Here is a 56,261-nt window from a genome sequence, read left to right as displayed (position 1 = left end):
ATAACGCTCTATCTCGGCGGAGGAAAGCGGTGGTGTTTGTTCGCTCATGATCGGACTTTCGCAGGGCCTGGCGCCGAGGGCGTCCCGTCGGCGACGGGCACGCCCCTATGCGAGGAGTTTAGGACTTGCGCCTGTCGAGGGAAACCCCCGGCCACTGCCTATGACAGAAATTTCAATCCGCCTATTCCGGCAACGATCAAGCCGATGCAGACGAGGCGCGTCACCGTTGCAGGTTCGCCGAAAATGTACATGCCGAGCAGCGCGGTGCCCACCGTGCCGATGCCGGTCCACACCGCATAAGCGCTGCCGACGGGCAGCTCGCGCAGCGCGAGCCCCAGCAGAACGACGCTGACGACCATGCTGACGGCCGTCAGAACGCTGGGCACGAGTTTGGAGAAGCCTTCGGTATATTTGAGCCCGATGGCCCAGCCGATTTCGAAGAGTCCAGCGGCAATAAGAGTGATCCAGGCCATGCGACCTTCCTTCTTGTAAACGGGCTGTCCCGGATTGTCTGAAAACGCCGCGTCTGAAGGAAGCGGGTAGAGGTCGTCCTCGTGACCACTATGTAGGAAAAGCCGGGTCGATTGGCAAGAAACGCTGCTTTGAGTAATTTTGGTGTTTAAGTTCAAGGGAACAGCAGGTTCCTGCCGCCGCTTCAACACATTGGTAACCAAGTTTCTTCATCCTTGCCGGATAAATGTCCGCCGCGGCCCGCCTCTGGCTTGCCACGATCGGAAAGGGTGTATCGCGTGCAAGAGTGCAATCATGAGTAAGACGACGCTGACAGTCGATCGGAAGGCCAGGAAGCCCCGCCCGGCTCGCAATGGGTTCCCCGTTCGGGCAGCGGCCGCCGCCGGTTCCATTGCCGCGGCATGGGGATTTTTCATGGTTGCCGGCATGCCGGCCCTGGTGGAGCCAATGGCGGCGAAGGCTGCACATTCGCAGGCGAGGGGCGTCGCGCCGCTGGAATTGGCGGCCTTGCCCCGGTCAGCCGCTTTTTTCGCGCAAAGGCAGCTTCCTTCCGTCGAACATCGCGCCTGGCAGCCGAGCGCCCTGCCACAGAATGCCCTCATCACTGCCTCGGGAGAGGTGATAACGATCAAGACGGCAAAGCCTCCGCGCCAGCCGCTGGTCGCAGACCGCTTCGCAGCGCGGGCCTCCGGCGTCCAGACGGCACGCACGGAGCCCAATGCAGCAATCGTGGCGACGATCCTCGATGCTTCGGTCGAGCAAGGCACGGAGCTTGCATTTGCCTCGACGGGTTTCGAAGGCAGCACGGCGGATTATCCCTCGGTCGCAGCCACGACATTGAGTCCTGCGGCGCTGGCGCAATCGCAACCGTCCCAGCCGACCCGGCAGGTGGAACTCGGGGATGGACCCTTCGCGCTGGTATTGTCCGAGCCTGACGCCGATATGGGGGCAGTACCCTTGCCCGTCACGCGGCCGCGGCGCGCTACGGGTGCCCCGGCGACCGCACTGGCCTATGCCGCGCCGGACTCCGGCATTACCGACGTCACGCCACGATATCGCGAACCGGAGGCGCCGGCGACGGCGAGCGGGCGCACGGCGGTCTACAGCATCGAGGACAAGACGGTATTCATGCCCAATGGCGAACGCCTGGAAGCGCATTCCGGTCTGGGTCCGATGCTCGACAATCCGCGCTACGTCCATAAGAAGATGCGTGGCGCGACGCCGCCGCACACCTACAATCTGACCATGCGCGAGGCCCTGTTCCACGGTGTCGAGGCCATCCGCCTCAATCCGGTGGATCCGCGAAAGATCTTCGGCCGCGATGGTTTGCTGGCCCATACCTACATGCTTGGACCGCGCGGCGATTCCAATGGATGCCTTGTTTTCAAGAACTACAAGCGTTTCCTTGCCGCGTTCAAGCGAGGCGAAGTGCGCCAGCTCGTCGTCGTGGCGCGCCTCCCGGGCGGGACATCGTCCCGCATCGCTTCGCGCTAGCAGAACAGGCCATGCGCCCCTGAGCGCACGGAAAAAGCAATACTTGCTTAATGCGGTTGTTCAACGAACTTGCGCAGGCGCTCCAGTGCATCATCCCACTGCCGCGATACGCGTGCGAGATAGGTTTGTGCGTCTTCAAGCCGCTCGGGGCGGAACGTATAATGGCTCTCCCGTCCCTTTTTCTGGTGAATGACGAGGCCGGCCCCCTCGAGCACTTTAAGATGCTTCGAGACAGCTTGCCGTGTAAGCGCGATATTGGCGCAGAGGGCGGTAATCGATAGCGAGCCGCCATCGCTGAGGCGGGCGATCAGGTCAAGGCGTGTTGGATCGCCAAGTGCGGCAAACAGGGTGGAAGGGCCGGTCGCCCCATCAACGGTCGACATAGGCCTTGATGTTTTTCATCTGCTCTTCCCAACCACCCTCGTTCGACCGCATCGCCTCATCCCGGCGCTTTTCCGGAACGCCATCGAAGCCTGACTCCACGACCGTCAGCAAGGTTCCCGACTGATGGGGCTTCAGCGTGAATTCGACGAGCGTCGGCTGTTCTGCGGAATAATCATGGTCCGGATCCACCGCATAGGGATGCCAGGTGAAGGCAAAGGCGTGCGGTTTTTCGACCTTCACCACATGCGCCTGCCATTTCAGGTGTTCGTAGCCCGGATAGGTGATGTGTCCAGTCGAAGTTTCCCCGGCGGCAAAAGGGGCATCCAGCTTCACGCGGAACCAGGCCCCGAAGGCCTCATGGTCCGTCAGCGCCTGCCATACCTTTTCGATTGGAGCATTCAGTTCGACTTGCTTTTCAATACGATCCGACATTGCGCAACCTCCTGGTTGCGTAATCCTAGCATGGAGGGAGAAAAGCGCAACCGTTAAGCTGCGCTTTTCTGTCGTGGTCGATCAAGGTGCCGTGACGATCATCCACGGGAAGGCATAGGCCTGCAGCATGACCAGGATGCCGACAAGGCAGGCAAGGACGATCGAGTGCTTGAAGACAAAGCGAAGGATCGTGCCCTCATGCCCGTACCAGTTCGTTGCCGTAGAGGCGACGACGATCGACTGGGCGTCGATCATCTTGCCCATGACACCACCCGAGGAATTGGCCGCGCCCATCAGGATCGGCGACAGGCCGAGCTGTTCCGAGGTGATCTTCTGCAGATTGCCGAAGAGCACGTTCGACGCCGTATCGGAACCGGTCAGCGCCACGCCCAGCCAGCCAAGCAATGTGCCGAAGAAGGGGTAGAGGACGCCGGTGGTGGCAAAGGCGAGGCCGAGAGTGGCATCGATGCCCGACAGGCGGGTAAGCGTGCCGATCGCCAGCATCGCCGATATGGTGATCAGCGAATAGGCGCAGAGCTTCAAGGTGCGGCCATAGCTTCGGATCAGCTCCAGCGGCGTGTAGCCCATGAGAAAGCCCGAGATGATCGCGGCGATCAGCATGCCGGAGCCCGTATAGGACAGCCATGTAAAGGCGAACACCGCCTTTTCCGGCGTTGGCGCCGGGGCGATGGGGGCCACTTTCATGATCTGGCCGTCAAGACCGGGAACGGGGAAGTTCCATGTCGCCCAGGGATTGACCAGGCCCTTGAACCAGTCGGTACCCCAGAGGAGAAGCACGGCGCAGACGATGATCCATGGCGTCAGCGAGGCCCAGACTTCGGCGCGGGTCGGCTGCTTCTTCGACTGTACCACGGGTGGAACCTGCGATGCGGAATCGTCGCGGACACGCAGGGCCGTGGAGGTCCAGATGACCTTCGGCTGCCAGATGCGCAGGAAACCGATGAGGCAGGCCATCGAGATCAGCGACGCTCCGATATCGACGATCCATGGATTGACGAAATTGGAGATGAGGAATTGCGGCACCGCAAAGGATACGCCGGTGACGAGGATCGCCGGCCAGACTTCCTTTGTCCCCTTGAAGCCGGCGAAGGCCCATATGACCCAGAACGGCACGATGAGCGAGAAGAATGGCAGCTGCCGGCCCACCATGGCGCCGAGAAGGAACGGGTCGATACCGGTCACGCTCGATAGTCCGGCGATCGGCGTGCCGAGTGCGCCATAGGCCACGGGCGCCGTATTGGCTATCAATGAGAGACCGGAAGCGGCAAGCGGCGAAAAGCCGAGGCCGATCAGCACGGCGGCCGTGACCGCAACGGGGGTTCCGAAGCCGGAGGCGCCCTCGAAAAAAGCGCCGAACGAAAATGCAATCAGCAATATCTGCAATCTTCGGTCGCGGGTAACGCCGCCGATCGTGTTCTGCAGCGTCTCGAACACGCCTTTCTCCACCGTCAGCCGGTAGAGGAAAATGACGTTGAGAACGATCCAGCCGATCGGAAAGAAGCCGGTGATGACACCGAGCAGCGATGCGCGCAGCGACAGGTCCGCCGGCATCGTGAAGATGAAGACTGCCACCAGGTTGGCGGCGATCAGCGCGATGATTGCGGCGATGTGAACCTTCACCTTGTTGGACGCGATCAACGCCAGCAGGATTACCACGGGAATCGCGGCCGCCAGCGTGGATAAGACAGAACTGCCAAGAGGATTGTAGACCTGATTCCACATAATGAATGCTCTCCCATCATTAAATATGCGTCAGATTGGGACAGTAGTTACTTCATGTTTCGGGGTTGCAAGTAAAACTTGCACCAAAAGACCCGCTTCGGGCGTTAATCCACTCTTATTGTCTGGTTGTGCTTGCCGAAGACTATGTTCGGGCAGCCTCGACAGCGCCGTGCGACACGGTGAAGAACTGCGCACGATCCGACAGGCTCGAGAAGAGGGCCTGATCGGTACCGGTCATGAATGCCTGGCCGCCAAGCTCGTCGATAATGTTGAATAGTGCGGCCCTGCGGCCTTCGTCGAGATGCGCGGCGATCTCGTCAAGCAGCAGGATCGGCGCCATTCCCGAAAGTTCGCCCGTCAGTCGCCCATGCGACAGCACCAGGCCGATCAACAGCGCCTTCTGCTCGCCGGTCGAACAGAGAGCGGCGGGCATGGCTTTCGGCCGGTGGCGGACGGTCAGGTCGGAGCGATGCGGGCCCGTCAGGGTGCGTCCTGCGGCGCGATCGCGGCTTCGTCCCTCATGGAGCGCCCGCCGAAACGTCTCCTCTATGTCTGTCGCGGCCTCAATGCCGACGCGCTGCTCAAGCTCCCCGTCGAGAAAACAATCGGCCTTTGGAAACGGCGTATCGTCCGGCAGCCGCTCGATCATGCCATTGATCAGGCGCATCAGCTCGGCGCGGGCGGCCGCGATGGCGATGCCGAGCTCTGCCATGGGCGTTTCGATCGCATCCAGCCATGCGTCATTGCCGCGATCTTCCGCGAGGAGGCGGTTGCGGCTGCGCATCGCCTTGTCGTAGTCGAGGACGCGCCTGCCATGCGCCGGGTCGATGGCGAGGACCATGCGGTCGAGGAAGCGCCTTCGGTCTGCCGCCGCGCCGGTGAACAGCCCGTCCATTGCCGGGACGAGCCAGAGGACGCGCGAATAGTCGAGGAGTTCATCGGCGCTCGCAACGGTAACGCCATTGACGCGAACCCGGCGTCCCGTATCACCCGCGGCGTTGCCGGCAAGGCCGGTGCCGATCTCGACGCTGCCCTGCGGATTGTCGATCGTCGCGTGAATGGCGAAACCATCGGCGGCGCCTTCGCGCGTCACATCGGTATAGGTGGCCCGCCGCAGCCCGCGGCCGGGCGAGAGAAACGAAATCGCTTCCAGAAGATTGGTCTTGCCAGCGCCGTTCTCTCCGGTGAAAACCACGTGGGAAGGCGCAAGCTTCAGCGACAATGTCTCGTAATTGCGGAAATTCGCCAGCTTGAGCCGGCTGATCGCAACGCGCGATGGGCGCTGTCCGTCCTGATCGAGAGCATCAGCCATGAAAGATCACAGGGCTGCTACACCCCTCCATTATACCGGTGACGGAACGCGCAGCCGGCCTAGACCCGCATCGGCATCAGGACATAGAGCGAATTCGCATCGCCCGTATCGCGGACCAGCGTGGGCGAACCGGCATCGGCAAGCATGAATATGGCCTCCGATCCGCTCAATTGCGCAGTAATATCCAGCAGATACTTGGCGTTGAAGCCGATTTCGATCGGATCTGCGTCATATTCGGCCGCAAGCTCGTCCGTCGCGCTGCCTGAATCGGGATTGTTGACGGTAAGGGTCAACTGGCCATCGGTGATCGAAAGCTTGACCGCCCGGCCGCGCTCGCTGGAAATCGTCGAAACGCGATCCACCGCGGCGGCGAAGCTCTGGCGGTCGATCGTCAGCTTCTTGTCATTGCCCGATGGAATAACGCGTTGATAGTCCGGGAAGGTGCCGTCGATCAGCTTCGAGGTGAGCACGACGGAGCCGATCGTGAAGCGGATCTTCGTCTCGGAGAGCTCGACGGTTATCACCAGATCCGGATCATCGACCAGTTTCTGCAATTCGGCCACGGTCTTGCGCGGAACGATGATGCCGGGCATGCCCTCGGTACCGGCAGGCGCTTCGAGCTCGGCGCGGGCGAGGCGGTGGCCGTCCGTGGCCACGGCCCGCAGCTTCAGGGCGCCTTCGCTCTCGATTGCATGAAGATAGATGCCATTGAGGTAATAGCGGGTTTCCTCGGTCGAGATCGCAAACTGCGTGCGATCGATGAGCGTCTTGAGCGCGCTCGAAGGAATGCGGAATGTGTGCGTGAAGGAACCGGCCGTCAGCTCGGGAAAATCCGATTGCGGCAGGCATTGCAGGCGGAAGCTGGACCGTCCCGACGTGACCGCCATCGAATTGCCGTCGGCATTGGTGGCAAGAAGCACCTCCGCACCGTCCGGCAGCTTGCGCACGATATCGTAAAGAAGATGCGCCGGCACCGTCGTCGCGCCCGACTGGTCGATCTGGGCAGCCGTCGCCTCCGTAACCTCGAGGTCGAGATCGGTGGCTTTCAGGGCAAGGTTCTCGCCTTCGGCCTGCAGGAGAACGTTCGACAGGATCGGTATCGTATTGCGTCGTTCGACCACGCGATGGACATGATTAAGCGACTTCAGGAGGTTGGAACGTTCAAGTGTTACACGCATGATAAAACCGGTCTCGCTGACTTCAGCCCTGTGTGCGGCTGTCTGTGGGAGGATATCCCTCTGGGTCAGCCAAATTGGCAGAAATCAATGTGAAAAAGCAAGTCTGCGGCGGACATCACATGCCAACGCCGCAGCCTTTCTGTTGATAAGTATCAAAGCCCGGCAAATGGGCCTTATTGAGCCTGATCGTTGATCAGGCGCTTCAGCAATTCGAGTTCCTGCGACAGTTTCTGGTCCTTGCCGACAATGTCCTCGATCTTGCGCACGGCATGCAGGACGGTGGTGTGATCCCGCCCGCCAAACCGGCGCCCGATTTCCGGCAGGGAACGCGGTGTCATCATCTTGGCCAGATACATGGCGATCTGGCGCGGCTTGACGATGGTGCGGGTACGCCGGTTGGACAGAAGATCCTGCTTGGAAACATTGTAGTGACGCGAAACGATCCGCTGGATTTCCTCGATGCGGATACGCTTTGCTTCGCCGCCGCGCATGAGATGGCTCAGGAGTTCGTCGACCCGATCGACCGAAAGGTTCGGTTCGAAGGTCTGGCGGAACAGGAGCTGGTTGAACGCTCCTTCCAGTTCACGTCCGCTGCCGGTGACCGAACGGGCCACATGGTCGAGAATCTCTTGAGCAATATCGAGCGTCTTGTCCTCTTCCTGAGCCGCGGCCAGGCGGCGCTTGAGGATTTCGAGGCGCATCGCATAGTCAGGCGCAGCCATTTCCAGCGCTACGCCACCCTGGAGACGCGAGCGGACGCGCGGATCGAGTGATTCCAGCTCCGATGGCGGACGATCGGCTGCAACGACGACCTGCTTGGCGCTGTCGAGGAGCGTGTTGATGAGGTGGCAGAATTCATGCTGGATGGATTTGCCCTGCAGGAACTGCATGTCGTCGATGATCAGCAGGTCGATGTCGCGGAGCTGCTCCTTGAAAGACAAGGCATTGTTGTCGCGGATCGCCGTAGCGAAACGCCACATGAAATATTCGGCCGTCAGATAGACGACGCGCGCACGTTCGGGACGCTTCAGCGCCTCGGCGGCAATGGCTTGCAGCAGGTGGGTCTTGCCCAGGCCGACCGAAGCATGGATGAAGAGCGGATTGAAGCGGACAGCGCTCGCGCCGGCATCGGCAATGGTGCGCGCTGCGGCCAGCGCCACGCGATTGGGCGTGCCATCGACGAAAGTGTCGAATGTGTAGCGCGGATCGAGCGGCGAGCCGAAAACGGCGTTCTGCGTCTTGTCGCTGAACGGAACGGCCGGCTTCTTGTCGTGCATGCCACCGACGGCGAAGACGGGCTTGTCACGGGCCGGACCGGCCTTGTCGCCGAGGGGCTCGGCACGAAGCGCGGCTTCGCTCTCGCAGGCCGGACGAAGCGAACGGCTGGCGCTGCGGAAGACGATCTCCACCTTGAGAACCTGCTCGTCCTCCTCGCGCCAGAGTGCGGCGATCATATCGGCGTAGTGATTGTTGATCCAGGAACGCAGGAAGGCGGTCGGTACGGAGAGACGGACGATGCTCTTGGACGTCTCGTCGAGTTTAAGGCGCCCGAACCAGCTCGAATATACCTCACTTCCAAGTTTCGCCTTCAGCTTCAGCTTGACGCGCTCGAAAATGATCTCGCCATCATTGGCGGCCAGTTCCATCTTTTTCCCCTCGTCCACCTGGAGCGGGGCAACGGCTGATTCCCGACCGTTCTCCACAATTCCGCTGTTCATGTCATCGCCTCATTCTGATATTTTTGTCGGGTCTAGCGCCCGTATATTTCTCGGTGCCGGCCCCACGCCGGACAAATGGATGCCAGCCCAGGCTGGCTTGCCTGCAATACTAATACGTCGTTTTCACTCTGAGGCAGATTTGGCTTGAAATGCGTTCGCCCATGTTCGTACTTGCCACCTTTGTGTCCTTCTCAAGTTTTGGCGCAACAAGACTCACGCCCGGCTCGCGCCAGCGCCGTCAGCACGCTCATTTGTGGAAACAGCCCAAATCCCTCAGGACCTGGGTACTGACAAAAACTACCCGTTACGCAAATCGTGATCCGCGTTTACAACCAGAATTTTATAAGCCTGTTAAATGGGTATATGCCCACCCCTTTGATGTCTGGACCTTACAAAAACCTATGCGGTGAGGGCAAGTGCGAGGAACCGGAATTTTGATGAATTAAAGGTTAACGGATTTGCGATTTTTTTAACCGTATCCGAGACAAGGGCGAAAAAACGTTCGGATTCAACGCCTTTTTTAGGCCACACATTTTGTTGCAGCGCGGAGTCCGGCGAGCAAAAAAAAATATTAAATATTCGCTTGACATCAACTGGTGCCGGAGAATCCGGCGGCGCGGTTTTAGGGGAGCCCCTCTCCTTCGACAAGCCATTGATTTTAAATAACAAAAGATGGTTGTCGCTTTTTGTATGAGGCGCCGTGTGACAAGCATATGTCAAGCATTTGGTAAGTTGTTGGTTTTGACCGGAAATGGCCGCCACCTGGCAAAAAAGGCACAATAAAAAAACCCGGCTAACGAGGTAGCCGGGTTTTTAGAAGGATTGGAACTGTTCTATCAGGCGGTCATGCCCTTCAGGCGGGCCGACAGACGAGATACCTTGCGGGAAGCGGTATTCTTGTGAATGACGCCCTTGGAAGCGGCCCGCATTACTTCCGGCTCGACTGCCTTGAATGCGAGAGCTGCTGCTGCCTGGTCACCGCTTGCGACCGCATCTTCGAACTTGCGAAGGAAGGTACGCACGCGCGAACGGCGGGATTTGTTGACTTCGGTGCGGGCTTCAATCTTGCGCGCCGCCTTCTTGGCCGAAGGAGTGTTGGCCATGTTGCCTCTCTTTTCTGTCAGCTAATCGACCGCGCAAAGCAGTCGTCACAAAATAATAGGGCGGCCAAGGGCCACCGAACGTTGACCGGGCTTATAGATGAGCTTTGCCGATGCGTCAACTTGGAATCGATGGCTGCTGGCGAAAATGCGCTCCCTGCTTGCCGCATCATTTGTTCTTAAAATTGGCAGTGCGCTTTTCGGCGAAGGCAGCCATGCCTTCTTTCTGGTCCTCGAGCGCGAACATGGAATGAAACACCCTCCGTTCGAACCGCAGGCCTTCCTGCAGTGTGGTCTCGTAGGCGCGATTGACGGTCTCCTTGGTCATCAGCACGGAAGGCAGGGAGAAGGAGGCGATCTTGTGCGCCGCCTTGAAGGCCTCCTCGATGAGATCGCTCGCCGGCACCACGCGCGATACCAGCCCGCTGCGTTCCGCCTCGGCTGCGTCCATCATCCGGCCGGTCAGGCACATGTCCATGGCCTTGGATTTGCCCACGAAGCGGGTGAGCCGCTGCGAGCCGCCCATGCCGGGCATGACGCCCAAGGTGATCTCGGGCTGCCCGAACTTGGCGGTATCGGCGGCGATGATGAAATCGCACATCATGGCGAGTTCGCAGCCGCCGCCGAGGGCATAGCCGGCGACCGCGGCGATGAGCGGTTTGCGCAGCCGCGTCACGCGCTCCCATTCGCTGAAATAATCGGCGAGATAGGCGTCGGCGAAGGTGAGGCCCTGCATCTCCTTTATATCCGCGCCGGCCGCGAATGCCTTTTCGGACCCGGTGATGATGACGGCGCCGATGCGCGGGTTCTTGTCGAGCGTTTCGAGAGCTTCCGCAAGTTCCGCCAGCAGCGCCGAGTTGAGCGCATTGAGGGCCTTTGGCCGATTGAGCTGGATGAAGCCCACTTTCTCGCGCGTTTCGACCAGGATATTCTCATACGCCATTTCAATCTCCTCACTGATCAATGCTGGCAGACGGGACAATAGAATGTCGACCGGCCGCTCTGGACGATGCGGGACACCGTGCCATGGCAACCGGGGCGGGGGCAAGCGGTGCCCTCGCGATCGTAGACTGAAAAGGAGTGCTGGAAATAGCCGAGCTCGCCACTGGCCTGCCGATAGTCCTTCAAGCTGGAACCGCCGGCCTTGATGGCATCCGCAATGACGGAGCGAATGGCGTCCGCCAGGCGGTCGGACATCGCGGTCGCTTCGCCGCCGCGTCCGGAAATGCTGCCCGCCGGCCGGTCAGGCAGCAGTTGGGCGCGCCACAGCGCTTCGCACACATATATATTGCCGAGGCCCGCGATCAGCTTCTGGTCGAGAAGTGCGGCCTTGAGCGGCGCCGCCTTCCGGGAAAACAGTCGCGCCAGCAAGTCCCCATCCAGGCGGTTGCCCGTCGGGTCCACGCCGAGGTCCTTCAAGAGCGGATGGCTGTTCAACATGCCGGGCTCCGAAAGCAGCATGAAGCCGAATCGCCGCGGGTCATTATAGACAATGCGCCGCCCCGTGCCGTCCTTCGTCTCGAGATGAAAGACGACATGGTCATGCGCGCTGTTCCTGGAACGGTCGTGGTGAAACTGCCCGGGCTCGGCGTTGCCCGCCGGTTCTTCGATCCTGAAGGAGCCGGACATGCCGAGGTGGCTCAGGATATCGAGCCCATTGTCGAGATGGACGATCAGGTATTTCGCCCGCCGTTCCAGCGAAGTGATCGTGCGTCCGTTCAATCGCTGGGGAAATTCGGCCGGAAAGGGAAAGCGCAGATCCGGGCGTCGTTGTTCCACATCGGCGATGATGGCGCCTTCCATGAAGGGCTGCAGACCACGCTTGACTGTTTCTACCTCGGGCAGTTCAGGCATTTGCTGTGCTGCCGCCGAGGAAGCTTCGGCCATGCGGCCCGGCAATTGCTCCAAGATGCGCGGCTATGGTCTCGCCAATATCGGCGAAGCTGCGCCTGACACCGAGGCTCGAGCGCGGCAGGCCGGGGCCGGCACAAAGCACGGGCACGCGCTCTCTTGTATGGTCGGTGCCCCTGAAAGTGGGATCGCAGCCATGGTCGGCGGTAATGACGAGAAGGTCGCCCTCGCGCAGCTTGCCCAACGCCTCGGGCAGGCGGCGGTCGAAGGCCTCCAGCGCGGCGGCATAACCTGCCACATCGCGGCGATGCCCGTAGAGCATGTCGAAATCGACAAAATTCGTGAAAACCAGGTCACCGTCGCCGGCATCGTCCATTGCGTCGAGCGTGGTATCGAACAGCGCCATGTTGCCGTTGGCTTTGCGCACTTCGCTGATGCCCTGATGCGCAAAGATATCGCCGATCTTGCCGATTGCGATCACCTTGCGACCGGAATCCTTGAGACGGTCGAGCAGCGTCGGTTCTGGCGGCAGTACCGAATAGTCGCGGCGATTGCCGGTGCGGGTGAATTCGCCCTTGCTTTCGCCGATGAAGGGGCGGGCGATGACGCGGCCGATATTGAGCGGATCGACGAGGTCGCGCACGATGCCGCAGAGCTCATATAGCCGCTCGAGCCCGAAATGCGTCTCATGGGCGGCGATCTGCAGGACACTGTCGGTGGACGTGTAGAATATCGGCTTGCCGGAGCGGATATGCTCCTCGCCGAATTCGTCGATGATTTCGGTGCCGGATGCGTGTTTTTCGCCGAGAACGCCCGGTATCGCGGCCTTCTTTGTCGCCTCGGCCACGAGTTCGGCCGGAAAGGCAGGGATCTTCTGCGGGAAATAGCCCCAATCGAAGCTGACGGGTACGCCGGCGATCTCCCAATGGCCGGATGGCGTATCCTTGCCCTTGGACACTTCTTCCGCCGCGCCCCAAAGGCCGGAGGGTTGATCGATATCCGGCGCGAGTTCTAGCCCGGTCGACAGGTTCGCGGCATGCGCAAGCCCCAGCCGGTCGAGATTGGGCAGGGACAGCGGGCCGCTGCGCAGCCCCGGCCTGTCGGCCTTGCCCGCGGCGCATGCCTCCCAAATATGGCCATAGGTGTCGGCCCCGGCATCACCGAATGCAGCGGCATCCGGCGCGCCGCCGATACCGAATGAGTCCAACACAAACAGAAAGGCGCGCGCCATGCCATGCTCCATAGTCCTTGCCCACCAGAGATAGGCGAAACCTTCCACAAAGACAAATGCGGATGAAAGAAGCCTCAAGCGCCGCAATGGATCATTAAGCATAGCGGCTCGGAAACGCCGCCGGCGACCATGAAGCGGCGGATTTACCCTTTCCTAAGGCTGTTTCTTAAACTCAACGCAAACTGGTTTCCCTAGTTTTTCAGGCAGAGCCGACCCCTCAAACGGTGAGAGTTGCCACATGAAAAATCGCGCCGCCAGAATGTTCAACGTCCTTAAAAGTTTCCGCCGGGATGAATCAGGCGCGACCGTCATCGAATATACGCTCATCGCTTCCATCATCTGCATAGGCATCATTGGCAGTGTCGGAACGCTCGGCACCACGGCAGAAGCGCTCTATACGAGCGTTGCAAACCAGGTGGCGCAGGCAACGAACTGACGATGATCGAAGCGGCCATCCTCATTGTCTTCCCCTTTGCCATGGCCTTCGCGGCCATGTCGGATCTTCTGTCCATGACGATCCAGAATCGCGTTTCGATCATCCTCATTGCCGCCTTTGCCGCGCTTGCACCCTTCACCGGCATGGGCTGGGACGTCTACGCCATGCATTTTGCTGCCGGGGCCGTCGTCCTCTGCGCCACCTTCGGTCTCTTTGCCGCGGGAATAATGGGCGGCGGCGATGCAAAGCTCATGACGGCCACCGCCATCTGGATGGGCTGGAACGTCGAACTCGCCAGCTACTTCATCAGCCTCTCGCTGATCGGCGGGCTCCTCGCCATCGCAATCCTGAAATATCGCAGCTCGACGGTTACGCTGGCCTATGCCAGCCGCATCGGATTCCTGCGCCGCCTGGGCGATGCGAAAGAGGGAGTGCCCTATGGTCTGGCGCTCGGATTGGCGGGGCTGCTGATCTTCCCGTCTTCACCCCTCGGCATATGGGTCATCGACCGGCTCGCCACTGTCTGAGGCCGCTTGAATCAGACGAGAATGGACATTAACGGGTAGATGAAGCGGGATGACCGCTCGATAATGTTCAGGAGAATTTCATGCCAGCCGAGATAACCGCGAAGAAAACGCGCACCAGCCGGCCCATCTGGTTTGTCAGGACGGGCGGCCTTGATGATGCCGGCCTCGATGCGAAGGCCATCGCCTGGGCGCGAGCCAATGGCTTCGAGGGCCAGGCCGGCAAGCTTCTGCTGCTTGCGGACGCGGCCGGCACGGTCTCGGGAGCTCTCTTCGGCATCGGCAAGGGCGAGACGCCGCTTGTGTCTGGCAAGCTCGCGACCGGGCTGCCCGAAGGGGCGTGGCACATTGCCGGCACCACCGACGATCCGGAGCTTGTCGCGCTTGGTTTTCTCCTCGGCGGCTACAAGTTCACGCGCTATTTGAAGAAGGATACAAAGACCGTCAGTCTGGCGACGCCGGAAGGGGCAGGCAAGGCCGAGGTGCGGCGCCTTGCCCGTGCCGTTGCGCTGGCCCGCGATCTCATCAACACGCCGACCAATGACATGGGGCCCGTCGCGCTTGAAAAGGAAGCCGAGGCGCTGGCTGGCCAGCACGATGCGGCGATTTCGGTCGTCAAGGGAGCCGCTCTCCTCAAGAAGAACCTGCCGATGATCCACGCCGTCGGGCGCGCCGGCGCCGAGGAGCCGCGTCTCATCGACCTCCGCTGGGGCAAGCGCGACGCGCCGAAGGTGACGCTGGTGGGGAAAGGCGTATGCTTCGATACCGGCGGCCTCGACATCAAGCCGGCCAGCAGCATGCTTCTGATGAAGAAGGACATGGGCGGCGCGGCGAATGTGCTGGCGCTGGCGGGCATCATCATGGATTCCGGGCTGCCGGTGCGGCTTCGCGTGCTGATACCGGCCGTCGAGAACGCCATCTCCGCCAACGCATTCCGGCCGGGGGACGTGCTCACCAGCCGCAAGGGGCTGACGGTGGAGATCGGCAATACGGATGCGGAAGGGCGGCTGGTGCTTGCCGATGCCCTTGCGCTGGCCGATGAGGAAGAACCGGAACTGCTCATCGACATGGCGACGCTGACCGGCGCGGCGCGCGTTGCGCTCGGCCCCGATCTGCCGCCTTTCTACACCAATGATGATGGTTTCGCCGCGGCCATGGCCGAGGCCTCGTCCGCCGTTGCCGACCCGGTCTGGCGCATGCCGCTCTGGCAGCCCTATGAAAGCAAGCTCTCCTCGCGCATCGCCGACCTGAACAATGTGACGACGGATGGCTTCGCGGGCTCGATCACGGCGGCGCTGTTCCTGCAGCGCTTCGTCAGCAAGGCCAGGGTCTGGGCGCATTTCGACATATTCGGCTGGAACCCGGTCGAGAAGGCGCATGCGCCGATCGGCGGCGAGGCACAGGCCATCCGGGCGCTCTATCACCATCTGAAACAGCGCTTCACGCAGTGATGCTTGCGCCTCGGGCAGGATGGGGTAAGATGGAACGGAACCGAAACGATCGTGGGATCGCCCTCCATCGATGATAGAATTGAAGCCCATCCAGGCGCTCACATTGTGGAAGGAGATGGCCGTATCGGAGGTTCGCGACGACGCGCATGATCTGACGCTGCGCCAGCTCGCGATACTGCTGACGATCTATCTGGAGCCTCCGCCGCACACGATACGCGGCCTTGCGGCGAAATTATCCGTTACCAAGCCGGTCATCACCCGTGCGCTCGACACAATGGGCGGCTATGGACTGGTGGACCGTCACCGGGATGACAAGGACAGGCGCAACGTCCTTGTCAGGCGCACGGTCAAGGGTGCGCTGTACGTCGAACGATTGGGCGATCTCATCATCGCTAAAGCCAGGGAATTGCCATTGTGACAGAAGAACAGGACAAGCTGGATCCGAGGTTGAACGCGTTCCGCCCCGATCTGGCCGACGCGGCGCTTCAGGGCGAGGTGAGCGCCGAGCGTTTCGTCGAAGCCACGCCGATGCGCATCGCCGATCCGGTGGTCGACGTTCGCTCGGAGCCGCGCGGCGACAGCGGAATGACGACGCAGCTGCTTCTTGGCGACGACGTGCGGGTGTTCGAAGATTACAATGGCTGGTGCTGGATCCAGAACGAGCGCGACGGCTATGTCGGCTATGTGGTCGATACCAGTCTCGACAGGCGGAAGGACGAACCGACCCATATCGTCATAGCGCCGCGAACTTTCGTCTATGCCGGGTCCGATCTGCGCTATCCCCGGTTGAGGACCCTCTCGATGGGCTCATTGCTGACGGTCGTCGGCGGCCAGGAGCGGCGCGGAACGCTCTATGCGATGCTGCCGAGCGGCGAAGCGGTGATCGCCAGGCATATCGTGCCGATCGACCAGGTAGCGCTGGACTATGTCGCAGTTGCCGAAAGCCTCATGCACACGCCCTATCTGTGGGGCGGCGCTTCCGGCTTCGGCATCGATTGCTCCGGTCTCGTCCAGTTGGCGCTGATGATGTCCGGCGTCGATGTTCTCCGCGATACGGACCAGCAGGAGCGAACGATCGGCTCGCCCTTCGAACCCAACGGGGATTACAGCAATCTCCAAAGGGGCGATCTCGTGTTCTGGAAAGGCCATGTCGGCATCATGGCCGACGACAGGATCATGATCCATGCCAGCGGCGACACGATGAGCGTCACCCGCGAACCCTTGTCCGAGGCAATCGAGCGGATTTCCTACCTCTACGGCAAGCCCACTTCCATCCGGCGGCCCTGACCGTTTGCGAGGGGAATGCCGCGCCTAATATTGCGCGGCCTTATCGACGATGTTGCGCAGTTTCTCGCCCCGCTCATAGGCTTCCATCTGGGCCACGATTTCGGGAACGAGCGCCTGCGGGCTCGAACTCGCTGCCGCATGGGGCGTGATGACGACTTGCGGATGCTTCCAGAGCGGGCTGTCCTTGGGCAGGGGCTCCTGGTTGAACACGTCGAGCGTCACCGCCGAGAGCATGCCCCTTTCGAGCGCCGCAACGATGTCCACCTCGTTCTGCAGCCCGCCGCGCCCGGCATTGATCAGCACCGGTGCACCGAGCGGTCCCTCGCTCTTCAGCTGGGCAAACATGCTCATCGACAGGATGTTGCGGGTGTCCGGCGTCAGCGGCAGCAGACAGACGATAATATCGACGTCCTTGAGGAAGTCCTTCAGCCCATCCTGGCCATAATGCGTGGTCACGCCTTCGATCGTCTGCAGGCGGCGGCTCCAGCCGCTGACGCGGAAGCCCAGCATGCGCAGTTTCTGCGCGGCATCCCGCCCGAGGACGCCGAGGCCGAGAATGCCCACTGTCACCTCATGCGCGGCGGCCTGGCGGCGGTCTTCATGCCAGATGCGCTGGCTCTGCTGCTGGCGGTAGCGCAGGCCGAGCCGATGATGATCGAGAACCTGCCAGACGACATATTCGCTCATGCGCATCGTCAGGTCGGGGGACACGATGCGGACGATCGGCACGTCCGGAATGTGCGGGTCGTGGAAGACGTGGTCCACACCGGCGCCGAGCGAGAAGATGACCTCCAGATTGGGCAGGTTCTGCAGCGATCCCGGCTTCTGCTTCCACACCAGCGCATAGCGAATGTTGGCGCGGTCGCTGTCCGGATCGACGACGAGCTGCCGGTTCGGCGCCGTCTTGCTGAATTCGGCTTGCCACACGTCCGGATCCCAACCCGTCAGGGCCAGGAGAATCTTGTCCTCGCTTGTCATTCGCTAACCGCTCCCTCTCCGGCTGTCTCTATTCTGAACGCTGCAGCCATCAGCGCCTTCGTGTACTCCGTCTTCGGACGGGCAAATATCTCCTCCGCCGTACCATATTCCACGGCCTTGCCATTGCGCATGACGAGCACGTCATTGGCAAGCGCCTTGACCACCTTCAGGTCGTGGCTGATGAAGAGATAGGCGAGGTTGTGCCTCTGCTGCAGCGAGCGCAAGAGATCGACCACTTGCGCCTGAACGCTCATGTCGAGCGCCGACGTCGGCTCGTCCAGCATGACGAAACGCGGATTGAGCACCATTGCCCGCGCGATGGCGATGCGCTGGCGCTGCCCGCCGGAGAATTCGTGCGGATAGCGGAACCGGTTCTCCGGGTCGAGGTTGACCTCCTTCAGCGCCGAGACGACGCGGGCATCGCGGTCCTGGGCGGAAAGGCGCGGTTCGTGCACCTCCAGCCCCTCGGCGATGATGTCGGCCACGGACATGCGCGGCGACAATGAGCCGAAAGGATCCTGGAATACGATCTGCAACTCGCGTCGCAGGGGTCGCATCTGCTTGAAACTGTACTGGTTGATATCGGTTTCGCCGAAGCGGATGACGCCCTCGGACGAGATCATCCGCGCCAGCGCCAGGCCAAGCGTCGTCTTGCCGGAGCCCGATTCGCCGACGACGCCAAGCGTCTGGCCGGCCCTTATCGTCACGTCGATGCCGTCGACCGCCTTGACGTGATCGACGGTGCGCCGCAGGAAACCTTCCTTGATGGGGAACCAGACCTTGACGTTTTCGCCGCGCATGACCGGCGCCGCCGAAAGATCGGCCCCCGGCGGATTGCCCCGCGGCTCGGCAGCCAGCAGATGCCTGGTATAGGCGTGCTGCGGATTGTCGAATATCTCCCGTGTCGGGCCGGTCTCGACGATCTTGCCGCCGGTCATCACGCAAACGCGGTCGGCGATCTTGCGGACGATGCCGAGATCGTGGGTGATGAACAGCATCGACATGCCCTGCGCCGATTTGAGCTCGGCGAGAAGCTCGAGTATCTGCGCCTGCACCGTCACGTCGAGCGCCGTCGTTGGCTCGTCTGCGATCAGCAGTTTCGGCCGGTTGGCGAGCGCCATTGCAATCATGACGCGTTGGCGCTGTCCGCCCGACAATTGATGCGGGTAGGCGCCAAGCCGTTTCTCGGGATCGCGGATGCCGACTTCCTGCAGCAATGTCAGCGTCCGCTCGCGCGCCGCCCTGTCGCCGAGGCCCTGATGCAGCTTCAATATCTCGCCGATCTGCTTTTCGATCGTGTGGAGCGGATTGAGCGACGTCATCGGCTCCTGGAAGATCATGGTGATGTCGTTGCCGCGCACGCGCCGCAGGTCGCGCTCGTCCTTGTCGAGCAGGTCCTCGCCATTGAAAAGGATCTGCCCGGATGGATGGGAAGCGGGCGGATAGGGCAGCAGCTTCAGGATGGACAGCGCCGAGACCGACTTGCCGGAGCCGGATTCGCCGACGAGGGCGACGGTTTCGCCTGGGAAGATGTCGAAGGAGATATGGTCGACGGCCATGCTTTGCTTTTCGCCCTGGGTGAAGGCGACGGAAAGGTCTCTTACCGAGAGAAGGGGAGCCTGCGACGCGCTCATTTGAATGCCTTTCTCGGATCGAACGCATCACGCGTCGCCTCGCCGATGAAGATCAGCAGGGACAGCATCAGCGAAATCACCACGAAGCCCGTCAGGCCGAGCCAGGGTGCCTGGAGGTTGTTCTTGCCCTGGGCCAGAAGCTCGCCGAGGGAGGCCGATCCGGGCGGAAGCCCGAAGCCGAGGAAGTCGAGCGACGTCAACGTCGTGATCGACCCGTTCATGATGAAAGGCAGGAAGGTGAGCGTCGTGACCATGGCGTTCGGCAGCAAATGGCGGAGCATGATGGTCCTGTCGCGCACGCCGAGTGCTCGCGCGGCGTTCACATATTCGAAATTGCGGGCGCGCAGAAACTCGGCGCGGACGATGCCGACGAAGCTGACCCATGAGAACAGCAGCATGATCAGCAGCAGAATCCAGAAGCCCGGCGGCAAGATGGACGACATGATCAGCAGCAGGTAGAGCGTCGGAACCGATGACCATATTTCGATCAGCCTCTGGCCGATAAGGTCGAGCCAGCCGCCGAAATATCCCTGCAGCGCCCCCGCCGCCACGCCGACCACGGCGGAAGCAGCGGTGAGGATGAGGCCGAACAACACCGTGATCCGGAAGCCGTAGAGCGCGCGCGCGAACACGTCGCGCGCCTGGTCGTCGGTGCCGAGGATGTTCATGTTGCCGAAGTTGCAATTCGCGTCGTCCACACCCTTCTCGTAGCGGGCGCAGCGCTCCTCCGGCGTATAGAGCCAGGAAGGCTTGGACGGCGCGGTATCGGGCAGTTCATTGTTGACCGTGCGATAGGAATAACGGATCGGCGGCCAGATCGCCCAGCCATTGGCGTTTATCTCGTCCTGGATCACCGGATCGCGGTAGTCGGTCACGGCGTAGAATCCGTTGAACTTCTCTTCGGGATAATCGACGAGGACGGGAAACAGCAGCTCGCCCTTGTAGGAGACGAGGATCGGCTTGTCATTGGCGATGAACTCGGCGAAGAGCGAGGCGACGAAGATGAAGAGGAATATCCACAGCGCCCACCAGCCGCGGCGGTTCGCCTTGAAATTCTCCCAGCGCCGCGCATTGAGCGGCGAAAGCCGCTGGCGTGGCGGCAAGGCGGGGGAAGCTCCGACCACATCCGTCATCAGACGTCCCTCCGCTCGAAGTCGATGCGCGGATCGATCCATGTGTAGAGCAGGTCGGAAAGCAGGCTGACGATCACCCCGACCAGGGCGAAAATGTAGACGGTCGCTATGACGACGGGATAGTCGCGATTGATGATGGATTCATAGCCGAGCAGGCCGAGACCATCGAGCGAGAATATCGCCTCGATCAGCAGCTGGCCGGTGAAGAAGATCGAGATGAAGGCGGCCGGAAAGCCGGATACGACGATCAGCATGGCATTGCGGAAGACATGGCCATAGAGGATTTTCCGCTCTGTCAGCCCCTTTGCGCGCGCCGTCGTCACATATTGCTTGCGGATTTCGTCGAGGAACGAATTCTTGGTCAACAGCGTCGTCGTGGCGAAGGCGGAGAGCAGGATTGCGGTCAGCGGCAGCACGAGGTGCCAGGCATAGTCGACGATCTTGCCGAAGAACGAGAGATCGCCGAAATTGTTGGACGTCAGGCCGCGCAGCGGGAACCAGTCGAAGAACGACCCGCCGGCAAAGAACACGATCAGCATGATGCCGAACAGGAAGCCGGGTATGGCATAGCCGACGACGATCACGGCGCTCGTCCAAATGTCGAAGGCGGAGCCGTCCTTGATCGCCTTGCGGATGCCCATCGGAATCGAGATCAGGTAGGAAAGCAGCGTCGTCCACAGCCCGAGCGAGATCGAGACCGGCAGTTTCTCCTTTATGAGGTCAACCACGCTGATGTCGCGGAAGTAGCTCTTGCCGAAATCGAAGCGGATATAGTTCCAGACAAGCAGGCCAAAGCGTTCGAGCGGCGGCTTGTCGAGGCCGAACTGTTTCTCGAGGCTGGCGATGAAGGCCGGGTCCAGTCCCTGCGCCCCGCGATATTTGGAGTTGGTGGTGGTGGTGCCAAGGTCGGGCTGGCTCTGGCCGAAATCGGCGCCGCCGCCGCCGAGGCGGTCCATGGCATTGCCGCCTTGGCCGGTCAATTGCCCGATGATCCGCTCCACCGGGCCGCCGGGCACGAATTGCACGATGACGAAACAGACGAGCAGGACGCCGAAGAGGGTGGGGACCATCAGCAGAAGGCGGCGCAGGATATAGGCCGCCATCAGCTCAGGGCTCCTCTGGAACCCGTGGGGTTAAGACTTGCCAATGGATCTTGCCTTCTCTTCATCAAACCACCACAGCGACTCCGGCAGGAAATCATAGTCAGGTTTCGGCTCCTTGAAGCCGAACATGTCCCAATAGGCAACCTGATGATTCGCCAGAAACCAATTTGGAATCCAGTCACGCCTTACACGCAAGAGTCTATCAAGTACACGCATGATGGTATTCAGCTCTTCGCGCGACCGGGCAGCCGAAACCTTGGCGATCAGTTCGTCCAGGACGGGATCGGCAACGCCGCATAGATTGTACGAGCCGGGAACGGAAGCCGCGCGCGAGCCGAACATCGTCGCAAGCGAATCGCTGCTCGGCGTCGGGCTGAATGCAAAGGCGATACCGATCATGTCGAAGTCGAAATCCTGCAGCCGCAGCTGATATTGCGCCGGGTCGATCATCCTCAGGCCGGCATTGATGCCGATGGCCTTCAGATTGTTGATGAAGGGCGAATAGACGCGCACGAAGACTTCCGCCGCGATCAGCATTTCCAGCTTGAGAGGATTGCCCCTGGCATCGGCAAGCGTGGTTCCGTCGCGCTTGAAGCCGGCCTCTGCCAGGAGCTCGGAGGCGCGGCGCAGGTTCTTGCGGTCGCGTCCGGAGCCGTCGGACGAGGGCTGCAGCACCGCCTCGCCGAAGATCTCCGTGGGCAGGCGGCTCCTGAGCGGCTCCATGATCGCCAGTTCCTGCGGCGAGGGCAGGCCCTCGGCGCGGAAGTCCGATCGCTCGAACAGCGAATGCGATTTCTCATAGCTGCCATAGAACAGGTTCTTGCGGGTCCACTCGAAATCGAAGCAGAGCGAGATCGCCTCCCGCACCCGCGGATCGCGGAAATGCTCGCGCCGCTGGTTTATCGCCCAGGCCTGCATTGTCGGGCGCTTTTCGCTCGGAAAGGTGCGTTTCACCACCTTCTTTTGCTGGATCGCCGGGAAATCATACTCCGTGGCCCAGGTTTTCGCCGTGCTTTCGGTGCGCCAATAGATGTCGCCCTTCTTGAAGGCCTCGAATTCCGGCTGCCGGTCACGGTAGAAATCGATGCGGATGCGCTCGAAATTGTTCTGGCCGCGCCGCACGGCGAGGTCCTTCGCCCAGTAGTCCTCGACGCGCTGATATTCGATGCGGTTGCCGGCGGCGACCTTGCTGACGCGGTAAGGCCCCGAGCCCAGCGGCGGCTCGAGCGTAGAAGCCTCGAAATCCCGTGTCGAATACCAGTTTTTCGACAGGACCGGCACCAGCGGTATGGCGGTGAGGGCGGTCAGGCCCGGATTGTCACCCTTGACGCTGAACCGGAAGCGGTGATCGTCCTCGGCGACGGCATTCTCGATCTGGGTCATCAGCAGAAGTATCGAGGGGTGGCCGAATTTGACGATGGTCTCGAAGCTGAACACGACATCATGCGCGGTGACGGGCGAGCCATCATGGAACCGCGCCTCCGGCCGCAGGGCAAAACTGTAGGTGCGCTTGTCCCGCGAGACGGTGACGCTTTCCGCCAGCAGCCCGTAGATGGAATCCGGTTCGTCGAGCGCCGACACCATCAGCATGTCGAAACACAGTTCCATGCGGGGCGGCGCGTCGCCCTTTGCCGAGAAGGTGTTGAGCGTATTGTAGGTCTGCGGCGACTGGTTCAGCACCCATGTCCGCGGCGAGAAGACGAACAGGCCGCCTTTCGGCGCGTCCCGGTTGACATAGTCGAACGCTTCGAACCCCTTCGGATATTTGAGCTCGCCGAAGGCGGAGAGCCCGTGAAGCGGCGTATCCGTCGCCACGTCCGCCAGCGCCAGGCGCGGCGTCGCCATGGCTGCGAGCCCGGTTCCGGCCAGTCTGAGGAGATCGCGGCGGCTGAACATCAATCCCCGCGGGTCTTCAATGCGGCTTCCTTGGCCGGGTCCACCCACCACGAGAATGGGTCGATGCCCACATAATCGGGCTGCTGTTCCGGTATGTGGAACTTGTTCCAATAGGCGATGTTGATCGTGGACGCATACCATTGCGGGACAGCGTAGTAGTTCCACAGCAGCACGCGGTCGAGCGCGCTGGTTGCGGCTTCGAGCTCCTCGCGGTCCTTGGCGAAGACGATCCGGTCGATCAGCTTGTCGACGGCCGGGTTCTTGATTCCCATATAGTTGCGGCTCCCCGGCGTGTCTGCGGCCGCGCTGCTCCAGAAATCCCGTTGTTCATTGCCGGGCGATTGGGTTTGGGCCATCACGGACATGATCACATCATAGTCAAAATCATTGACGCGGGATATGTACTGATTGCTGTCGACGACGCGAATCGTACCCTGGATGCCGATGCGTCGCAGGTTCTCGATGAAAGGCCCGAATACACGCTCGTCGCTCGGATCATTGGCGAGAAATTCGATGGTCAGCGGCTGCCCGGTCTCCTTGTAGACGAGCTTGCCGTTCTTCTGGTCGTAGCCGGCCTCCCTCAGCAGCGTGACCGCCTTGCGCAGGTTCTCCCGCGATGCCTGCGGCGTGTCGTAGACGGGCAGCTTGAATTCCTTCGTGAACAGGTCCGGCGGCACCTGGTCCTTGACCGTCTGCAGGATTTCAAGCTCCTTGCCGGCAGGAATGCCGTGCGATGCAAGGTCGATACCGGCGAAATAGCTGTCGATGCGCTTGTACTGACCAAAGAACATGTTCTTGTTCATGCTCTCGAAATCATAGGCCCATGTCAGCGCCTCGCGCACCTTCGGATCCTTGAACTTGTCCCGGCGCGTATTGAGCAGGTAGCCCTGCATGCGTCCGACCGCGCGCAGCGGAAAGGTCTTCTTGACGACGTCGCCGCGACTGACGGCTGCGAAATCATATTCCCGCATCCAGCGGCCGATACGGTTTTCCAGCCGGTAATCCTCGAAGCCACCCTTCTTGAATGCCTCCCAGCTGGCATTCGTATCGCGGAAATATTCGTAGCGGACATGGTCGAAATTGTTGCGGCCGATATTGACCGGCAGGTCCTTGCCCCAGTAGTCCTCGACGCGGCTCCAGACGATGGTCTTGCCGGGAACGATGCTTTCGATCCTGTAGGCCGATGATCCGAGCGGGATCTCCATCGTGCCCTTGCTGATGTCGCGCTTCTTGCCGGATGCGTCGGTACCTTCCCACCAATGTTTGGGCAGCACGACCATGTCGCCCATGATATTGGGCAGTTCGCGGTTGCCGCCGCTGGTGAATGTGAAGGTCACTTCGCGTTCGCCGGTCTGCTCGGCCTTGACGACGTCATGGTAATACTTGTTGTAAAGCGGGCTCTGCGCCTTCAGCACATTGAAGGTCCAGATCACGTCATCGACGGTGATCGGCTTGCCGTCGTGCCATTTTGCGGCCGGATCGAGCTGGAACTTCACCCATGAAAAGTCGTCGGGGAAGGCGATCTTCCGTGCGATCAGGCCATAGCTGGTCGAAGGCTGGTCCAGGGACTGGCTGAGCAGCGTATCGTAAAGCAGCCCACCGCCGAAATTCAACAGCCCCGCTGCCGGCGTGCCCTGCACCACATAGGGGTTGAGGCTGTCGAAACTGCCCTCGGCCGCCTGGTTCAGCGTGCCGCCCTTCGGGGCTTCAGGGTTGGCATGGTCATAATGTTTGAAGTCGGGCCCGTATTTGGGATGGTCCATGAGACTTGCCGCGTGGCGCCATTCGGGTTCGGCTGCAAGGACGGCACTGGATGTGGCGGCAACCAGCATGAGGCTGGCCAGAAGCTGGCGAATTCTCAAGTCTCATCTCCATTTTGACTGGCTTTAGTCTAAGAGAAAATGAGGCTGAGAATAGACCTTGAACGAAAAAACACGTTGAGTTGATAAAAAAAGCCGGGCATTTCGCCCGGCTTTTCCTATGGTCTGTGGCGGAAGCCTATTGTGCGGGTGCCGCCGGAGCTGCAGGCGCCGCGCCGCCCTCTGCCGGCTGTTCACCGGCGGGAGCTGCTGCACCACCTTCGGCGGGCTTGTCGCCTGCCGGGGCTGCCTCTGCGGCCGGAAGCGGCTTCGGGCTGTCGGACAGTGTGCGCAGATAGGCGATGAGGTCCGCGCGCTCATTGTCCTTCTTGTCGCCGGCAAAGCCCATGGCAGTGCCCTTGATGTAGCCCTTCGGCGAGGTAAGGAAGTGATTGAGATGGTCAAAGGTCCAGGTTTCCTGGCCGCCCTTCGAGAATTCCTTTATGGCTCCGGAATAGCTGAAGCCCTCATGCGTCGCGATCGGCCGTTCCACGATGTCCCAGAGATTCGGGCCGACCTTGTTGGCGCCGCCCTTGTCGGCGGTGTGGCATGCAGCGCAACGCTTGAATACCGCTTCGCCGCGGGCCGGATCGGCCGAGGCCAGCAGGGTGGCGATCGGCACTGCTTCCGCCGGGGCCGCTGCACCGCCGGCTGCTTCCTCGCCGCCTTCAGGCGCCTCTATGATGAATCCCGGCTTTTCGGGGGCGTGCGTATCGAAAATGAAATCCGACATAATGCCCGCTGACATGACAACGAATACGGTTGCCAGAAAGGCCATGGCATATTTGTTGAACGCGCTCGATTCCATCGTCGACCATTGCTCCTCTTGCGGAAGGCTTCAATATCTGATCAATGCAAACCGCTGCATTTATGACAGAAACCCCTCGTGATCGCGCGGAAACTAGGTCTTTTGCTTGGCGTTTGCAACACATATAAGGGCGGTTCTGCCTGAGACTTTTTGACACCGTAAGGCGACGCAGGACAATGAAAATTCTGAATCTTATCCCGGCCCGAATGGCCTCCACCCGGCTTCCGAACAAGCCTCTTGCCGATATAGAAGGCAAGCCGATGATCGTCCACGTGGCCGAGCGCGCCATGGCGACGGGCCTCGGCCGCACGGTCGTCGCGACCGACAGCGAGGACATCCGCGCCGCGGTGACCGCCCGCGGCCTCGAAGCGGTCATGACCCGCAATGATCACGAATCAGGCTCGGACCGGATCTACGAGGCGCTGTGCGCGCTCGATCCCGACAAGAGCTTCGATGCCATCATCAATGTTCAGGGCGATTTGCCGACCATCGATCCCGCAACGATAAAGCGGGCGCTGCGGCCGCTTGAGGATGGACCGGCCGATATTGCGACGCTCGGCGTCGAAATCAGCCGCGACGACGAGAAGACCAATCCGAACGTCGTCAAGATCGTCGGTTCGCCCCAATCCGAATCGAGGCTGCGCGCGCTCTATTTCACCCGGGCAACCGCGCCATGGGGCGAAGGGCCACTCTACCATCACATCGGGCTTTATGCCTATCGTCGGCAGGCGCTCGAACGCTTCGTCGGCCTTGGCCCGTCGCCTCTCGAAAAGCGCGAGCGTCTCGAGCAATTGCGCGCATTGGAGGCTGGCATGCGCATAGATGTCGAGATCGTCGATTCCGTGCCGCTCGGCGTGGATACGCCCGAGGATCTCGAACGGGCAAGACAGCTACTCCGCACATCGCAAGGCATGATATAATGACCAGGACCAACCGCATTTCGTTCCAGGGCGAGCCAGGCGCCAATTCCGACACCGCCTGCCGCAACATGTTCCCGGACATGGAGCCGCTGCCTTGCCCGAGTTTCGAGGACGCCTTCAACGCGGTTGAAAGCGGCGCGGCGGATCTCGCCATGATTCCCATCGAGAACACGATCGCCGGCCGGGTCGCCGACATCCACCATCTCCTGCCCGAATCGCGCCTGCACATCGTCGGCGAATATTTCCTGCCGATCCATTTCCAGCTGATGGTCCTGCCGGGCGTGGCGCGGGAAGAGATCGTCAGCGTCCACAGCCATATCCATGCGCTGGGCCAATGCCGCAAATATATCAGGAAGAACGGCTGGAAGCCGGTCATCGCCGGCGATACGGCCGGCGCCGCGCGGCTTGTCGCCGACGTGAAGGACCGGACGATGGCGGCGCTCGCGCCACGGCTGGCGGCCAGCCTCTATGGGCTCGATGTGCTCGAAGAGGATGTGGAGGACACGGAGAACAATGTGACCCGGTTCGTCGTTCTCAACAAGACCAAGCGCTGGGCTCCGCGCGCCTCGGACGCGCTCATGATGACGACCTTCGTCTTCCGCGTCCGCAACGTTCCGGCCGCGCTCTACAAGGCGATGGGCGGCTTCGCGACGAATATGGTCAACATGACCAAGCTGGAAAGCTACCAGATCGACGGCAAGTTCACCGCCACGCAGTTCTACGCCGATATCGAAGGCCATCCCGACGACAAGAACGTCGCGCGCGCGCTTGAGGAACTGGAGTTCTTCTCGGAGGAAGTGCGCATCCTCGGCGTCTATCCGGCCGACACGACGTTTCGCGCATCGCAGGTCGCTGCCGACTAGGCGAGGCCGCTTTCGGTCCAGTCGCGGATGAGATGCGCCGCGATTGCGCCGGTCGGCGGGGTCATCAGCCCATCGGGATGGGTGCGCTCCAGCATCTGCACGACCTCCTGCCTGTCGAACCAGCGGCCGTCTTCAAGCTCCGACTTGTCGAGGATGTAGTCGTCCGAAAGCGCCTCGGCATGGCAGCCGATCATCAGCGAATAGGGAAAGGGCCAGGGCTGGCTGGCGTGATAGACGACGCGCCCGACGGCGAGGTTCGTTTCCTCGCGGGTTTCGCGGCGCACCGCATTCTCGATCGTTTCGCCGGGCTCGATGAAACCGGCAAGGCAGGAATACATCCCGGCGCCGAAATGCGGGCCGCGCGCCAGAAGACACCGGTCCTCCCGGACGATCAGCATGATGGCAACGGGATCCGTGCGCGGAAAGAGCTGCGCGTCGCAATTGGAGCAGGTGCGGCGATAGCCGCCATCGCGTGACACGGTTTCATGGCCGCAGCGCCCGCAATAGCGATGATTCTCGTGCCAGGTCAGGAGCGAGACGCCCTGTGCCATGGCGCCGAGCTGGTCCGCCGGAATGAGCCCTTGCGTATAGGCGGAACGATAGTCGGTTGCCGCCACCGTTTGCGGCAGTTGCTCAACATCGATGCCGCTCGGCGCTGCGAGCACGGGCATGCCATCCTGCAGGCCGAGATAGATGGCCTTGGCGATGACGGGACGGAAATTCGCAGCCGCTTCGAGCGGGAAGAAGGCGCTGCCGCGATCGCTGTCGATCAGGATACGCCCGTCGCCGATGAGCAGCATGCAGGCTTTCGGATTGGCAAGGGCGATGGTTACGGCATCATCGCTCCGCTTTTCGGAATGCCGGTCGATCCTGTTTCCGGCGAAACCGACAAATTGGCTCGGCTCCGTCTCCGGTGCTGAGAAAAGACGAAAAGGCATGGGAAATCACTCCAGCAGAATTGGCCAGGATCAAAGAGCTTCGCCAATGGATTTTATGAGATCTTGTGCTTCGGCTTCGCCATAGGGCACGCGCGTTCCAAAGCCCCAGACTGGGCCGGGCCAGCCGGCATCGCCGGAATTGCGGGCGATGACGTGAACGTGCAACTGGCGAACGATATTGCCGAGTGCGCCGGTGTTCAGCTTCTCGCAATTCGTCACCCGTTTCAGGGCCTGCGCCGCCAGCCCGGCCTCGAAGGTGAGCATGGTCTGGTCCAGCGGCGTGAGATCGTGGATTTCGCTGACATCCGGCCGCTGCGGAACCAGGATGAGCCAGGGCCAGCGCCGGTCGTTCATCAGGCGCAGGTCGCAAAGGCCGAGGCGCGTGACGCGGAATGTATCGTTTGCAAGTTTGGTATCGAGCACGAAAGTCATGATGTGGGTTAGATAGCAGTTTTTTTTGCCATGTGCTTGCTTTTTGCGGGCAGATTGCCGATATGAACGCTGGGAGGTTGGTGGCGGACGAGCCACTCGCCAACCGGGTCAGGTCCGGAAGGAAGCAGCCCCAACGAGCCAGGCACGGGTCGCCGTGCCAGCCTCCCACCTTTTCTTTCGCACCAAGCCTGTGTCAAAGCTCTCGGCGCCATTGACGCTGTGGTGTATGGCGGTCACATTGAAACGCCGGAAAAGCAACGCAGGAGCATGGACAAGACGCGATGGAAACAAAATCGCCCGATAGCGCCTATCGCGTACTCGCCCGCAAATACCGGCCGCAGAATTTCAACGATCTCATCGGCCAGGAGCCGATGGTCAGGACCCTGACCAATGCGTTCGAGACCGGGCGTATAGCCCAGGCCTGGATGCTGACCGGCGTGCGCGGTGTCGGCAAGACGACGACTGCGCGCATCCTCGGTCGCGCCCTCAATTACAGAAGCGCCGAGATTGACCGGCCAACCATCGATCTTTCAGTCCTCGGCGAGCATTGCCAGGCGATCATGGAAGGCCGGCACGTCGACGTGATCGAGATGGACGCGGCGTCGCATACCGGCATCGACGACATCCGCGAGATCATCGAGCAGGTGCGCTACCGCCCTGTGTCGGCGCGCTACAAGGTCTATATCATCGACGAGGTTCACATGCTGTCCAATCAGGCCTTCAACGGCCTGTTGAAGACGCTCGAGGAGCCGCCGCCCCATGTGAAATTCATCTTCGCGACGACTGAAATCCGCAAGGTACCCATCACCGTCCTGTCGCGCTGCCAGCGCTTCGACCTGCGCCGGATCGATACCGCGACGCTTACCGAGCACCTGCGCAAGATCGCCGAACTCGAATCGATCACCGTCGACGATGCCTCCCTCGGCATGATAGCGCGGGCCGGAGAGGGCTCCGTGCGCGATTCCCTTTCGATCTTCGATCAGGCGATCTCCCACGGCGCCGGCAGCGTCGATGCCGATACTGTCCGTTCCATGCTCGGCCTCGCAGATCGGGCGCGGATCATCGACCTGTTCGAGATGCTGATGCGCGGCGACATAGCATCGGCGCTGCGGGAGTTCCGCGCGCAATATGATGTCGGAGCCGATCCTGCGGTCGTGCTGAACGACCTTGCCGATTTCAACCATCTGGTGACCCGCATCCGCTTCACGCCCGATGTCGCGGACGACAGTTCCCTCTCGCAGGACGAGCGCCTTCGTGGCCGGGATTTCGCCGACAAGCTGTCCATCCGCGTGCTTTCGCGTACCTGGCAGATGCTGCTGAAGGGCATCGGCGAAGTGGAAAGCTCTAGCCGTCCCGTCCAGGCCGCGGAAATGCTGCTGATCCGCATCGCCCATGCCTCGGATCTGCCGACATTGGACGAGGCATTGAAGTCGCTGGAGGACGAAGGCGCCGGCGCTTCCCATTCCCCCCGATCGGAGCCTGGCAGGCCGAATGGCGGTGCGCCGATGGCCTATCAGCGGACGGCGGCCACGGCAGCCACCACCGGCGCGCCGGGTCGCGCCACGGCGCAGGGCACCGGTACCGGCGCCGTGATGCGCCTGGTCGAACCCGATGGCGAGCAGGCGCCGGCTTTCGTGCAACAGCCTGCGGAGGCTCCCGCCGTTCCGGTGGCAACCATTGGCGACATCATCGATCTCGCGGACAAGCATCGCGACATGCAGTTCAAGATCATGGTCAAGAACTGCGTGCGGCTGGTCAGCATTCATCCCGGGCGGCTCGAAATCAACCTGACGCCGAATGCGCCGAAATCGCTGCTGGCCGACCTGTCGCAGAGACTGACCGAGTGGACGGGGACACGCTGGATGGTGTCGCTGTCGCGCGAGGAGGGCGATCCCACTGTCCACGAGACCGAGACGGCAAAGCGCAACACCATGTTGAACGATGCCCGCGCCGACCCGGATGTTGCCGCCATACTGGCCAGGTTTCCCGGGGCGAAGATCATAGATGTTCGCATCGCGACGCAGGCCGATGCCGAGGGGCTGGAGGGCGTGTCGGACGCGGCAGCGGGCGACGGCGCCTTGGACCCCATCGAAGATGACGATTAAAAGGAGTTACATTCATGCGTGACATCATGGGCATGATGAAACAGGCCAAGGAAATGCAGGCCAAGATGGCCTCCATGCAGGAGGAAATCGCCGCGCTGGAAGCCGAGGGACAGGCCGGTGGCGGGCTCGTCACGGTGAAGCTTTCCGGCAAGGGCGCCTTGACCGGCCTCACCATCGATCCTTCGCTGTTCAAGGAAGACGACATCGAAGTCATCGAGGATCTCATCATCGCCGCTCACAATGAGGCGAAGGCCAAGGTTGAAGCCGTCATGGCTGAAAAGACGCAGGCATTGACCGCTGGCCTGCCGATCCCGCCGGGTTTCAAGCTGCCGTTCTGAGTGGCGGCCTACGACGAGAGTATAATTTAATCTGAAGGCAGCGTAGGCTAGGTTCGACTTGGAGTGGGGCAAATCAGCCTCCGTTCCTCGTTTAGAATTGAACCCGGATCGTGACTTGCCAGCCAGTCGGCGTTCCTTTCAACACAACGGCCAGACTGAACAGTCTCCACATAGGTCGTCAGGCGATGCTGATGGCGCAATTGCGCCATCAGTTCTCCCAGCCCGTTGCCTGCCTGCCGCCCCCGCAGAAGCCCGTCTGGCACACTGAAGTTACAACCAGAGTACTATTGGAATCCGGGATCGGATGAGCTAGATTGGACTTGGAGTGGAGGCGAGCTTTCGCCCGCCTCCGTTCCTCGTTTAGAATTGAACCCGGATAGACAATGTCCAGCCCGTCCGGGTTCTTTTCACAACAAGGGCCACACTAAACGGAATTCTCCGCATAGTTTGCCTCCAAGTTGAGAGCAAGGCTGATGCCGCAGTTGGGAAAGCCCGTCTTCCCCAATACACTGGCTGGCTCAGTGCTGTTGCTTCTGCCCTCAAGCTCTGCGTCGAACGCTGGCAATACCCCTAACGACTTCGCCGATCCGTGCAACCAATCAGCGATTGCAGAGCCTGGCTTGCGAATTGCTGGGTTGAGGCCCGGCGGCTCGGCGATTTCCTAAGATCGCAATTTGGTCTAAACCGTGCTCATGTCGAAACGAATCGCCGGCCCTGAAATCGAACGTCTGATCCAATTGCTCGCCAAGGTGCCGGGGCTCGGCCCGCGTTCGGCGCGGCGGGCGGCATTGCATCTGATCAAGAAGAAAGAGGCGCTGCTGGTGCCGCTCGGCGCCGCGATGCAGGATGCCGCGGAGAAGGTGCGCATCTGCAGCCATTGCGGCAATGTCGATACGTCCGATCCCTGCATGATCTGCACCGATCCGCGCCGTGACCGCGCGACGCTGATCGTCGTCGAAGACGTGTCCGACCTTTGGGCATTGGAGCGGGCTGGGTCGATGAATGTGCGCTACCATGTGCTCGGCGGCCGGCTTTCACCGCTCGACGGGATCGGGCCGGACGATCTGAACATCGCGGCGCTCGTCGGCCGTGTCGCCGATGGCGAGGTCAAGGAAGTGATCCTCGCGGTGAATGCCACCGTCGAGGGCCAGACGACCGCCCATTACATCACCGACCAGCTCTCCAGCTTCGAGATAAGGATCACGCGTCTCGCCCATGGCGTCCCCGTGGGAGGAGAACTCGACTATCTGGACGAGGGAACGCTGACGGCGGCCCTGCGTGCCCGCACATCGCTATAAGGAACGGCGCCAGTGACTCATCGATCCGGACTGCTCTCGGCAATGATCGTCGGTTTCCTCGCGCTCCTTCCTCCGGGGCAGGCGCTTGCGGCCTCCAAGGCGGATGTCGAGCGACAGTATCGCGCATGGCTGGCCGATGATCTGTGGCCCGACGCACGCGAAAGGGGCATATCCAGAACGACATTCGATAGCGCTTTCGCTGGCGCGGCGCTCAATCTCGACCTGCCGGACCTCGTCATGCCGGGCGAGAAGCCGAAAACGCCGAAGAAGCAGTCGCAATCGGAGTTCGGATCGCCGGGTAAATACTTCAACGCCAAGACCGTAGCGGCTGTCACTTCCGGTGGCGCGGCGCGCGCCAGGCAATTCGGCCGCGTATTGCGTGCCGTTGAGGCAAAATATGGAGTCCCGGGCGAGATAATCCTCGCCATATGGGGCCGGGAAAGCGGCTTTGGCAGCGTAAAGATACCGAACAACGCCTTCACCGTGCTTGGCACCAAGGCGTTTCTCGCATCCCGCAAGGACATGTTCCGCAAGGAATTGCTGGCGGCGCTGGAAATCGCCGAGAAGGGCTATATGGATGCGGGGGGCATGAAGAGTTCCTGGGCTGGCGCCCTCGGGCAGCCTCAGTTCATGCCCAGCTCCTATTTGCAGCATGCGGTCGATTTCGACGGCGACGGCAAGCGCGACATCTGGAACTCCGTTCCGGATACGCTGGGCTCCATCGCCCATTATCTGCAGCAGTTCGGCTGGCAGCAAGGGCGCGAATGGGGCTACGAGGTGACGGTGCCTGAGACGGTCAGCTGCGCCCTCGAAGGTCCCGATCGCGGCAAGAGCTTTGCCGCATGGGCGAAGCTCGGCATCTCACGTGTCGGCGGCACGGCCTTTCCTGCCAGCGAGACGAAGCGCGAGGGGTTCCTGTTGATGCCGGCGGGCAGGCATGGCCCGGCCTTCATCGTCACCAAGAATTTCTACGTGCTCAAGGAATATAATATGAGCGACCTCTATGCGCTGTTCATCGGCCATATGGCCGACCGCATCGCGCATGGCTCGTCGGGATTTTCGGCGGACTGGGGCGATGTCGGCGGTCTCTACCGGTCGGATATTGCCGCAATGCAGAGGGCGCTGGAGAAACAGGGCTATGATGCCGGTGGAGCGGATGGCTTTCCGGGATTCAAGACCCGTCGCTCGATCGGTGAATGGCAGGAAAAGAACGGGCAGCAGCCCACCTGCTTCCCGACCAGGGAAATCACGGCGGCGCTACGCTAGGGGCGTTTTCCACACCCTGGCTCGAAGTCAGTCGAGATCCTGGCCCGTATTGATGGGGCCCGTGTTGATGGGCCCCGTATTGATGGGATGCGAGTTGATCGCCGTGATGACGGCTAGCGCCGCAAGCGAGTTCACGCTGCGATTGCCGCGATTGAACGCCGCCATCACTGTTTCCGCAATGATTTTGGCGTCTTCGCTGGAGCTCGACTGCACCACGAGCGTGTTTGCCGCCTTGTCATAGGCTGCCTGCATGATGTCCCAGTCTTCCTGGGTATATGTCGATTTCAATGGATTGTCGAAAGGCATCGCAGACGCCCCTTGCCGTCAATGTGAGTCCAGGGCACAACGATAATGCCTCAAATGTGGCATGGCAATTTCGAAAGCGGCAGCCTGTGCCGCTGCCGCCCTACAGTGTGGGCTCCGCTTCCGATGCGTGGCGGATATGGCGCGAAAGCCTCGACCAGCGCTGGCTGAACCACGGCGTCACCAGCGACACCTTCTCGAAGTGCTTGCTGGCGAAAGTCGGGTCGTTCTCCTCGAAGGTCCACACCTTGAAGTTGGTCAGCTCATGCGGGCCAAAGGTGTAGATCAACGGGATGTCGGCTGCGTCGCGGCCCCTGGCGACCACGATGCGTCCGATCCGGCGCTGATTGTGGCGCGCGTCGAAAGTATGCCATTTGCCGCCGAGGAAGACTTCGAACCAGGCATTGAAATCCATCGGCGCGGGATCCGGCGGCACGCCGATATCGCCCATATAGCCATTGACGTATCGCGCCGGAATATTCATGCAGCGGCAGAATGCGACGGCGAGATGGGCGAAATCGCGGCATACGCCGACGCGCTCCTCATGCGCCTGCGCCGCGGTTCGCGTTGCCCGGGCAAAGCCATAGCTGAAGGTGAGGCGCTGGTTGACATAATCGCAGATCGTCTGCACCCGCGTCCAGCCGGGACTCACATTGCCGAACAGGCTCCAGGCGAGATTGCTGAGCTCATCCGTCTCGCAGTAGCGGCTTGCCGAGAGGAAGGCGAGGCATTCGGTCGGCAATCTGTCGACGGACACCTCCTCGGCATCCTTGTCGACGGGATCCGGCAATCCATTATCCTCGAGCACCGCATCATATTTGAGCGACAGGTTGCCAGCCGGCGCCAGCAGGCGCAGGCAATGATTGCCGAAGAGATCGGTGAACGTCTCCAGCGGCACCTGCGGCGCGGCAAGGGGACCACGTTCACATTGTACGTGTTCCTTCCGTGCCGGTTCCAGGGTGAGATAGGTCGTCATGGGCGTTGGCTCGTTGCACCGGATTGCTATCTCATAGCCGACACGTATCAACATTGGCGGGTTCCTTCAGCTTGTGAGGAGGAAACGCCGCGCTGCCCAGCTGGTTCCGCAAGCAGGAAAAATTCAGGATTTGTTCACCATATTCGCAATGAGGTTGAAACAAATCGACTCCAGTCGGGTTACCATGGACAAGCCGCAGCGACTGCGGAAGGAACGAGAGTGATTGGAATGGCAATGGCCGCAAAGCCTGTAAACATGCCGCCATCGGCAAAGCTGGTCCGGAAACAGATTACGCGGGCAGAGTTCCGCAACGTTGCCGAAACCGCGCGCCCATCGCAATCCGACAGGAACATCCCCGACATGTTGCGCGACCTGTTGAAGCGGCTCGACGAAGCCGAAGTCCGGCATTCTTCGCGTCGACGGCTGCGGCGTTCCTAGTGGAACGAATTTGACATTCGGCCTGATCCGGTCCAGCGGCAGGATGAGATGATTTCATGACGTTGTTTCCGGCATTTGGGATTGGTGAGCCATGAAGACCTTCGATGCGATCATCATCGGCGCCGGCCAGGCAGGGCCCTCGCTTGCCGGACGCCTCACCGCCGCCGGCAAGACCGTGCTGCTGGCAGAGCGGAAGCTGTTCGGCGGAACCTGCGTCAACACCGGATGTATGCCGACCAAGGCTTTGGTCGCAAGCGCCTATGCGGCGCATCTGGCGCGACGAGGAAGCGATTTCGGCGTCACCATCGACAGCCCGATCCGGATCGACATGGCGCGGATCAGGGAGAGGGCGGCCACGGTCACGCAGAACGCCCGCAGCGGCGTCGAGAACTGGCTGAAGGGCATGGAACGCTGCACCGTCGTCGAGGGGCATGCGCGCTTCGCCGGCCCGAACGAGATCGAAATCGACGGCGAGCGCTACGGCGCGCCGAACATATTCATCAATGCCGGCGGCCGTGCCAATATCCCCGACATGCCCGGCATCGACCAGATCGACTATCTGACCAATCGCGGCATATTGGAGCTCGACCGCCTGCCCGAACATCTCGTTGTCATCGGCGGCAGCTATATCGGGCTGGAATTCGCCCAGATGTACCGCCGGTTCGGCGCCGAGGTCACCATCGTCGAGAAGGGGCCACGGCTCATCTCGCGCGAGGATGAGGACATATCGGAAGCCATCAGGCAGATCCTGGAGAAGGAGGGCATCCGATGCGTGCTGAACGCCGAATGTATCTCCTTCAGGAAGGCGGACAATGGCATCGAAGTCGGCCTCGATTGCGACGAGACAAGCAATGTCGTGGGCACGCATGTGCTGATGGCGGTCGGTCGGCGGCCCAATACCGATGATCTCGGCCTGGACAAGGCGGGCGTCGAGACCGATGCGCGCGGCTACATCAAGGTCGATGACAGGCTGGCGACGAATGTGCCCGGCATATGGGCGCTCGGCGATTGCAACGGGCGCGGGGCATTCACCCACACCTCCTATAATGATTATGAGATCGTCGCCGCCAATCTTCTGGATGGCGGTGACCGCAGGCACAGCGACAGGATCATGGGCTACGCGCTCTATATCGATCCGCCGCTCGGGCGCGTCGGCATGAGCGAGAACGAAGCGCGCAAGTCGGGTCGGCCCCTGCTCGTCTCGACGCGGCCGATGTCGCGCGTCGGCCGCGCCGTCGAAAAGGACGAGACGCAAGGTTTCATGCGCGTAATAGCCGATGCGCAGACGCGCCGGATTCTCGGCGCCGCCATTCTCGGTACCGGCGGTGACGAGGCGATACATGGCATTCTCGACATGATGAATGCCGATGCGGATATTTCCACCCTGCAATGGGCGGTGCCGATCCATCCCACCGTGTCGGAACTGATCCCGACACTCATAGGCGATCTCAAGCCCGCTGACCGGCAGTAACCGAGACGCTTGTCAGGGCGGGCAACCTTGAACATTTGCACAGGGGCGGAAACAAAGATATTGACAAGGATGGTGGTTTAAGTGTGATGATGAAACGTTTCATCGCATCAAATCATGCATGAACGGCCAGGCCCGGGCAACCCTGCGGAGGAATGACGGGCGGGCGGACGGGAGAGGGCGGCAGTGCTGCCCGTGGAAAATATCAAGGGAGGAAGAGTCGTGAAAAGACTTCTAGCATCATTGGCAATGTCGCTTGCGTTGATCGTGCCGGCGCTGGCCGAAGGGCCGGTCGACACGTCCAAGGTCAACAAGGAATATGTAACCGCTGCCGACGGCAAGACCTATTCGATCGCCACCGTGGTCAAGGTGGACGGTATCGCCTGGTTCGACCGCATGCGTGCCGGCGTCGAGCAGTTCAAGTCGGAAACCGGAGCCGACGTCTGGATGGTCGGACCAAGCTCGGCTGACGCCGCGGCACAGGTCCAGATCGTCGAAAACCTCATTGCGCAGGGCGTCGACGCGATCTGCATCGTTCCCTTCTCGGTCGAGGCCGTGGAGCCCGTGCTGAAGAAGGCGCGCGAGCGCGGCATCGTCGTGATCGCGCATGAGGCGTCCAACATCGTCAATGCCGATTATGTCCTCGAAGCCTTCGACAACAAGGCCTATGGCGCCAAGCTGATGGAAGTCCTGGCGAAATCCATGGGCGGCAAGGGCAAATATCTCGCCACCGTCGGCAGCCTCACGTCGAAGTCGCAGATGGACTGGATCGACGGCGCCATCGAATTCCAGAAGAAGAACTATCCCGACATGGCCCTCGCGACCGAACGTCTCGAGACCTATGACGACGCCAACCAGGATTATACGAAGCTGAAGGAAGCGATGACGACCTATCCGGACGTCACCGGCATTCTCGGCGCGCCGATGCCGACTTCGGCCGGTGCCGGACGCCTGATCTCCGAAGGCGGCCTGAAGGGCAAGGTATTCTTTGCGGGCACGGGACTTGTTTCCGTGGCCGGCGAATATCTGAAGAGCGGCGACATCCAGTACATCCAGTTCTGGGATCCGGCCGTTGCCGGCTATGCCATGAACGAACTGGCGATCATGGCCCTCGAAAAGAAGACGGACCTCATCAAGGCCGGCCTCAATCTCGGCCTTCCCGGCTATGAGAACCTTGCCGCGCCCGACGCATCCAAGCCCAACCTTCTCTATGGTGCGGGCTGGGTAGGCGTCACCACCGAGAACATGGGCGACTACAACTTCTGATAGGATTGGTCATTTCCCTCTGGCCAGTTGCCCCGCGCGTTTGTCGCGGGGCTTGCCGGGCCGCATGCAGCCCCGTCCGCCACTCGCCAGCGTGTGGGTAAGGACGCGGGGGAGATGAAAGGAAAATCATGAGCGAATATCTTCTGGAACTGAGGAATATCGTCAAGCGCTTCGGCGGGCTGGTCGCGCTCGACAATGTCTCGCTTGCCCTGAAGCCCGGTGAGATCCATTGCCTTGCAGGCGAAAACGGCTCCGGAAAATCGACGATCATCAAGATCATGTCAGGCGTCTATACGCCGACGGAAGGTGAAATCCTGATCGATGGCAAGCCGCTGGGCAATTTCACGCCGGCCCAGTCGGTTCAGCAGGGCATCCAGGTCATCTATCAGGATTTTTCCCTGTTCGGCAATTTGACGGTGGCCGAAAACCTCGCATTGAATACTTTGCTGCTCGAAGGCCGCAAGACCGTGGACTGGTCGAGGGTGCGCGAGCTGGCGACGAAGGCGCTGGCGCGCCTCGGCGTCACGATGGACCTCGACGCCGAGGTCGAAAGCCTGCCGACATCGGGCAAGCAGATCGTCGCCATCGCCCGCGCGATGATGGCCGATGCCCGCCTCATCATCATGGACGAACCGACGACGGCGCTGACGCGGCCGGAGGTGGACGCGCTGTTCCGCATCGTGCGGGACATCCAGTCCCAGGGCATCGCCGTGCTGTTCGTCAGCCACAAGATGCGCGAAATGCTGGAGATCAGCGAGCGGCTCACGGTCTTCCGCAATGGCAGGAAGGTCGCCGAAGGGCCGATCGGCGAATTCAACGAGGCGGCGATCACCCGCGCCATGACCGGCCACGACCTCACCGATCAGACTTATACATGGGAGAAACGCGGCGACGAGCCGCCGCGCCTGAAGATCGACAAACTGTCGATACCGGGCGTGCTGCAGGACATCGACCTCTCGCTGCAGCCCGGCGAAATCGTCGGCCTTTCCGGCCTCATCGGCTCGGGGCGCACCGAGCTGGCGCTGGCGCTGTTCGGCATGAACCCCTCCTTCACCGGCAAGGTCGAGATCGACGGCAAGCCGGTCCACCCGCGATCGGTGCAGGAGGCCGTTGCCGCCGGGCTTGCCTATGTGCCGGAGGACCGGCTCAGCGAAGGGCTGTTCCTGACGCAGTCCATCGAAAGGAACATGCTGGCGACGTCGTTCGACAAGTTCGTGCGCGGGCTCTTCATCGACCGCAAGCGCGCCGATGCCGCCACCTCCGGCATGTTCGACGCCATGCAGATCGCCGCGCCCGGGCCGCACACGCCGGTGAACCATCTGTCGGGCGGCAATGCCCAGCGCGTGGTGCTGGCGCGCTGGCTGCTGACCGGCGCCCGCCTGCTGATCCTCAATGGCCCGACCGTCGGCGTCGATGTGGGCTCGAAGGCGCAGATCCACCGCAAGATCAGGGAACTCGCCAGCCAGGACGGCCTCGCCGTGCTGATGATTTCCGACGACGTTCCCGAGCTTGTGCAGAATTGCAATCGCGTCATCGTCATGCACCGCGGCGCATTCGTCGGCGAGGTTGCCGGCGATCAACTCAGCGAAGACGAATTGAACGATCGTTTGAAGGCTTTGAAATGACCATATTCCGTCGATCAGAGTTCATCATTGCCGTCATCCTCATCGCGGCGATGATACTCATCGGGCTGATCAATCCCGCTTTCTGGTCCCTCGACAATCTCTTCGGCCTGCTGCGGAGCAATGTTATCATCGGCATCATGGCCCTCGGCGTTCTCGTCGTCATGATATCGGGCGGCATCGACGTTTCCTTCACCGCCTTCGCCGCCGCCGCCATGTATCTGACGGTGAAGATCATGGTCTATTACGGCTATGAAGGCGTCGCCCTGCCGTTCCTCGCGGCGACGGTCATCGGCCTCGTCCTCGGGGCGATGAACGCTTTCTTCATCCATACTTTCCGCATGATACCGCTCATCGTCACGCTCGGCACCGGCAGCGTGGTGCGCGGTCTCCTGCTCGGGCTCGTCGGCACCAGCATCGTCAATATCGACAAGATGCCGCCGCAGCTCATCGCGTTCGGCAAGACCAATCTGATGAATTCCGTATCGGCGACAGGCACGAATTTCGGCCTGACCGCGATGATCCTCGTCTATGCCGGCCTCGCGCTCGTCACCCATCTCTTCCTGCGCTACACCATGATCGGACGCAGCATCTTCGCCTATGGCGGCGCGCCGGAAGCCGCCAAGCGGGTAGGCTTCGACACGCGCAAGACGCTGCTTTTCGTCTATTGCTTCGCCGGTGCGCTGGCCGGTTTTGCCGGGCTCTTGCAGAGCGCGATGATCTGGCAGGCAAATCCCCGCGATTTCGGCGGCCTCGAACTCGACGTCATCGCCGCCGTCGTCCTCGGCGGCGCATCGATCTTCGGCGGCCGGGGCAGCGTCGTCGGCACCCTGCTCGGGGTCTTCATGCTGGTGATGGTCAAGAACAGCCTGATCATCATGAAGGTGGATACGACCTGGCAGCGCGTCGTCGTCGGCCTGATCATCATCATCGCGACGGCGCTGACCGCCTGGCGCGACCGCAAGAAAATCGTGTGACGGGGAACCAGGCCATGTCGAACAACACGCTGGTAAAACGCATTCTCGGCCAGGACAAGAACATCCTGCAGCTCATCGTCATCACCATTCTCGTCTTCGCCCTGATGTCGTGGCTCAACCCGGACAAGTTCCTGCGCTACTATAATTTCGAGTCCATCACCTACATCATGCCCGAGCTCGGCATCCTGGCCATCGCCATGATGATCGCGATGCTGACGGGCGGCATCGACCTTTCGGTTGTCGGCATCGCCAATCTCGCCGGCATTCTCGCGGGCGTGTTCTTCCATTCCGTCATCACCGGAGCGGACCTTACGACGGGAATGACGCTGCTTTATACGGGCATCGGCATCCTGTTCGCGCTCGCCATCGGCCTCGCGGCGGGTCTCCTGAACGGGGTGCTGATCGCGAAACTGCGCATCACGCCGATCCTCGCGACGCTCGGCACCGGCCAGATATTCACCGGCCTTGCCGTCGTCCTGACGGGCGGCCCGGCCATCGTCGGTTTTCCGGATGGCTGGAGCTTCATCGGCAATGGCAAGATTTTCGGCATCGCCACGCCGTTCATCCTCTTCGTCATCGTCGCCGGCGCGGTGGCGGTCCTGCTGACGCGCACGACCTTCGGCGTCAACCTGATGCTGATCGGCACCAATCCGCGCGCCGCGGTCTTTGCCGCGCTGCGCAAGGACAGGATGATCATCTATTCATACATGCTCACCGGCGTCCTCGCCGCCCTTGCGGGTGTGATCCTGTCGGGCCGCACCAATGCGGCGAAGTCCGATTATGGCGCGTCCTATCTGTTGCAGGCGGTGTTGATCGCCGTGCTTGGCGGCACCAATCCCGCGGGCGGCAAGGGCCGGGTGCTCGGCGTCTCCATCGCACTCATCGCGCTGATGCTACTGTCGTCCGGTTTCCAGATACTGCGCTTCTCCAACCATCTGATCGATTTCATCTGGGGAGGCTTCCTGCTTCTGGTCATCGCGCTCAACGCGTTCCGCAACAGCGGGCGCTAATGGTTCCAGTCCCGATTTTTCCACCATCAGCTTTTTGAGGAAGTCCAACACATGGTACGTCGCATAGCAGTCGTCGGCAGCAACATGACCGATCTGGTAACCTCGATCATCCGCATGCCTGCGCCCGGCGAAACGCTGGAGGCGCCGTCCTTCTTCATGGGATTTGGCGGCAAGGGCGCCAATCAGGCGGTCGCGGCCGCGAGGCTTGGCGCCGAGGTGATGATGGTCACCAAGGTCGGCGACGACGTCTTCGGCGAGAGCACCATCCGCAACCTGCAGGACAATGGCATAGACACCAGGCATGTCGCCATCGTCGAAGGCCAGTCGAGCGGCGTGGCGCCGATTTTCGTCGACGAGAGCGGCGAAAACTCCATTCTGATCATCAAGGGCGCCAATAATTCGCTGCTGCCGCGGGACATCGACGCGGCGGCCGAAGACCTGAAGCAATGCAGCCTGATCCTGCTGCAACTGGAAGTGCCGCTGGAAACGGTCTACCACACGATAGAATTCGCCAGCCGCCATGGCATCGAGACCGTGCTGAACCCAGCGCCGGCCGCGCCCGATCTCGATACGGCGAAGGTCGGCAAGGCCACATTCGTCGTGCCGAACGAAACCGAGCTGAAGCTGATGACGGGCCTGCCCACCGGCACGGACGAGGAGATCGAGACCGCGGCGCGGGCGCTGATGGCGCGCGGCATCAGGACGGTCATCGTCACGCTCGGCTCGCGCGGCGCGCGGCTGGTGACGGCGGCGGGCTCGACGATCATCGAGCCGCTCAAGGTCAAGCCGAAGGATACGACCGGCGCGGGCGATGCCTTCATCGGCAGCTTCGCCCGCTATTACGTCGAAACCGGAGAACTGGAGCCTTCGTTGAAGAAGGCCGCGCTCTATGCGGGGGATTCCATCACCCGCCCCGGCACGCAGAAATCCTACGCCACGGCGGAGGAATTCGAAGCGTTTCTGGCCCGCGGTGAGTAGAACCGGACAAGTGAAATCGAACGATAACAGGAGGAATTATCCGTGCTGAAGAACCTCGATCCATTGCTGAACGCCGATATACTCTATGCGTTGAAGGCCATGGGACACGGCGACCGGCTGGTCATCTGCGACACCAACTTTCCTGCCGATTCCATCGCCCGCCAGACGCGTCTCGGCCGGCTCCTGCGCATCGATGCCGTGACTGCTCCCCGCGCGGCAAAGGCCATCCTGTCGCTGATGCCGCTCGACAGCTTCGTCGACGATGCCGCCGCGCGGATGGAAATCGTCGGCAGTCCCGACGAGATTCCGGACGTGCAGATCGAAATGCAGGCCGAGATCGACGCTGCCGAGGGCAAGCACTGGCCGATGGTTTCCATCGACCGCATGGCCTTCTACGAACATGCGAAGAACGCCTATTGCGTGATCGCGACCGGCGAGCGCCGCTTCTATGGCTGCTTCATTTTCACCAAGGGCGTCATCCCGCCAGACGCTGCCTGACGCTGCCTGACGCTGCTTGACCACGCGGAACGGAGTTCCACTATTCGGAACTCTGTTCCGGCCCCGGTGCCGCCGTCGAGCTGCGCACCACCAGCGTCGCTTCCATCAGGGCATCGCCTTCCGGCATCGGCGTATCGCCGACCATGATGGCGACGGCGCTTGCCGCGATGCTGGCGACGGGCTGGCGGATGGTCGTCAGCCGCGGGGTGACCAGGTTTGCAAGCGGAATATCGTCGAAACCGATGATCGAAACATCGCCCGGCACGCTTAGTCCGAGGTCCGTCGCGGCACGAATGAGGCCGATCGCCTGCTGGTCGCTGGCGGTGGCCACGGCGGTCGGCCGCACGCCGGGCGCCCGTTGCAGCAGGAACCGGCCGAGAGCCTCGCCGGACTGGTAGTCGAACTGCCCGCTGACGCATACGGCCTCGATATCTGCTTCCGCCAGCGCCTGCACGAAGCCTTCCCGGCGTTGGCGCGACACCGGCGCATCGTCCGGACCGGCAATATAGGCGATGCGCCTGTGGCCGAGGTCGATGAGATGGCGCGCCGCCAATCCCGCCCCCGCGCGATGATCGACGGAGATCAGCGGATGGCCGCCGAACGGCCTGTCGACGGCGATGGCCGGCAATTCGCGCTCCCCCCAGCCCGTCGGCCCGCCGGACTGGGTGGGGACGACGATCATGCCGGTGGGATAGCTCTTGAGCAGGCTGGTGATCTGCGCCGCCTCGATGGCCGGGTCGTCATTGGTGATGCACAGCAGCACCGAATAGCCGGCGCCTGATGCGGAGGCTTCCACATGCTTGGCGAGTTCGGCGAAGAACGGATTGGTGATGTCGGGTATGACGAGGCCGATCATGTCGGTCCGGCTGCGGCGCAATCCCCTGGCGACGCCACTCGGCTGGAAGTTCAATTCGCGGATCGTCGCCTCGACGGTCTCGCGCAGTTCCTTTCCGACGGTCTTGTTCTTGGCAAGCACGCGCGAGACGGTGCCGACCGATACATTGGCCCGTGCCGCGACGTCCTTGATATTGACCATGCCCTATGCCTGCCTGCTTCTCGTGTAACGCACTGAATATCTGGCGTTTTTACCGGAGTTGCGACGTTACTCCAACCGCATGAGGAAAGAAAGAAACAGGATTTATTCCATCACGGCCGCATGGTCGGAAGCAACAGGCGCCGTGCGCGGCGTGCGCAGCAGCAGGACCAGCGGTATCGACACGATGGACATGAACATCAGCAGCTTGAAATCGTCCATATAGGCGATGATCGTCGCCTGGCTGGTGATGATGTTGTCGAGCGCGGCCCGTCCGCCAGCCGTCAGCGGGTTGAGATGCTGCAGGATCGCCGGCGCGTTGAAGCCATGGTTGAACGGCGTCACATAGGAGGCGATCGACTCGTGGTTGGTCTGCACGTTTTCGGTGATCAGGGCGGTGACGACGGCGATGCCGACGCTCGAGCCGATATTGCGCGAGAGATTGTAGAGGCCCGTGCCCTGGCCGCGCAGCGGAGCGGGCAGGGTGGCGAAGGCGATCGTCGTCAGCGGCACGAACAGGAAGCCGAGCCCGGCGCCCTGGACGAAGCCCACATAGACGATGGTCCATTGCGAAACGTCCGGCGTCCAGCCCGTCATGTCGTACATGGCCCAGGCGGTGAGGCTGAAGCCGAGCACGAGCAGGATGCGCGTATCGACCTTGCCGATCAGTCGTCCGACGATGAACATGCAGACCATCGTGCCGATGCCGCGCGGCCCCATGACGATGCCGGCCGTGATGACCGGATAGCCCATCAGCGTCTGCAGATAGGGGGTCATCAATGCCAGCGAGGCGAGATAGGTGACGCCGATGACGAAGATGAAGAACATGCTGACCGAGAAATTGCGGTCGAGGAACAGGCGCGGATTGACGAAGGAATTTTGCGCCGTGAACGTATGCACGAGGAAGAGATAGAACGCGCCGGCGCAGACCAGCGCTTCGAGCTGGATCTCGCCCGATGAGAACCAGTCCAGCTGCTCGCCCCGGTCGAGGAACAGCTGCAATGCGCCTATGGCGACGCTGAGCATGCCGAAGCCGAACCAGTCGAGCTTGGCGCTCCATTCCCGCGCCGTTTCCGAAACGAAGGCGACGATGCCGAAGAATGCCAGCATGCCGATCGGGACATTGATGTAGAAGACCCAGCGCCAGCTGATATTGTCGGTGAGCCAGCCGCCGATGACCGGGCCGAGCACCGGTCCGACCATGACCGAGACGCCGAAAAGCGCCATCGCCTTGCCGCGCTCCTCGACCGAATAGATGTCCAGCAATATGCCCTGGGACAGAGGCACCAGCGCGGCGCCGAACAGGCCCTGCAGCAGGCGGAAGATGACGATCTGCGGCAGCGATTGCGCCAGGCCGCACAGCACCGAGGCGACGACGAAGCCGACGATGGCGGTCAGCAGCACGTTCTTGCGGCCGAAACGTGCGGCGAGGAAGCCGGAAGGCGGCGTCATGATCGCCGCCGCAACGATATAGGAGGTCAGCACCCAGTTGATCTGGTCCGCGCTGGCGGAAACGCTGCCCTGGATATAGGGCAGCGCCACATTGGCGATCGTGGTGTCTAGCGCCTGCATGATCACCGCCAGGATGACGCAGGCGGTGATCATGCCGCGATTGGCGACCGGGGTGCTGGCTGCTTGCTCGGACATGGCCTAGCCGTGACGCGAGCCGAAAAGGTCCTGCAGGAAGCTCGGCAGGCCGCGGGCATGGGCTGTGTCGACGCCGATCTCGACGCTCATGCCCATGCGCAGCGGCGGCTTGCCTTCCATGTTCTCGATGCTGACGAGCATGGGGATGCGCTGGACGACCTTCACCCAGTTGCCGGTGGTGTTCTGCGCCGGCAGCAGCGAAAAGCTCGAGCCCGAGGCCGGGCTGATGCTGGCCACCGTGCCGCTCCAGCTTTCGCCGGGATAGGTATCGACCGTGATGGTGACCTTCTGCCCTTCGCGCACATGGGTCAGCTCGGTCTCTTTCGGGCTGGCGGCGATCCACATATGGGTGGTCGAAACGAGGCTGAAGCCGGACTGAGCAGCCTGCAGATAGGACCCGACCTGCAGCGCGCTCACATTGGTCACGATACCGTCGAACGGCGCGCGGACGACCGTATGGTCGAGATTCCGCCTGGCATTGTCGACTGCGGCCTTGGCCGCGAGAAAGGACGGGTTCTGCTCGACCGGGCCATCGGCCTGGTTGCCGAGCTGCGCGAGAATGGCCGCGGCCTCGGCCATCGCCACATCCACCTTCTGCTGCGCGGCGTCGAGATCATGCTTGGCCTGGTCGTAGACCGCCTTCGACGCAGCGGCGCTGGCGGTGAGATCGTGCTGGCGTTGCAGCGTCTTCTCGAAGAAGGGAATATCCGCCTGCGCCTGGGTGATTTCGGCCTGCGCCTGCCGGTAGCTCGCTTCGAGGTTGAGGATCTGGTTTCGCACCACGCCCAATTGCGCTTCCGCGCCTTCGAGCGCGATGGCAAAGGGCGCGGCATCGAGGCGGAAAAGCACGTCGCCGCGGCGAACCTGCTGGTTGTCCCGCACCTCGACCGACTGCACGATGCCGGAGACATCGGTGGAGATGCCGACCATGTCCGCCTGCACATAGGCATTGTCGGTGGTCATGACCTGGCCGCCGGTCACATAGAAATAGCCTCCCGCCAGCACCGCGACCGGCAGCAGCGCGAACAGCAATTGCCGCGTCCGGCTGGTCTTCTGGCGCCTGGGCGCGGGAATGTCCGGCGCCACGCCGGCAGTGGAACCGCGTTCCATCTGCGGCGCCGCAGCTTCGGGATTGGGGTCCTGTTTTTCCAGGACGACGGACCTGTCGTTTTCGGCAGCACGAAGGGGGTTCGAACCATCAGCCATGATCTGTCTCTCTGTCCTCGACCGGCGTCTGGCAGGCGTCGATCAGGTTGCTTTTCATTTGTGTCAGGGTGCGAATGAGATGTTCGCGATCTTCGGCGGAAATATCGGCCAGCGCCTCGGCGCGCGTCGTATCGCCGATGGCGCGGATCGAAGCGAGAAGCGGCCGCGTCTCGTCCTTCAGGTAGAGCAGCCAGAGCCGCCGATCCGTCGGGTGCTTGCGTCTTTCGATGAAGCCGCGCTGTTCGAGCTTGTCCAGGATGCGCACGAGGGTGATCGGCTCGATCTCCAGTATCTCCGCCAGGCCGGCCTGGTGGATGCCCTCATTCTTGGCGAGATAGGCCAGCGTCTGCCATTGCGAACGCGTCAGGCCGAGATGCTTCGCCCGCTGCTCGAATCGCTTTCGCAGCAGACGCGCCACCTCGTGAAGCAGGAAGCCAAGGGTAGGGGCGTTATCCATGATGAAGGGTGAGAAAACTCGTAAGTATGCTTATGACAGCCATACATATAGCACTTATCCATAGGCTTGCAAGCGCATGGAACGGCAGGCTGCGTCACGGCAGCGTGAACGATGATGCAAGCTGGAAATCGGCGGCCGAGCCGAGAGTTCGTCGCCGATCAGGGTGAAGGTAGGGCCAGGGTCAGGGTCAGGGTCAGGTGAAGGTAGGCCAGGGTCGGGGGTGAAGGTAGGGTCAGGCGATGGCGCTGGCGGCCCGGGCGAGGCCCCAGTTCAACAATTCGTCGGCGCGCGCCCCGCTTGCCGCCTCGGCGTAGCAGCGCAGTTCGGGGGCATTGCCCGATGCGCGGTAATGCACGACTTCGCCGCTCTCCAGCACCACGCGCACGCCATCGATGCAGTCATGATCCTCCACCGGCCCGAGATCGGCAAAGAAGGCATTCCGCACGGCCTCCCCGGTCAGGCTGTCGAGGAAGGGCGTGCTGCGCGCGGCATCGACATGCTCGATCCGGCCGCTGCGGGTGAAACGCGCCGGCAGCGAAGCGGCAAGCGCCGATACCGGCTGGCCTTGCCCTGCCGCCATGCCGAGCACCGCCAGGATCGGCAGCATGGCATCGCGCGTCGGCAGGGCAGCGATCGTCCCGGTATCCGAGGCGATGGCCGAGCCGAGCAGCACGCCGCCATTCGCCTCGAAGCCGACGATCCGCTTGCAGCCATTGGCCGCCGCAAGCTGCATGCCTTCGATGACGAAGGGCGAACCGACCTTGGTCCGGTAGACCTTCTGGAACAGATGGCTCTGCTCGATGGCGGTATTGGAAGTCACCGGGGTGACCACGGCGTCGGCGCCGACATGGTGCGCCGTCAACAGGCCGAGCGTATCGCCGCGCAGGAAGGTACCCGTCTCGTCGGCGACGAGCGGACGGTCGGCATCGCCATCGGTCGAAACCAGCGCATCGAGTTTTTCCTCGCGGCAGGCGCGCAAGGCGAATTCGATGTCCTCGGCGCGCAGCGCCTCGGTATCGATGGGTATGAAGCTGTCGGACCGCCCGAGCGTCACCACATCCGCGCCGAGCGCGCCGAGCACATCGGCAAGGAGATCGCGCCCGACGGCGCTGTGCTGGTAGATGCCGATGCGCCTGCCATCGAGGCTGCCGGCGGCGAGAATGGATGCGCAGCGGGCGCGGTAGGCATCGAGCGCCGAGGGATCGACCGGCCAATCCGCCGATGCTGCCACGGGAGGCTCGTCGGCGGCGCCGTCCTGCGGCAGCGCAGCGATGATCCCGGCCTCGTCGGCCTTGTCGATTTCGCCGTCCGGGCGATAGAATTTGAGGCCGTTGCGGTCGGCCGGGATATGGCTGCCGGTCACCATGATCGCCGGCGCGCGGAGGCCGAGGGCGCGGGCGGCAAGTGCCGGCGTGGGCAGGGGGCCGCAATTCTCGATGTCCATGCCGAGGGCTGCCGCCGCCGACATGCAGGCGGCGGCCATGCGCGGGCTGCTGTCGCGTAGATCGTAGCCGATCAGCAGCCGCGCGCCGGCCTTGACGCCATGCGCGCCGATCAGATGCGTGAGGAAGGCGCGGGTATAGGCCGCACAGACGCTGTCGGGCAGTTCGGTGACCAATCCGCGAAGCCCGCTGGTGCCAAATTTCAAGCTTGTCATTCCATGATCCGATTGGGCCGCACCGACGCCGGCCGGCGGAAGCGCGAAGAACTGATAGTCTCGGATATCATATTATCGGTCGAAGAAAAACAAATAGCAAAAGTTGCAATGAAAGGGTTTGCATATCCGCAGAATTCCACTATATGACGACCGCACCGACGCGGTGGACACACCGCCATGGACTGTTGGGGAATAGGTTAACGGTAGACCCACGGACTCTGACTCCGTTAGTCCTGGTTCGAATCCAGGTTCCCCAGCCAGTCGGTTTTCTCGTAAGATTTAGATAGTCAGCCTGTTGGCAAGCGGCGAGCCGGAATGATTCCCTGCTTGTCACGGACATTATTCTGCTGGAACGGGGCGGGTATTGGAAATCTTCCGCTGCCGATACCGGCCTGGCATCGTTCCGAACAATCCCGATCGGGTTGATAATGCCACAATCAGTTCATCTCTACGGAAAATCGTCCCGATCAGTTCTTTTTGATGCAATTGCAACTGAAATATGCTTAAATCATCCCGAAAGGGACGAAAATGGACGATGTAGATAGCAGTGTCGTCTTGGGGCAATTGATCCGGGCAGAACGCAAACGTCAGAAGCTGACCCAGGAGCAGCTTGCGGCGCTGGCAGGTGTCGGTGTGCGGTTCGTGCGTGAACTCGAGAGCGGCAAAGACAGTTGCCGTATCGGCCTGGCCTTCATGGTGTTGCAGACGCTGGGTCTGTCGGTGTCGGTGACCGGGCGAGGCATCAGCTGATGCCCCGCACGCTCGATGTCTATCTCTCCGACACAAAGGCGGGTGTGCTTGAACAGGCCGATGATGCCCAACTCGGTTTCACCTACGACCGCGACTATCTCGACACGAAGGCCGCGCCGATTTCGATTTCCATGCCGCCGCGCGAAGAGACCTATGCCGACGCCATAACCCGTCCCTACTTTTCCGGCCTGCTACCGGACGAAAGAGCACGTCGGCGATTGGCATCCGCCTTGGGCGTATCTCACGAGAATGCGTTCGGCCTCCTGGAAATAATCGGCGGCGAGTGCGCGGGCGCATTGTCACTTCTGCCGCGTGGCAAGCCATTGCCCGATTTCTCGGCCAGAAACATCCAGCCGCTCGGTGAGAAGCGTCTCATCGAAATTCTCGCCCTGCTTCGCGAACGCCCCCTGCTTGGCGGCGAACAGGGCGTGCGCCTCTCTCTTGCCGGAGCACAGGACAAGCTGGCCGTTTGCCTGATTGATGGCGAGATCGCCTTGCCGGAGGATGGTCGCCCTACGACGCACATCCTGAAACCCTTCGTCGAGGGCCTTGATGGAACCGTCGACAACGAAGTCTTCTGCATGCTGCTTGCGGCCAGGCTTGGGCTGGATGCGCCGGCCGTGTCCAGGGCTTCGGCCGGCAAGACCGATTTCATACTGGTCGAACGCTACGATCGCATTCAAGAACCAGACGGCACAATCCGCAAGCTGCACCAGGAGGATTTCTGCCAGGCGCTCGGCGTGCCGCCGGAGCTCAAATATGAGGAGGAGGGAGGTCCCGGGGTCGTTCGATCGCAGCAGTTGATCCAGCGCGTCACGGAGCGACCCGCGGCGGATCGGCTGGAATTCCAGCGGCGGTTGATTTTCCACTATCTGGTCGGCAATGCGGATGCTCATGCGAAGAACTATGCACTGCTCTATCGTCGGGACGCACCTGAGCTCGCTCCCATCTACGACGTCCTCTGCACGGCCGCATATCCACGGCTTTCGAAAAATATGGCGATGAAGATCGGCGGACGATCGCTCCCCGATACGATCCACCTGGAGCAATGGCACTCACTCGTTGCATCGACTCAGGCGGCGCGGCGATTGCTTGCCACCGATCTCGCGAAGATGGCCAACACCATAGAGGCAGAGGCGGACGCGCTCCTGAACGAGCTCGGCGAGGGGAGGCCGTTGCCCCCCGTTCTCAAGACTGTCCGGAAGATGATCGGAACCCGTGCCGCCCTGGTCCTGCGGGCGCTCGACAAGACGGGGTGATGCCCGCTCACCACGGCGAGGCCGCGGCCATCAATTGCCGGCCGGCACCGGGCATGACATGTCGCCTCCCTGGCAGTTCAGGTAGGTCTTCAGATTGTCGATGCGCGTCTGCGTCATCCCGTCGAGGCACGAGCTTCTTATGAATGGCTGGGCGCTGCCGCCGGCAACCGCAGAGCTCGAAAATTCGCACTCAGCGTCGCGAAATGCGATCCAGGCCTTCTGCGCCGAAACCAGGAGCCTGGTCGTATCGGCATCGCCCTTGAGTCGCTGTTCGATTCGTTTGTAGAGCCGGTTCAATTCGGCATCCGACGTCTGGTAGGCCTTGCCGGCACAGATGTTCATGTCGGTCTGGTTGGTCAAATCTCCGCAATTTTCCCGGGCCAGGACAGGGGCCGAAGAGGCCAGGAAAATCAGGGCGATAGCGGCTGTCGATCTCATGGTCAGGGTCTCCTCCGGGGGCGCTGTCGCAGCCTAGGCTGGCTTTTGCCATTGATCAACACGTGTCGATCGGTCTATCCTGAGCGACATGGTACAGCAAAGTTGGATATTACTCGTTCTGCTTGGCTCGGCTTTCCTGATGGGGCTTCTGCTCTGGCTGACGGAAAAGTTCGAACAGGAAGACCGCCGCATGGAGCGGGCGCCAAAGTCGACGAAGCAGCTGAGGCGCGACTAGGCTTTCCGCAGCATCTGGCTGTTCCGCGCTTCGAAAGCGCAGTCCTGCCCGCTTCGCTGGTTGAAGTCGAGTTCGAGATCCGCCCGGCGCCCCGATAGGGCGCCGCATCCTTTGCATCTTCGGCATCCATGCGAGCAGCCTGCGATACGCCTTGCGCTGCCGAACTTCCAGCGATGCCAATAGTCCGACAATTCTGCAAATCCCGGCAGGGCATGATCAGCAGTGGAACCGAAGCGGGTTTCGCCGGTTGAGATAGCTGAAACCGGTGATCCATGACTGATGACGAGCGCAGGAAGGTGGCGAGGACCCTCAAGAATAGCCGTAACAGGGGCTATCTGGGCAAGGCCCTTCGCACGCTGGTATCCCCCACGGAAGGCAATGCCCGCTTTGACGATATGCTCGAGCGGCTGGACAAGGCAGAGGTGCGCCAAAAGCGGGCTCCGCCGCGCTGAGGCATGTTGGCGGCCTTGTTGTGAACGATCGCGTTCCGGCGGTCGGCAAGGCAGCATGCGCCCTTTGGCGGGCTCGGCATGAGGGCAGTGTTCAGCGCTGATATTGCTGGTCGGTCACGTGCTCCATCCAGTCCACGACCTTGCCGTCGAGATTTTCCTGTATGGCGATATGGGTCATCGCGGTCTGCGGCGAAGCGCCGTGCCAGTGCTTTTCGCCGGGCTCGAACCAGACGACATCGCCGGGGCGGATTTCTTCGATCGGCCCGCCTTCGCGCTGCACGAGGCCGAGCCCGGAGATGACGAGCAACGTCTGGCCGAGCGGATGCGTGTGCCATGCGGTGCGGGCGCCGGGCTCGAAGGTGACACTGCTCGCGGCGGCGCGCCGCGCCGCGTTGGGCGTGAACAGCGGGTCGATCCGCACCGTGCCGGTGAACCATTCCGCCGGACCCTTGCTCGACGCCTGCGAGCCAATTCTGGTGATTTCCATTCCTGTTCCTTTCCTGCCTGCCGCCTGCTCCGGGCGAGGTGCCATCCCGGATGCCTGCACCCCAGCTTTACCACATTCGGCGCTGCATGGTGATCCGCGACGCCACGAAGGGCGCGGCAATGTTCGTGCAGTGCCTCTCTTTGCTTGCATCAAAATAGAGCGTGCTTCGACAAGCTCAGCATGAGGGAGGTTGGCTCAGCATGAGGGGGATTGATTTGATGGCGGTGAGGTTGGGAGCTTGGGTTTGAAACCTTGCAGAACTAGAACCCTGCAAAACTCTACTCTCCCTCATCCTGAGCTTGTCGAAGGGCGCAACAACGTTTGTGCAATCCCTTTGTGTTGCATCAGCATAGTGCGTGCTTCGACAGGCTCAGCATGAGGGAGGTTGGCTGCAATCCCTTTTCCAGATGCTGGATAAGCAAAATCCGCACCACGCCCGCGAAAATCGCGTCTGGTCATTGAAATGGGGGGAGACGGGCGGTCTTCAGCGCGTCAGTAGGTATCAGGGTCGAGGTCCGAAGACCGCCCGCGACGTCTTTGCCTGCCATCATTGCGTTTGTCAGACGCAACAACCCGGAAACATGAGCGCCACCTCCGTTTCCTTCTGCAGTTTGCTGGCCAATCGGGGTTGTCACTTCCGACCGTCCGGCAACGCCACCCTTCCCCAGCTTGTCGAAACAGCACCGGAAGCTGCTCCCCCACTGGAAAGGACCTGCACAGAATAACCCGGCTTCAAACAGGGGGGATAAGTTTCTTTGTGTGCCGGAAGGAAGAATGAGCGAAATCATTGGCTTGCAGGGCAAAATATTCTTTGAGGCCGAAAATCTATCCCACCGCGCGGGCCTGTTGTGCCCCGTTCACGGCCCGGAAAATCTTCATGACAAAAACAGACCGCGGGTTTGATTTTGTTGACTTGCGATTGGGGCTTGTAGGTTGGCCCGGCCTGGTCAATAGTGGCGGCGTTTTTATTGTTTATATTTTATGGGATTTTATCGAGATGATTTCGACTGGAAGGCATTTGCCTTTGGGTCTGATGCTGGCGCTGTTTTTTGCCGGCCTGATCCGAACCGCGGCCTGGGCGCAAGCCGCTGCAACACCAAATGAAACGCCGACCATCCGATCGCAGCAATTCGGCGATTGTTGTCGCGGAGGCTGAAATGCCCTCAACATCCCGTGCGGCCAGACCAACATCGTTGTCATCCGCAAAACAGGAACGACTGAAGGCGCGAAAATTCTTCACGATAGGTCATGATTATCGAGGTGGAGGGAAGGGGCCCGGGATAAAACTGATAAACGGAAAAGCGCTGATCACCACTGGCATGACCATGTTCTGCCCCCCACGCGGCCGCCGTGGTTTCGCCTTGCCCCTGGCTGAAACACCGCACTTTATCGAAGAAAAAGGGTATCGGCCCACTCGTGATCTCGAAGCCAATGGGTTCTACTGGTTTATCTCCCAGCGCACCAAGGAGGTATTCGAGTCCGTCGATCCGGAGGGTTTTGCCTTCGTGCCCTGCGATTTTACGCTGCCAGATGGCAGCAAAGGCGACCCGCGCTATCTCTGTGATGTCATTCGCGAACTGGACGCCATCGATGAGGAAAAGTCCCAAGTCCGGATAAAATACGATCAGGGGGCAAAGATATACAGCGTGGCTGGCGGTGCCAGTTTAGCATTCGATGAAGCTAAAATTGGCAGCGCACGTATATTTGAACAGCCGCAGCTGGGGACCAGTTTTATCTGCGACGACGTCCTTCGCGATGCCTGCAAGTCAGCCAAGCTGACTGGCATCCTGTTCCGCGATGCCGCCGATCTTTAACCGAACGGAACATTCGTGTTCTTCGTAACAACCCGGAGACTGAAATGCCCCCACCGTCCCGTACGGCCAGACCAACATCGTTGTCATGCGCAAGACAGGAACGACTGAAGGCGCGAAAATTCTTCACGATAGGTCATGATTATCGAGGTGGAGGGAAGGGGCCCGGGATAAAACTGATAAACGGAAAAGCGCTGATCACCACTGGAATGACCATGTTCTGCCCCCCACGCGGCCGCCGTGGTTTCGCCTTGCCCCTGGCTGAAACACCGCACTTTATCGAAGAAAAAGGGTATCGGCCCACTCGTGATCTCGAGGCCAATGGGTTCTACTGGTTTATCTCCCAGCGTACCAAGGAGGTGTTCGAGTCCGTCGATCCGGAGGGTTTTGCCTTTGTGCCCTGCGATTTTACGCTGCCAGATGGCAGCAAAGGCGATCAGCGCTATCTCTGTGATGTCATTCGCGAGCTGGACGCCATCGATGAGGAAAAATCGAAGGTTAAAGTCGAGTACGAAGGTGAATGGAAAGCTTATAATCCAATGGGTGGCGCATCGATCGTTTTTGACGAAGAGCGAACGGGCGATGCACATGTATTCAAGCAGATACATCTTGGCGGTCTCATCTGCGACGATGTCCTTCGCGATGCCTGCAAGTCAGCCAAGCTGACTGGCATCCTGTTCCGCGATGCCGCCGATCTATAACCGAACAGAACATTCGTGTTCTTCGTAACAGCCCGGAGACTGAAATGCCCCCACCGTCCCGTACGGCCAGACCAACATCGTTGTCATCCGCAAAACAGGAACGACTGAAGGCGCGAAAATTCTTCACGATAGGTCATGATTATCGAGGTGGAGGGAAGGGACCCGGGATAAAACTGATAAACGGAAAAGCGCTGATCACCACTGGCATGACCATGTTCTGCCCCCCACGCGGCCGCCGTGGTTTTGCCTTGCCCCTGGCTGAAACACCGCACTTTATCGAAGAAAAAGGGTATCGGCCCACTCGTGATCTCGAGGCCAATGGGTTCTACTGGTTTATCTCCCAGCGTACCAAGGAGGTGTTCGAGTCCGTCGATCCGGAGGGTTTTGCCTTTGTGCCCTGCGATTTTAC

General features: G+C 61.3%; 57 protein-coding genes, 1 tRNA gene, 1 other RNA gene and 1 pseudogene (1 of these 60 running past the window's edge). 30 read left to right on the top strand and 30 right to left on the bottom strand.

The features are described 5' to 3' along the window. Together M8997_RS06760 and sugE are read right to left on the bottom strand one after the other, a co-directional pair. Positions 1-48: the 5' portion of a molybdopterin-synthase adenylyltransferase MoeB gene (locus M8997_RS06760; RefSeq protein WP_250019171.1), read on the bottom strand. Its footprint begins 732 nt before the window's first position; the window shows 48 of its 780 coding nt (coding positions 1-48); it begins with the start codon at positions 46-48; the stop codon falls past the left edge of the window. 110 nt (positions 49-158) lie between these two features. Next, a complete protein-coding gene (gene sugE / locus M8997_RS06755) occupies positions 159-473 on the bottom strand; it encodes a quaternary ammonium compound efflux SMR transporter SugE (RefSeq protein ID WP_250019238.1) in 315 nt (104 codons plus the stop codon). 292 nt (positions 474-765) lie between these two features. On the opposite strand from sugE, the gene M8997_RS06750 reads away from it, so the two are divergent. Then, entirely contained in the window at positions 766-1,965 is a 1,200-nt protein-coding gene (locus M8997_RS06750) for a DUF2778 domain-containing protein (protein WP_250019170.1), read from the top strand. 47 nt (positions 1,966-2,012) lie between these two features. Here M8997_RS06750 and M8997_RS06745 read toward each other — a convergent pair whose 3' ends face one another. The 10 genes from M8997_RS06745 to M8997_RS06700 all read right to left on the bottom strand — a co-directional run bounded on the left by M8997_RS06745 (position 2,013) and on the right by M8997_RS06700 (position 12,914). Further along, complete coding sequence (locus tag M8997_RS06745; protein ID WP_250019169.1) at positions 2,013-2,348, bottom strand: helix-turn-helix transcriptional regulator; 336 nt, start codon at positions 2,346-2,348, stop codon at positions 2,013-2,015. Beyond that, positions 2,335-2,781, bottom strand: a complete 447-nt coding sequence (locus M8997_RS06740) for an SRPBCC family protein (protein WP_250019168.1) — start codon at positions 2,779-2,781, stop codon at positions 2,335-2,337. Before M8997_RS06740 ends, M8997_RS06745 begins: the two co-directional genes overlap by 14 nt. 81 nt (positions 2,782-2,862) lie before the next feature. Beyond that, positions 2,863-4,524 carry an L-lactate permease gene (locus M8997_RS06735; RefSeq protein ID WP_250019167.1) on the bottom strand — a complete coding sequence of 554 codons (1,662 nt, stop codon included), beginning with the start codon at positions 4,522-4,524 and terminating at the stop codon, positions 2,863-2,865. 142 nt (positions 4,525-4,666) lie between these two features. After that, positions 4,667-5,836 (bottom strand): DNA replication/repair protein RecF, encoded by a 1,170-nt coding sequence (gene recF / locus M8997_RS06730; protein ID WP_250019166.1) that lies wholly within the window; start codon positions 5,834-5,836, stop codon positions 4,667-4,669. A gap of 59 nt (positions 5,837-5,895) precedes the next feature. Next, the gene (gene dnaN / locus M8997_RS06725; RefSeq protein WP_250019165.1) at positions 5,896-7,014 is read right to left on the bottom strand and encodes a DNA polymerase III subunit beta; all 1,119 of its coding nucleotides are present in this window, start codon (positions 7,012-7,014) and stop codon (positions 5,896-5,898) included. A gap of 173 nt (positions 7,015-7,187) precedes the next feature. Then, positions 7,188-8,660: a chromosomal replication initiator protein DnaA gene (gene dnaA, locus M8997_RS06720; protein WP_371929552.1), complete on the bottom strand. Its 1,473-nt coding sequence runs from the start codon at positions 8,658-8,660 to the stop codon at positions 7,188-7,190. Between the two features lie 908 nt (positions 8,661-9,568). Next, the gene (gene rpsT, locus M8997_RS06715) at positions 9,569-9,835 is read right to left on the bottom strand and encodes a 30S ribosomal protein S20 (protein WP_250019163.1); all 267 of its coding nucleotides are present in this window, start codon (positions 9,833-9,835) and stop codon (positions 9,569-9,571) included. Between the two features lie 166 nt (positions 9,836-10,001). Next, on the bottom strand, positions 10,002-10,775 hold the full coding sequence (locus tag M8997_RS06710; RefSeq protein WP_250019162.1) for an enoyl-CoA hydratase: 774 nt from the start codon (positions 10,773-10,775) through the stop codon (positions 10,002-10,004). Between the two features lie 17 nt (positions 10,776-10,792). Continuing rightward, on the bottom strand, positions 10,793-11,686 hold the full coding sequence (gene mutM, locus M8997_RS06705; protein WP_250019161.1) for a bifunctional DNA-formamidopyrimidine glycosylase/DNA-(apurinic or apyrimidinic site) lyase: 894 nt from the start codon (positions 11,684-11,686) through the stop codon (positions 10,793-10,795). Beyond that, complete coding sequence (locus tag M8997_RS06700; protein WP_250019160.1) at positions 11,679-12,914, bottom strand: phosphopentomutase; 1,236 nt, start codon at positions 12,912-12,914, stop codon at positions 11,679-11,681. Before M8997_RS06700 ends, mutM begins: the two co-directional genes overlap by 8 nt. 238 nt (positions 12,915-13,152) lie before the next feature. Here M8997_RS06700 and M8997_RS06695 point away from each other — a divergent pair, with 238 nt between their 5' ends. From M8997_RS06695 to M8997_RS06675, 5 genes are all read left to right on the top strand, one after another. Beyond that, on the top strand, positions 13,153-13,350 hold the full coding sequence (locus M8997_RS06695) for a Flp family type IVb pilin (RefSeq protein ID WP_250019159.1): 198 nt from the start codon (positions 13,153-13,155) through the stop codon (positions 13,348-13,350). 2 nt (positions 13,351-13,352) lie between these two features. Continuing rightward, entirely contained in the window at positions 13,353-13,877 is a 525-nt protein-coding gene (locus tag M8997_RS06690) for a prepilin peptidase (RefSeq protein ID WP_250019158.1), read from the top strand. Positions 13,878-13,957: 80 nt separating this feature from the next. Further along, a complete protein-coding gene (locus M8997_RS06685; RefSeq protein WP_250019157.1) occupies positions 13,958-15,325 on the top strand; it encodes a M17 family metallopeptidase in 1,368 nt (455 codons plus the stop codon). Between the two features lie 70 nt (positions 15,326-15,395). Then, positions 15,396-15,743 (top strand): MarR family winged helix-turn-helix transcriptional regulator, encoded by a 348-nt coding sequence (locus M8997_RS06680; protein WP_250019156.1) that lies wholly within the window; start codon positions 15,396-15,398, stop codon positions 15,741-15,743. Further along, positions 15,740-16,612: an NlpC/P60 family protein gene (locus M8997_RS06675; protein ID WP_250019155.1), complete on the top strand. Its 873-nt coding sequence runs from the start codon at positions 15,740-15,742 to the stop codon at positions 16,610-16,612. Before M8997_RS06680 ends, M8997_RS06675 begins: the two co-directional genes overlap by 4 nt. A 24-nt stretch (positions 16,613-16,636) precedes the next feature. Here M8997_RS06675 and M8997_RS06670 read toward each other — a convergent pair whose 3' ends face one another. From M8997_RS06670 to M8997_RS06640, 7 genes are all read right to left on the bottom strand, one after another. Further along, positions 16,637-17,590: a glyoxylate/hydroxypyruvate reductase A gene (locus M8997_RS06670; protein ID WP_250019154.1), complete on the bottom strand. Its 954-nt coding sequence runs from the start codon at positions 17,588-17,590 to the stop codon at positions 16,637-16,639. After that, a complete protein-coding gene (locus M8997_RS06665) occupies positions 17,587-19,224 on the bottom strand; it encodes an ABC transporter ATP-binding protein (RefSeq protein ID WP_250019153.1) in 1,638 nt (545 codons plus the stop codon). Before M8997_RS06665 ends, M8997_RS06670 begins: the two co-directional genes overlap by 4 nt. Then, positions 19,221-20,357: an ABC transporter permease gene (locus tag M8997_RS06660; protein WP_250019152.1), complete on the bottom strand. Its 1,137-nt coding sequence runs from the start codon at positions 20,355-20,357 to the stop codon at positions 19,221-19,223. The genes M8997_RS06665 and M8997_RS06660 overlap by 4 nt, the downstream gene beginning before the upstream one ends. After that, a complete protein-coding gene (locus M8997_RS06655) occupies positions 20,357-21,460 on the bottom strand; it encodes a microcin C ABC transporter permease YejB (protein ID WP_250019151.1) in 1,104 nt (367 codons plus the stop codon). The genes M8997_RS06660 and M8997_RS06655 overlap by 1 nt, the downstream gene beginning before the upstream one ends. 30 nt (positions 21,461-21,490) lie before the next feature. Beyond that, positions 21,491-23,356, bottom strand: a complete 1,866-nt coding sequence (locus M8997_RS06650) for an extracellular solute-binding protein (protein ID WP_250019237.1) — start codon at positions 23,354-23,356, stop codon at positions 21,491-21,493. Further along, complete coding sequence (locus tag M8997_RS06645; protein ID WP_250019236.1) at positions 23,356-25,188, bottom strand: ABC transporter substrate-binding protein; 1,833 nt, start codon at positions 25,186-25,188, stop codon at positions 23,356-23,358. The genes M8997_RS06650 and M8997_RS06645 overlap by 1 nt, the downstream gene beginning before the upstream one ends. Positions 25,189-25,354: 166 nt before the next feature. Then, positions 25,355-26,023, bottom strand: coding sequence for a cytochrome c family protein (locus M8997_RS06640; RefSeq protein WP_250019150.1), 669 nt, complete (start codon positions 26,021-26,023; stop codon positions 25,355-25,357). Between the two features lie 176 nt (positions 26,024-26,199). On the opposite strand from M8997_RS06640, the gene M8997_RS06635 reads away from it, so the two are divergent. After that, on the top strand, positions 26,200-26,943 hold the full coding sequence (locus tag M8997_RS06635; protein ID WP_250019149.1) for a 3-deoxy-manno-octulosonate cytidylyltransferase: 744 nt from the start codon (positions 26,200-26,202) through the stop codon (positions 26,941-26,943). Further along, the gene (locus M8997_RS06630) at positions 26,943-27,806 is read left to right on the top strand and encodes a prephenate dehydratase (RefSeq protein WP_250019148.1); all 864 of its coding nucleotides are present in this window, start codon (positions 26,943-26,945) and stop codon (positions 27,804-27,806) included. The genes M8997_RS06635 and M8997_RS06630 overlap by 1 nt, the downstream gene beginning before the upstream one ends. Here M8997_RS06630 and nudC read toward each other — a convergent pair. Both nudC and M8997_RS06620 read right to left on the bottom strand, forming a co-directional pair. Beyond that, complete coding sequence (gene nudC / locus M8997_RS06625; RefSeq protein ID WP_250019147.1) at positions 27,803-28,744, bottom strand: NAD(+) diphosphatase; 942 nt, start codon at positions 28,742-28,744, stop codon at positions 27,803-27,805. The genes M8997_RS06630 and nudC overlap by 4 nt on opposite strands. 30 nt (positions 28,745-28,774) lie before the next feature. Further along, complete coding sequence (locus tag M8997_RS06620) at positions 28,775-29,179, bottom strand: HIT domain-containing protein (RefSeq protein WP_250019235.1); 405 nt, start codon at positions 29,177-29,179, stop codon at positions 28,775-28,777. Positions 29,180-29,248: 69 nt separating this feature from the next. On the opposite strand from M8997_RS06620, the gene ffs reads away from it, so the two are divergent. The 5 genes and pseudogenes from ffs to M8997_RS06595 all read left to right on the top strand — a co-directional run bounded on the left by ffs (position 29,249) and on the right by M8997_RS06595 (position 34,183). Further along, positions 29,249-29,345: signal recognition particle sRNA small type (gene ffs / locus M8997_RS06615), an RNA gene on the top strand. A 73-nt stretch (positions 29,346-29,418) separates the two neighbouring features. Then, a pseudogene (locus tag M8997_RS06610) lies at positions 29,419-31,281 on the top strand (DNA polymerase III subunit gamma/tau); the annotation flags it as partial. Positions 31,282-31,295: 14 nt separating this feature from the next. Further along, entirely contained in the window at positions 31,296-31,619 is a 324-nt protein-coding gene (locus M8997_RS06605; RefSeq protein ID WP_250019145.1) for a YbaB/EbfC family nucleoid-associated protein, read from the top strand. Between the two features lie 692 nt (positions 31,620-32,311). After that, positions 32,312-32,917, top strand: a complete 606-nt coding sequence (recR, locus tag M8997_RS06600) for a recombination mediator RecR (protein ID WP_250019144.1) — start codon at positions 32,312-32,314, stop codon at positions 32,915-32,917. A 42-nt stretch (positions 32,918-32,959) separates the two neighbouring features. Further along, positions 32,960-34,183 (top strand): lytic murein transglycosylase, encoded by a 1,224-nt coding sequence (locus tag M8997_RS06595; RefSeq protein WP_250019234.1) that lies wholly within the window; start codon positions 32,960-32,962, stop codon positions 34,181-34,183. 27 nt (positions 34,184-34,210) lie between these two features. Here M8997_RS06595 and M8997_RS06590 read toward each other — a convergent pair whose 3' ends face one another. Then, positions 34,211-34,489 carry a hypothetical protein gene (locus M8997_RS06590; protein WP_250019143.1) on the bottom strand — a complete coding sequence of 93 codons (279 nt, stop codon included), beginning with the start codon at positions 34,487-34,489 and terminating at the stop codon, positions 34,211-34,213. A gap of 100 nt (positions 34,490-34,589) precedes the next feature. Continuing rightward, positions 34,590-35,516: a transglutaminase family protein gene (locus M8997_RS06585; RefSeq protein ID WP_250019142.1), complete on the bottom strand. Its 927-nt coding sequence runs from the start codon at positions 35,514-35,516 to the stop codon at positions 34,590-34,592. Positions 35,517-35,696: 180 nt separating this feature from the next. On the opposite strand from M8997_RS06585, the gene M8997_RS06580 reads away from it, so the two are divergent. From M8997_RS06580 to M8997_RS06545, 8 genes are all read left to right on the top strand, one after another. Next, positions 35,697-35,900 (top strand): hypothetical protein, encoded by a 204-nt coding sequence (locus M8997_RS06580; protein WP_250019141.1) that lies wholly within the window; start codon positions 35,697-35,699, stop codon positions 35,898-35,900. A gap of 91 nt (positions 35,901-35,991) precedes the next feature. Then, the gene (locus M8997_RS06575; RefSeq protein WP_250019140.1) at positions 35,992-37,371 is read left to right on the top strand and encodes an FAD-containing oxidoreductase; all 1,380 of its coding nucleotides are present in this window, start codon (positions 35,992-35,994) and stop codon (positions 37,369-37,371) included. Positions 37,372-37,590: 219 nt separating this feature from the next. Next, positions 37,591-38,634 carry an autoinducer 2 ABC transporter substrate-binding protein gene (locus M8997_RS06570; RefSeq protein ID WP_250019139.1) on the top strand — a complete coding sequence of 348 codons (1,044 nt, stop codon included), beginning with the start codon at positions 37,591-37,593 and terminating at the stop codon, positions 38,632-38,634. 128 nt (positions 38,635-38,762) lie between these two features. Continuing rightward, positions 38,763-40,259: a sugar ABC transporter ATP-binding protein gene (locus M8997_RS06565; protein WP_250019138.1), complete on the top strand. Its 1,497-nt coding sequence runs from the start codon at positions 38,763-38,765 to the stop codon at positions 40,257-40,259. After that, the gene (locus tag M8997_RS06560; protein ID WP_250019137.1) at positions 40,256-41,233 is read left to right on the top strand and encodes an ABC transporter permease; all 978 of its coding nucleotides are present in this window, start codon (positions 40,256-40,258) and stop codon (positions 41,231-41,233) included. The genes M8997_RS06565 and M8997_RS06560 overlap by 4 nt, the downstream gene beginning before the upstream one ends. Before the next feature lie 14 nt (positions 41,234-41,247). Then, positions 41,248-42,243, top strand: coding sequence for an ABC transporter permease (locus tag M8997_RS06555; RefSeq protein ID WP_250019136.1), 996 nt, complete (start codon positions 41,248-41,250; stop codon positions 42,241-42,243). A gap of 51 nt (positions 42,244-42,294) precedes the next feature. Beyond that, on the top strand, positions 42,295-43,221 hold the full coding sequence (gene rbsK, locus M8997_RS06550) for a ribokinase (protein WP_250019135.1): 927 nt from the start codon (positions 42,295-42,297) through the stop codon (positions 43,219-43,221). Positions 43,222-43,263: 42 nt separating this feature from the next. Continuing rightward, positions 43,264-43,719 carry an RbsD/FucU family protein gene (locus tag M8997_RS06545; protein ID WP_250019134.1) on the top strand — a complete coding sequence of 152 codons (456 nt, stop codon included), beginning with the start codon at positions 43,264-43,266 and terminating at the stop codon, positions 43,717-43,719. 40 nt (positions 43,720-43,759) lie between these two features. Here the strand turns inward: M8997_RS06545 and M8997_RS06540 are convergent, their stop codons facing one another. The 5 genes from M8997_RS06540 to M8997_RS06520 all read right to left on the bottom strand — a co-directional run bounded on the left by M8997_RS06540 (position 43,760) and on the right by M8997_RS06520 (position 49,719). Next, positions 43,760-44,755 (bottom strand): LacI family DNA-binding transcriptional regulator, encoded by a 996-nt coding sequence (locus tag M8997_RS06540; protein WP_250019133.1) that lies wholly within the window; start codon positions 44,753-44,755, stop codon positions 43,760-43,762. Positions 44,756-44,857: 102 nt separating this feature from the next. Further along, positions 44,858-46,399, bottom strand: coding sequence for an MDR family MFS transporter (locus M8997_RS06535; protein ID WP_250019132.1), 1,542 nt, complete (start codon positions 46,397-46,399; stop codon positions 44,858-44,860). Between the two features lie 3 nt (positions 46,400-46,402). Continuing rightward, positions 46,403-47,605 (bottom strand): HlyD family secretion protein, encoded by a 1,203-nt coding sequence (locus M8997_RS06530; RefSeq protein ID WP_371929512.1) that lies wholly within the window; start codon positions 47,603-47,605, stop codon positions 46,403-46,405. Then, positions 47,598-48,062 (bottom strand): MarR family winged helix-turn-helix transcriptional regulator, encoded by a 465-nt coding sequence (locus M8997_RS06525; protein ID WP_250019131.1) that lies wholly within the window; start codon positions 48,060-48,062, stop codon positions 47,598-47,600. The genes M8997_RS06530 and M8997_RS06525 overlap by 8 nt, the downstream gene beginning before the upstream one ends. A 232-nt stretch (positions 48,063-48,294) precedes the next feature. Then, a complete protein-coding gene (locus M8997_RS06520; RefSeq protein WP_250019130.1) occupies positions 48,295-49,719 on the bottom strand; it encodes a phosphomannomutase in 1,425 nt (474 codons plus the stop codon). A 186-nt stretch (positions 49,720-49,905) separates the two neighbouring features. On the opposite strand from M8997_RS06520, the gene M8997_RS06515 reads away from it, so the two are divergent. The 3 genes from M8997_RS06515 to M8997_RS06505 all read left to right on the top strand — a co-directional run bounded on the left by M8997_RS06515 (position 49,906) and on the right by M8997_RS06505 (position 51,728). Continuing rightward, a tRNA-Gln gene (locus M8997_RS06515) sits at positions 49,906-49,979 on the top strand. Between the two features lie 268 nt (positions 49,980-50,247). Further along, positions 50,248-50,469: a helix-turn-helix domain-containing protein gene (locus M8997_RS06510; protein ID WP_250019129.1), complete on the top strand. Its 222-nt coding sequence runs from the start codon at positions 50,248-50,250 to the stop codon at positions 50,467-50,469. Beyond that, positions 50,469-51,728, top strand: coding sequence for a type II toxin-antitoxin system HipA family toxin (locus M8997_RS06505; RefSeq protein ID WP_250019128.1), 1,260 nt, complete (start codon positions 50,469-50,471; stop codon positions 51,726-51,728). Before M8997_RS06510 ends, M8997_RS06505 begins: the two co-directional genes overlap by 1 nt. 30 nt (positions 51,729-51,758) lie before the next feature. Here the strand turns inward: M8997_RS06505 and M8997_RS06500 are convergent, their stop codons facing one another. Then, positions 51,759-52,166, bottom strand: coding sequence for a lysozyme inhibitor LprI family protein (locus M8997_RS06500; protein ID WP_250019127.1), 408 nt, complete (start codon positions 52,164-52,166; stop codon positions 51,759-51,761). 88 nt (positions 52,167-52,254) lie between these two features. Between M8997_RS06500 and M8997_RS06495 the strand changes: the two genes are divergently transcribed. Further along, a complete protein-coding gene (locus tag M8997_RS06495) occupies positions 52,255-52,401 on the top strand; it encodes a hypothetical protein (protein ID WP_250019126.1) in 147 nt (48 codons plus the stop codon). 272 nt (positions 52,402-52,673) lie between these two features. Beyond that, positions 52,674-52,853 carry a hypothetical protein gene (locus M8997_RS06490; protein WP_250019125.1) on the top strand — a complete coding sequence of 60 codons (180 nt, stop codon included), beginning with the start codon at positions 52,674-52,676 and terminating at the stop codon, positions 52,851-52,853. A 91-nt stretch (positions 52,854-52,944) separates the two neighbouring features. Here the strand turns inward: M8997_RS06490 and M8997_RS06485 are convergent, their stop codons facing one another. After that, complete coding sequence (locus M8997_RS06485) at positions 52,945-53,340, bottom strand: cupin domain-containing protein (RefSeq protein ID WP_250019124.1); 396 nt, start codon at positions 53,338-53,340, stop codon at positions 52,945-52,947. Positions 53,341-54,217: 877 nt separating this feature from the next. Here M8997_RS06485 and M8997_RS06480 point away from each other — a divergent pair. The 4 genes from M8997_RS06480 to M8997_RS06465 form a co-directional block, all read left to right on the top strand. Next, positions 54,218-54,496, top strand: a complete 279-nt coding sequence (locus M8997_RS06480; RefSeq protein ID WP_250019123.1) for a hypothetical protein — start codon at positions 54,218-54,220, stop codon at positions 54,494-54,496. Beyond that, a complete protein-coding gene (locus M8997_RS06475) occupies positions 54,441-55,154 on the top strand; it encodes an imm11 family protein (RefSeq protein ID WP_252597191.1) in 714 nt (237 codons plus the stop codon). The genes M8997_RS06480 and M8997_RS06475 overlap by 56 nt, the downstream gene beginning before the upstream one ends. A 44-nt stretch (positions 55,155-55,198) precedes the next feature. Further along, complete coding sequence (locus M8997_RS06470) at positions 55,199-55,852, top strand: imm11 family protein (protein ID WP_252597190.1); 654 nt, start codon at positions 55,199-55,201, stop codon at positions 55,850-55,852. Between the two features lie 44 nt (positions 55,853-55,896). After that, positions 55,897-56,261, top strand: a 365-nt coding sequence (locus tag M8997_RS06465) for an imm11 family protein (RefSeq protein ID WP_252597189.1), incomplete at its 3' end; no start/stop codon positions are given.

It is taken from the genome of Phyllobacterium sp. 21LDTY02-6 (genome assembly GCF_023554255.2).
Taxonomy (GTDB): Bacteria; Pseudomonadota; Alphaproteobacteria; order Rhizobiales; family Rhizobiaceae; genus Phyllobacterium.
This window is presented reverse-complemented; position numbering and strand designations above follow the sequence as displayed.

Coding starts and splice junctions, on each gene's coding strand:
- sugE (WP_250019238.1), bottom strand. CDS start 473: ATGGCCTGGATCACTCTTATTGCCGCTGGACTCTTCGAAATCGGCTGG.
- M8997_RS06750 (WP_250019170.1), top strand. CDS start 766: ATGAGTAAGACGACGCTGACAGTCGATCGGAAGGCCAGGAAGCCCCGC.
- M8997_RS06745 (WP_250019169.1), bottom strand. CDS start 2,348: ATGTCGACCGTTGATGGGGCGACCGGCCCTTCCACCCTGTTTGCCGCA.
- M8997_RS06740 (WP_250019168.1), bottom strand. CDS start 2,781: ATGTCGGATCGTATTGAAAAGCAAGTCGAACTGAATGCTCCAATCGAA.
- M8997_RS06735 (WP_250019167.1), bottom strand. CDS start 4,524: ATGTGGAATCAGGTCTACAATCCTCTTGGCAGTTCTGTCTTATCCACG.
- recF (WP_250019166.1), bottom strand. CDS start 5,836: ATGGCTGATGCTCTCGATCAGGACGGACAGCGCCCATCGCGCGTTGCG.
- dnaN (WP_250019165.1), bottom strand. CDS start 7,014: ATGCGTGTAACACTTGAACGTTCCAACCTCCTGAAGTCGCTTAATCAT.
- dnaA (WP_371929552.1), bottom strand. CDS start 8,660: ATGGAACTGGCCGCCAATGATGGCGAGATCATTTTCGAGCGCGTCAAG.
- rpsT (WP_250019163.1), bottom strand. CDS start 9,835: ATGGCCAACACTCCTTCGGCCAAGAAGGCGGCGCGCAAGATTGAAGCC.
- M8997_RS06710 (WP_250019162.1), bottom strand. CDS start 10,775: ATGGCGTATGAGAATATCCTGGTCGAAACGCGCGAGAAAGTGGGCTTC.
- mutM (WP_250019161.1), bottom strand. CDS start 11,686: ATGCCTGAACTGCCCGAGGTAGAAACAGTCAAGCGTGGTCTGCAGCCC.
- M8997_RS06700 (WP_250019160.1), bottom strand. CDS start 12,914: ATGGCGCGCGCCTTTCTGTTTGTGTTGGACTCATTCGGTATCGGCGGC.
- M8997_RS06695 (WP_250019159.1), top strand. CDS start 13,153: ATGAAAAATCGCGCCGCCAGAATGTTCAACGTCCTTAAAAGTTTCCGC.
- M8997_RS06690 (WP_250019158.1), top strand. CDS start 13,353: ATGATCGAAGCGGCCATCCTCATTGTCTTCCCCTTTGCCATGGCCTTC.
- M8997_RS06685 (WP_250019157.1), top strand. CDS start 13,958: ATGCCAGCCGAGATAACCGCGAAGAAAACGCGCACCAGCCGGCCCATC.
- M8997_RS06680 (WP_250019156.1), top strand. CDS start 15,396: ATGATAGAATTGAAGCCCATCCAGGCGCTCACATTGTGGAAGGAGATG.
- M8997_RS06670 (WP_250019154.1), bottom strand. CDS start 17,590: ATGACAAGCGAGGACAAGATTCTCCTGGCCCTGACGGGTTGGGATCCG.
- M8997_RS06665 (WP_250019153.1), bottom strand. CDS start 19,224: ATGAGCGCGTCGCAGGCTCCCCTTCTCTCGGTAAGAGACCTTTCCGTC.
- M8997_RS06660 (WP_250019152.1), bottom strand. CDS start 20,357: ATGACGGATGTGGTCGGAGCTTCCCCCGCCTTGCCGCCACGCCAGCGG.
- M8997_RS06655 (WP_250019151.1), bottom strand. CDS start 21,460: ATGGCGGCCTATATCCTGCGCCGCCTTCTGCTGATGGTCCCCACCCTC.
- M8997_RS06650 (WP_250019237.1), bottom strand. CDS start 23,356: ATGTTCAGCCGCCGCGATCTCCTCAGACTGGCCGGAACCGGGCTCGCA.
- M8997_RS06645 (WP_250019236.1), bottom strand. CDS start 25,188: ATGCTGGTTGCCGCCACATCCAGTGCCGTCCTTGCAGCCGAACCCGAA.
- M8997_RS06640 (WP_250019150.1), bottom strand. CDS start 26,023: ATGGAATCGAGCGCGTTCAACAAATATGCCATGGCCTTTCTGGCAACC.
- M8997_RS06635 (WP_250019149.1), top strand. CDS start 26,200: ATGAAAATTCTGAATCTTATCCCGGCCCGAATGGCCTCCACCCGGCTT.
- M8997_RS06630 (WP_250019148.1), top strand. CDS start 26,943: ATGACCAGGACCAACCGCATTTCGTTCCAGGGCGAGCCAGGCGCCAAT.
- nudC (WP_250019147.1), bottom strand. CDS start 28,744: ATGCCTTTTCGTCTTTTCTCAGCACCGGAGACGGAGCCGAGCCAATTT.
- M8997_RS06605 (WP_250019145.1), top strand. CDS start 31,296: ATGCGTGACATCATGGGCATGATGAAACAGGCCAAGGAAATGCAGGCC.
- recR (WP_250019144.1), top strand. CDS start 32,312: ATGTCGAAACGAATCGCCGGCCCTGAAATCGAACGTCTGATCCAATTG.
- M8997_RS06595 (WP_250019234.1), top strand. CDS start 32,960: ATGATCGTCGGTTTCCTCGCGCTCCTTCCTCCGGGGCAGGCGCTTGCG.
- M8997_RS06590 (WP_250019143.1), bottom strand. CDS start 34,489: ATGCCTTTCGACAATCCATTGAAATCGACATATACCCAGGAAGACTGG.
- M8997_RS06585 (WP_250019142.1), bottom strand. CDS start 35,516: ATGTTGATACGTGTCGGCTATGAGATAGCAATCCGGTGCAACGAGCCA.
- M8997_RS06580 (WP_250019141.1), top strand. CDS start 35,697: ATGGCCGCAAAGCCTGTAAACATGCCGCCATCGGCAAAGCTGGTCCGG.
- M8997_RS06575 (WP_250019140.1), top strand. CDS start 35,992: ATGAAGACCTTCGATGCGATCATCATCGGCGCCGGCCAGGCAGGGCCC.
- M8997_RS06565 (WP_250019138.1), top strand. CDS start 38,763: ATGAGCGAATATCTTCTGGAACTGAGGAATATCGTCAAGCGCTTCGGC.
- M8997_RS06560 (WP_250019137.1), top strand. CDS start 40,256: ATGACCATATTCCGTCGATCAGAGTTCATCATTGCCGTCATCCTCATC.
- M8997_RS06555 (WP_250019136.1), top strand. CDS start 41,248: ATGTCGAACAACACGCTGGTAAAACGCATTCTCGGCCAGGACAAGAAC.
- rbsK (WP_250019135.1), top strand. CDS start 42,295: ATGGTACGTCGCATAGCAGTCGTCGGCAGCAACATGACCGATCTGGTA.
- M8997_RS06540 (WP_250019133.1), bottom strand. CDS start 44,755: ATGGTCAATATCAAGGACGTCGCGGCACGGGCCAATGTATCGGTCGGC.
- M8997_RS06535 (WP_250019132.1), bottom strand. CDS start 46,399: ATGTCCGAGCAAGCAGCCAGCACCCCGGTCGCCAATCGCGGCATGATC.
- M8997_RS06530 (WP_371929512.1), bottom strand. CDS start 47,605: ATGGCTGATGGTTCGAACCCCCTTCGTGCTGCCGAAAACGACAGGTCC.
- M8997_RS06525 (WP_250019131.1), bottom strand. CDS start 48,062: ATGGATAACGCCCCTACCCTTGGCTTCCTGCTTCACGAGGTGGCGCGT.
- M8997_RS06520 (WP_250019130.1), bottom strand. CDS start 49,719: ATGACAAGCTTGAAATTTGGCACCAGCGGGCTTCGCGGATTGGTCACC.
- M8997_RS06510 (WP_250019129.1), top strand. CDS start 50,248: ATGGACGATGTAGATAGCAGTGTCGTCTTGGGGCAATTGATCCGGGCA.
- M8997_RS06505 (WP_250019128.1), top strand. CDS start 50,469: ATGCCCCGCACGCTCGATGTCTATCTCTCCGACACAAAGGCGGGTGTG.
- M8997_RS06500 (WP_250019127.1), bottom strand. CDS start 52,166: ATGAGATCGACAGCCGCTATCGCCCTGATTTTCCTGGCCTCTTCGGCC.
- M8997_RS06495 (WP_250019126.1), top strand. CDS start 52,255: ATGGTACAGCAAAGTTGGATATTACTCGTTCTGCTTGGCTCGGCTTTC.
- M8997_RS06490 (WP_250019125.1), top strand. CDS start 52,674: ATGACTGATGACGAGCGCAGGAAGGTGGCGAGGACCCTCAAGAATAGC.
- M8997_RS06485 (WP_250019124.1), bottom strand. CDS start 53,340: ATGGAAATCACCAGAATTGGCTCGCAGGCGTCGAGCAAGGGTCCGGCG.
- M8997_RS06480 (WP_250019123.1), top strand. CDS start 54,218: ATGACAAAAACAGACCGCGGGTTTGATTTTGTTGACTTGCGATTGGGG.
- M8997_RS06475 (WP_252597191.1), top strand. CDS start 54,441: ATGAAACGCCGACCATCCGATCGCAGCAATTCGGCGATTGTTGTCGCG.
- M8997_RS06470 (WP_252597190.1), top strand. CDS start 55,199: ATGCCCCCACCGTCCCGTACGGCCAGACCAACATCGTTGTCATGCGCA.